Annotated in this window: 36 protein-coding genes and 2 pseudogenes; 29 read left to right on the top strand and 9 right to left on the bottom strand. The window is 60.8% G+C overall.

Features of this window, described 5'->3' with window-relative positions; all coding sequences use genetic code 11:
* Nucleotides 1-388: 388 nt before the first annotated feature.
* From BMY73_RS02145 to BMY73_RS02135, 3 genes are read right to left on the bottom strand one after another with little or no spacing between them, the layout of a single operon-like run.
* Nucleotides 389-2,623, bottom strand: coding sequence for a xanthine dehydrogenase family protein molybdopterin-binding subunit (locus BMY73_RS02145; protein ID WP_092404688.1), 2,235 nt, complete (start codon nt 2,621-2,623; stop codon nt 389-391).
* Nucleotides 2,624-2,639: 16 nt separating this feature from the next.
* Nucleotides 2,640-3,623 carry an FAD binding domain-containing protein gene (locus tag BMY73_RS02140; RefSeq protein ID WP_062382479.1) on the bottom strand — a complete coding sequence of 328 codons (984 nt, stop codon included), beginning with the start codon at nt 3,621-3,623 and terminating at the stop codon, nt 2,640-2,642.
* The gene (locus tag BMY73_RS02135) at nt 3,623-4,285 is read right to left on the bottom strand and encodes a (2Fe-2S)-binding protein (protein ID WP_092404684.1); all 663 of its coding nucleotides are present in this window, start codon (nt 4,283-4,285) and stop codon (nt 3,623-3,625) included. Before BMY73_RS02135 ends, BMY73_RS02140 begins: the two co-directional genes overlap by 1 nt.
* Before the next feature lie 546 nt (nt 4,286-4,831).
* Between BMY73_RS02135 and BMY73_RS02130 the strand changes: the two genes are divergently transcribed.
* The 3 genes from BMY73_RS02130 to BMY73_RS02120 all read left to right on the top strand — a co-directional run bounded on the left by BMY73_RS02130 (nt 4,832) and on the right by BMY73_RS02120 (nt 9,934).
* Nucleotides 4,832-7,717 (top strand): sensor domain-containing phosphodiesterase, encoded by a 2,886-nt coding sequence (locus BMY73_RS02130; RefSeq protein ID WP_092404682.1) that lies wholly within the window; start codon nt 4,832-4,834, stop codon nt 7,715-7,717.
* Nucleotides 7,718-8,095: 378 nt separating this feature from the next.
* On the top strand, nt 8,096-9,127 hold the full coding sequence (locus BMY73_RS02125; protein WP_092404680.1) for an alpha/beta fold hydrolase: 1,032 nt from the start codon (nt 8,096-8,098) through the stop codon (nt 9,125-9,127).
* A 192-nt stretch (nt 9,128-9,319) separates the two neighbouring features.
* The gene (locus tag BMY73_RS02120) at nt 9,320-9,934 is read left to right on the top strand and encodes a hypothetical protein (protein ID WP_092404678.1); all 615 of its coding nucleotides are present in this window, start codon (nt 9,320-9,322) and stop codon (nt 9,932-9,934) included.
* A gap of 114 nt (nt 9,935-10,048) precedes the next feature.
* Here BMY73_RS02120 and BMY73_RS02115 read toward each other — a convergent pair.
* From BMY73_RS02115 to BMY73_RS02095, 5 genes and pseudogenes are all read right to left on the bottom strand, one after another.
* Nucleotides 10,049-10,756, bottom strand: a pseudogene (locus BMY73_RS02115) (SMP-30/gluconolactonase/LRE family protein); the annotation flags it as partial.
* Between the two features lie 244 nt (nt 10,757-11,000).
* Complete coding sequence (locus BMY73_RS02110) at nt 11,001-12,293, bottom strand: PI-PLC domain-containing protein (protein ID WP_092404676.1); 1,293 nt, start codon at nt 12,291-12,293, stop codon at nt 11,001-11,003.
* Between the two features lie 354 nt (nt 12,294-12,647).
* The gene (locus tag BMY73_RS02105) at nt 12,648-13,874 is read right to left on the bottom strand and encodes a c-type cytochrome (protein ID WP_092404674.1); all 1,227 of its coding nucleotides are present in this window, start codon (nt 13,872-13,874) and stop codon (nt 12,648-12,650) included.
* Nucleotides 13,871-15,634 carry a GMC family oxidoreductase gene (locus BMY73_RS02100; protein WP_092404672.1) on the bottom strand — a complete coding sequence of 588 codons (1,764 nt, stop codon included), beginning with the start codon at nt 15,632-15,634 and terminating at the stop codon, nt 13,871-13,873. The genes BMY73_RS02105 and BMY73_RS02100 overlap by 4 nt, the downstream gene beginning before the upstream one ends.
* 6 nt (nt 15,635-15,640) lie before the next feature.
* Nucleotides 15,641-16,387, bottom strand: coding sequence for a gluconate 2-dehydrogenase subunit 3 family protein (locus tag BMY73_RS02095; protein ID WP_092404670.1), 747 nt, complete (start codon nt 16,385-16,387; stop codon nt 15,641-15,643).
* 692 nt (nt 16,388-17,079) lie between these two features.
* Between BMY73_RS02095 and mrdA the strand changes: the two genes are divergently transcribed.
* The 9 genes from mrdA (at nt 17,080) to BMY73_RS02050 (ending at nt 28,645) form a co-directional block, all read left to right on the top strand.
* A complete protein-coding gene (gene mrdA / locus BMY73_RS02090) occupies nt 17,080-19,014 on the top strand; it encodes a penicillin-binding protein 2 (protein WP_062382504.1) in 1,935 nt (644 codons plus the stop codon).
* Nucleotides 19,015-19,293: 279 nt separating this feature from the next.
* Nucleotides 19,294-21,015: a ubiquinone-dependent pyruvate dehydrogenase gene (gene poxB / locus BMY73_RS02085; protein ID WP_092404668.1), complete on the top strand. Its 1,722-nt coding sequence runs from the start codon at nt 19,294-19,296 to the stop codon at nt 21,013-21,015.
* A gap of 359 nt (nt 21,016-21,374) precedes the next feature.
* The gene (locus BMY73_RS02080) at nt 21,375-22,226 is read left to right on the top strand and encodes a MurR/RpiR family transcriptional regulator (protein WP_175500112.1); all 852 of its coding nucleotides are present in this window, start codon (nt 21,375-21,377) and stop codon (nt 22,224-22,226) included.
* Between the two features lie 71 nt (nt 22,227-22,297).
* The gene (gene ddpX, locus BMY73_RS02075; protein WP_256570779.1) at nt 22,298-22,852 is read left to right on the top strand and encodes a D-alanyl-D-alanine dipeptidase; all 555 of its coding nucleotides are present in this window, start codon (nt 22,298-22,300) and stop codon (nt 22,850-22,852) included.
* A gap of 182 nt (nt 22,853-23,034) precedes the next feature.
* Nucleotides 23,035-24,603, top strand: coding sequence for an ABC transporter substrate-binding protein (locus BMY73_RS02070; protein ID WP_092404662.1), 1,569 nt, complete (start codon nt 23,035-23,037; stop codon nt 24,601-24,603).
* Between the two features lie 104 nt (nt 24,604-24,707).
* Nucleotides 24,708-25,724 carry an ABC transporter permease gene (locus BMY73_RS02065; RefSeq protein ID WP_062382516.1) on the top strand — a complete coding sequence of 339 codons (1,017 nt, stop codon included), beginning with the start codon at nt 24,708-24,710 and terminating at the stop codon, nt 25,722-25,724.
* Nucleotide 25,725: 1 nt separating this feature from the next.
* Nucleotides 25,726-26,625 carry a D,D-dipeptide ABC transporter permease gene (gene ddpC, locus BMY73_RS02060; protein ID WP_062382519.1) on the top strand — a complete coding sequence of 300 codons (900 nt, stop codon included), beginning with the start codon at nt 25,726-25,728 and terminating at the stop codon, nt 26,623-26,625.
* The gene (locus BMY73_RS02055) at nt 26,622-27,662 is read left to right on the top strand and encodes an ABC transporter ATP-binding protein (RefSeq protein ID WP_092404660.1); all 1,041 of its coding nucleotides are present in this window, start codon (nt 26,622-26,624) and stop codon (nt 27,660-27,662) included. Before ddpC ends, BMY73_RS02055 begins: the two co-directional genes overlap by 4 nt.
* Nucleotides 27,659-28,645 carry an oligopeptide/dipeptide ABC transporter ATP-binding protein gene (locus BMY73_RS02050; protein WP_092404659.1) on the top strand — a complete coding sequence of 329 codons (987 nt, stop codon included), beginning with the start codon at nt 27,659-27,661 and terminating at the stop codon, nt 28,643-28,645. The genes BMY73_RS02055 and BMY73_RS02050 overlap by 4 nt, the downstream gene beginning before the upstream one ends.
* On the opposite strand, the gene BMY73_RS02045 is transcribed toward BMY73_RS02050, so the two are convergent.
* Complete coding sequence (locus BMY73_RS02045; protein ID WP_092404658.1) at nt 28,627-29,496, bottom strand: LysR family transcriptional regulator; 870 nt, start codon at nt 29,494-29,496, stop codon at nt 28,627-28,629. The genes BMY73_RS02050 and BMY73_RS02045 overlap by 19 nt on opposite strands.
* A 107-nt stretch (nt 29,497-29,603) precedes the next feature.
* Here BMY73_RS02045 and BMY73_RS02040 point away from each other — a divergent pair, with 107 nt between their 5' ends.
* From BMY73_RS02040 to BMY73_RS01965, 17 genes and pseudogenes are all read left to right on the top strand, one after another.
* The gene (locus BMY73_RS02040) at nt 29,604-30,044 is read left to right on the top strand and encodes a VOC family protein (RefSeq protein WP_062382530.1); all 441 of its coding nucleotides are present in this window, start codon (nt 29,604-29,606) and stop codon (nt 30,042-30,044) included.
* A gap of 379 nt (nt 30,045-30,423) precedes the next feature.
* A pseudogene (locus tag BMY73_RS28695) lies at nt 30,424-31,458 on the top strand (cache domain-containing protein); the annotation flags it as partial.
* Between the two features lie 93 nt (nt 31,459-31,551).
* The gene (locus tag BMY73_RS28690) at nt 31,552-32,316 is read left to right on the top strand and encodes a methyl-accepting chemotaxis protein (protein WP_370588222.1); all 765 of its coding nucleotides are present in this window, start codon (nt 31,552-31,554) and stop codon (nt 32,314-32,316) included.
* Between the two features lie 426 nt (nt 32,317-32,742).
* Nucleotides 32,743-33,576: a phosphonate ABC transporter ATP-binding protein gene (phnC, locus tag BMY73_RS02030; protein ID WP_092404656.1), complete on the top strand. Its 834-nt coding sequence runs from the start codon at nt 32,743-32,745 to the stop codon at nt 33,574-33,576.
* Nucleotides 33,577-33,633: 57 nt separating this feature from the next.
* Entirely contained in the window at nt 33,634-34,638 is a 1,005-nt protein-coding gene (phnD, locus tag BMY73_RS02025) for a phosphonate ABC transporter substrate-binding protein (protein WP_062382538.1), read from the top strand.
* A gap of 93 nt (nt 34,639-34,731) precedes the next feature.
* A complete protein-coding gene (gene phnE, locus BMY73_RS02020) occupies nt 34,732-35,520 on the top strand; it encodes a phosphonate ABC transporter, permease protein PhnE (RefSeq protein WP_092404654.1) in 789 nt (262 codons plus the stop codon).
* A 39-nt stretch (nt 35,521-35,559) separates the two neighbouring features.
* Nucleotides 35,560-36,294: a phosphonate metabolism transcriptional regulator PhnF gene (gene phnF / locus BMY73_RS02015; protein WP_062382542.1), complete on the top strand. Its 735-nt coding sequence runs from the start codon at nt 35,560-35,562 to the stop codon at nt 36,292-36,294.
* 14 nt (nt 36,295-36,308) lie between these two features.
* Entirely contained in the window at nt 36,309-36,776 is a 468-nt protein-coding gene (gene phnG / locus BMY73_RS02010) for a phosphonate C-P lyase system protein PhnG (RefSeq protein ID WP_062382544.1), read from the top strand.
* Entirely contained in the window at nt 36,776-37,381 is a 606-nt protein-coding gene (gene phnH / locus BMY73_RS02005; RefSeq protein WP_062382546.1) for a phosphonate C-P lyase system protein PhnH, read from the top strand. The genes phnG and phnH overlap by 1 nt, the downstream gene beginning before the upstream one ends.
* A complete protein-coding gene (locus BMY73_RS02000; RefSeq protein ID WP_092404652.1) occupies nt 37,381-38,454 on the top strand; it encodes a carbon-phosphorus lyase complex subunit in 1,074 nt (357 codons plus the stop codon). The genes phnH and BMY73_RS02000 overlap by 1 nt, the downstream gene beginning before the upstream one ends.
* Nucleotides 38,451-39,326 (top strand): alpha-D-ribose 1-methylphosphonate 5-phosphate C-P-lyase PhnJ, encoded by an 876-nt coding sequence (locus BMY73_RS01995; protein ID WP_092404650.1) that lies wholly within the window; start codon nt 38,451-38,453, stop codon nt 39,324-39,326. Before BMY73_RS02000 ends, BMY73_RS01995 begins: the two co-directional genes overlap by 4 nt.
* Nucleotides 39,323-40,138, top strand: coding sequence for a phosphonate C-P lyase system protein PhnK (phnK, locus tag BMY73_RS01990; RefSeq protein WP_092404648.1), 816 nt, complete (start codon nt 39,323-39,325; stop codon nt 40,136-40,138). Before BMY73_RS01995 ends, phnK begins: the two co-directional genes overlap by 4 nt.
* A gap of 33 nt (nt 40,139-40,171) precedes the next feature.
* A complete protein-coding gene (gene phnL / locus BMY73_RS01985) occupies nt 40,172-40,888 on the top strand; it encodes a phosphonate C-P lyase system protein PhnL (protein ID WP_092404646.1) in 717 nt (238 codons plus the stop codon).
* Nucleotides 40,882-42,045 (top strand): alpha-D-ribose 1-methylphosphonate 5-triphosphate diphosphatase, encoded by a 1,164-nt coding sequence (locus BMY73_RS01980; RefSeq protein WP_092404644.1) that lies wholly within the window; start codon nt 40,882-40,884, stop codon nt 42,043-42,045. Before phnL ends, BMY73_RS01980 begins: the two co-directional genes overlap by 7 nt.
* Complete coding sequence (gene phnN, locus BMY73_RS01975; RefSeq protein ID WP_092404642.1) at nt 42,045-42,611, top strand: phosphonate metabolism protein/1,5-bisphosphokinase (PRPP-forming) PhnN; 567 nt, start codon at nt 42,045-42,047, stop codon at nt 42,609-42,611. Before BMY73_RS01980 ends, phnN begins: the two co-directional genes overlap by 1 nt.
* Nucleotides 42,602-43,351 (top strand): phosphonate metabolism protein PhnP, encoded by a 750-nt coding sequence (phnP, locus tag BMY73_RS01970; protein ID WP_092404640.1) that lies wholly within the window; start codon nt 42,602-42,604, stop codon nt 43,349-43,351. Before phnN ends, phnP begins: the two co-directional genes overlap by 10 nt.
* A gap of 145 nt (nt 43,352-43,496) precedes the next feature.
* Complete coding sequence (locus BMY73_RS01965) at nt 43,497-44,318, top strand: alpha/beta fold hydrolase (RefSeq protein WP_062382564.1); 822 nt, start codon at nt 43,497-43,499, stop codon at nt 44,316-44,318.
* Nucleotides 44,319-44,548: the final 230 nt, after the last annotated feature.

Here is a 44,548-nt window from a genome sequence, read left to right as displayed (position 1 = left end):
CCCACTGCGCGTCGTCTGCGTTTGGCCTGCACCCAAGTCGCGATTTGCGGTGTCTGGACTGTCGCGTATATGAACCGCGTGGGCTGGAGCTAACGCTCCTCGCTTTCTTGATGGGTGCATCAATCGTCCGCGCTGCATTCTTAACTGTAGGAGCGTGGCTTGTCTCTGGGCCGCATCCGGACGATCTGGCGCGAAGCGGCAGCAAAATCAGACGACCCGGTTATGCCTGACACTCCGCATGCACCGGGTTTGCTGCCGGTTCCCGGCAGATCGCGGGGCGGGGTGAAGCGCCACCCCGGTCGCTCTTACACCTTGCAGGCAGAAGCCTCCGAGGAGGCTTCCAGGTGATGGGAGTAAGACAGTAGCTGCGCGCTTCGTGCAGAAGCGCTTACGCACTCATCGTGGGGGGCAGGTCCATCAGTTTGTCGAGGGTGATCGGCAGGTCACGGATGCGTTTGCCGGTGGCGTGAGACACCGCGTTGGCGACGGCCGCGGCCAGGCCCGTGATACCGATCTCGCCAATGCCCCGCGCGCCCCATTCATTGAGCTCGTAATCGGGATAATCCAGCAGGATTACGTCGATTTCCGGCTGGTCTGCATGCACAGGCACCACATATTCGGCGTAGTTGTTGTTGACCGGCAGGCCGTTGCGCTCGTCGAAATCTGTGGCCTCGAACAAGGCCATTCCAACGCCCATGACGATCGCCCCTTCGACCTGGTTCAGTGACGTCTTTTGGTTGATCACTTTGCCAACGTCGATAGCGCTGACCACCCGCGCGACGCGCAATCGCGAGATGCCAGGGTCCCAGCGAACCTCCACGAAATGCACGCCGAAGGAACGGAACGCATGCTTGCTGGTGTCGTTCATCCCGGTTTTCGCTGCACCGAAGGCGCTCGACTGCTTCTGCGCCTTGAGCACATCGGCGATGGCAAAGGATTTCTCTCCGCTTTTCAACTGACCCTCTTCGAAGCTGATCTGATCGGCTTTGGTCCCTGCAAATACGCCTTTGGGCGCAGCGGAGAAGGCTTTCAGCTGCTCGATGGCCTGGCGAGTCGCTTCGGCAATCGCAGGCAACACGCTGGCCGTTGCCCACGACCCGCCCGACACCGGCGCGGGAGGGAACGAGGAGTTGCCGAGTTCGACGTCGATTTTGTCCAGCGGGATGCCGGTGAGGCTGCTGACCACCTGGGCGACGATGGTGTACGTGCCGGTGCCGATGTCCTGTACGCCGCAGATCGCGTACGCCGTGCCGTCCGCCCGCAATGAGACCTGTGCCTCGGCGGGGGTGCGATAGGCCTCCCAGTTACAGGCCGCCATGCCATAACCGATGATTTCCGTGCCTTCTCTCATCGAGCCAGGTTTGGGATTGCGCTTGCTCCAGCCGAAGCGTTCGGCGGCCTGGTCAATGCATTCCTGCAAATGATTACTGGACCAGGGCAGGTTCTGGCTCTCGTCGCGTTCAGAAACGTTGAGCTTGCGAAACTGCAGCGGGTCCATGCCGATTTTATCGGCCATCTCGTCCATCGCCGATTCCAGTGCGAACAGCCCCGGCGCGGCACCTGGTGCCCGCATCGAAGTCGGTGTACCGCGATTGACTTCGATGGTTTTGTGCGTCACCAGCACATTCGCGCAGCTGTAGAGGCTTTTGGTCGAGGTGCCGCAGTTTTCCTTGTACGGGTCGGTGAACGAGGTGGTGTTGATCGACTCATGCCGCAACGACACCAGCTTGCCTTTGTCGTCGGTGGCCAGACGCAAACGTTGCCGGGTTTCAGGCCGGTGCCCGGTGGTGGTGAACATCTGTTGTCGGGGAACAACCAGTTGTACGGGGCGATTGAGCACCTTCGCAGCGCCACAGGCGGCGACCGAGTGCGGCCAGACCCACAGCTTGCTGCCAAAGCCCGAGCCAATGAACGGCGCGCGAACCTCGACCTTTTCAGGTATCAGCCCGAAGATCTTCGCCAGCGAGTTACGGTGCGCGACGACGCCCTGCGACGCTTCATACACGATGAGTCGTCCGTCTTCCCAACTGGCGACCGTCGCGTGCATTTCCATCGGATTATGGGTTTCCACCGGTGTGGAATAGGTGGCGTCGACGCTGTGCGCCGCGCTGTCAAACGCCGATGCCGCGTCGCCGCGCGAGTGGTTCGGGCTGCCGTCTTGCGGCGTGCCGGCTTTCATGCCCTGTTCAAGGTTGGCGACCGCGGTCTGCGGGCTGTAGCTGACCTTGATCTTGTAAGCCGCCGCGCGGGCGTGCTCGAAGGTATCGGCCACCACCAGGGCGACGAACTGTCCGGCGTAGTACACCGTGTCGTCCTCGAACGGCAGTCGGCTTTCGTCGGATTTGGCCGCCGTGAGGATCTGCGCGAAGGACATCGGCAGCGCCGAGTTGTGGTACAGCGCCGGGAAGTTGCCGTGGTGGAAAATCTCCAGCACGCCTCGGGATTTGCGCGCCGCGTCGAGGTCCAGCTCGGTGATCTTGCCGCTGGCGACGGTGCTGAAGACGCCGTAGCCGTAGGCCATGTTCTGCGGGTGGTGGTCAGAGGCGTACAGGGCCGTGCCGGTCACTTTGCGTCGCCCGTCGATCCGGCGTGGCGCCGAGCCGATCATGGTGGAATCCGTCATGTTCGTGTCCTCCCGGTCATGCCGTCAGGGTGCTGAGGTTGCGCACGATCGCCTGTTGTCCGAGGGCAATCTTGTAGGCGTTATGGCGATAGGGTCGGGCGCCTTGCATCGCGATGGCGGCCGCCTTCTCCATGTTTTGCGGCGTGAGGGTCGCGCCTTTGAGCGCCCGTTCCGCGTCCATCGCCCGCCAGGGTTTGGTGCCTACGCCGCCCATGGCAATACGTGCTTCGCGTACGGTGCCGCCGTCCATCACCAGGATCACCGCGCTGGACGCCAGGGCGAACTGATACGACGCCCGGTCACGGAGCTTCAGGTAACCCGATTTGCTCCCGGCAAGCGGTGCCTCCAGTACCACATGGGTGATCAGTTCATCGTCCTGCAGGGCATGCTCTTTCCAGGGCGTCGAACCCGGCAGCAGATGGAAGTCGAGAAAGTCGATGCTGCGCTTTCCCTTCGGCCCCTGGACGTCGACTTTTGCGCCAATCGCCGCCATTGCCACGCACATGTCCGACGGATGTGTCGCGATGCACTGGTCGCTGGTGCCGAGGACCGCATGCACGCTGCGGTTATGGCCGTCGATGGCGGCGCAGCCTGAACCGGGTTGGCGTTTGTTGCAGGGCGAATAGCCGTCGCGGAAATAATTGCAACGCACCCGTTGCATGACATTGCCGGCGGTCGTTGCCTTGTTGCGCAGCTGCGTGGTTGCGCCAGACAGCAGCGCCTGCGACAGCACCGGGTAGTGTTCGACAATGTAGGCGTGATGCGCCAGATCGCTGTTGGTCACCAGCGCACCGATGCGCACGCTGCCATCCTTCTGCACATCGATCTGCTTGAGGGACAGGTGATTGACGTCGATCACCTGATCGGCCGGCATCACGTCGAGTTTCACCAGGTCGAGCAGGGTGGTCCCGCCGGCGAGAAAAAACGCCGAGTCGCTTTTGGCGTGGGTCGCGACAGCCTGCTCGATGCTGCCCGCGCGGACGTAATCAAAGGCTCTCATCAGGTCACCTCCTGCAGCTTGATTCTCGCGCTTTGAATCGCCGCAAGAATGTTCTTGTAGGCTCCGCAGCGGCAGATATTGCCGCTCATGGCCTCGCGCACACTGTGGTCATCACTGCCAATGTTCTTGTCTTCGAGCATCGCTACGGCGCTCATGATCTGGCCGCTGGTGCAGTAGCCGCATTGATAGGCGTCGTGCTCCCAGAAGGCTTCCTGCACCGGGTGCAGTTTTCCGTCTTTCGCGAGGCCTTCTATGGTGGTGATCTCGTCACCTTCGTGCATGGCGGCGAGCGACAGGCACGCGTTGATCGCCACGCCGTTGACGTGGACCGTGCAGGCCCCGCACTGTCCGTGGTCGCAGCCTTTCTTGGTGCCCGTCAATTGCAACCGGTCACGCAGCACGTCCAGCAGCGCGGCGTTGGCGGGCAGGTTCAGGGTATGGGCCTGACCATTGACCTTGAGGGTCATGCGCCGTTCATCCCTGGCCGGTGGGGCGGTGTCGTCCGGCACCGCAGCCTGTGCTTCCAGTGCCTGGGTCCAGATCGGTGCGGTCGCTGCGGCGAGGCTGGATACGCCGATGGATTTAAGAAAATTTCTGCGTGACGGCACGGTGAAGGCCGTGAGGTCGGATTGCGGCTCTTTTTTATCAGGCTGATCGGTCATCGACAGGTTCCTCGTCAACGTTGAGTCGAGCCTGGCCCCGACGGTGGGCGGGCGCCCAGGCATGTACGGCAGTTGATGCGTCAAGAGACCCACCCTAATCAACGAACGGTCTGTGCGTTCATTTGAATAACTACATACGCTTTTGAAGGGTGCTCTCCAGGCCCCGCCAGAGGTATGAACAACATGCTCGCGACTTGGACGGACGTGGGGGGCGGGGTACGGAGCAAGGGACGCAGGATGTGTGACCTGTACCGAAGGGAATGGTTGCGGGAATTTCGCAGAGGGACGCATCCAGATCGTGAGGCGCGGCAACGGTCCGGAAGTCATTGGCTGACTGCGGTACCTTGAGAACGCGTCACCCGCGCAGCGTTTCAGGAAAGTCTTTCATTTCAGCGCCGACCCGCCGATAACCCTCAGTAGGCACGGGAAATGTCGTGAAATACCGATTTTTCATCGTTTATAGGCAGCAAAGACGAATTTGGCGCTTGCAACCATCTGTCAGGCCCCATGAAGATAGCGCAGTCTCACGCTGGCAATGGAGCGCCAATGAATTCCCGTGTCTCGAACCCAACCCAGCGCTCGCCATTGGCCGACGAACAGGCGTCACGACCGCGCGACGGCGGGCGGCAAGATGCGTCTTCGACGATGGACGAAACGTCCCTTGAATCGTTATTGCGAGCAGCCAGACTGGGTGCTCCTCATCTGAGCTGGGCGGCCTACCGCGCCGGACAGGACATGCATTTGATGGGGCAGGGCGATGCGCCGACCGAGTGGCCCCGGTTGATCCCCGGTGAACACTTTGACGCATTCTGTCGCGAACATGGGGTGCAGCGCTGGGTAACGGGGTGTGGCGAATCGGCGCTGGGCTGGCTGCTGGCGCCCGAGCGCGAATCGGGAAACCCTTTCCTCATGACCCTGGCGAGCAAGCTGGGTGTTCGCTTGCAGACCGATGCACTGGCGCGCGCGCAGGCCACGCAGCGGGTGCTGTATGAGATTACCTATCTGGCGAGTTCGACCCGCGATCGTTCGGCGTTTCTCCAGGGCGTTCATCAACAGCTGTCGACGCTGATTGACGCCGAGAACTTCTATCTGGCGCTGTACGAGAGCCACAGCGGCAAGATCACCTACCCGTATTACATCGACATCACCGACGTGGACGCCCTGGAGGCCGAAACCCAGGAGTTCCTTGACCGGGAGCGGCTGTCCATGACCGGGTATGTCCTCACCACCGAGCAACCGCTGTTCGTTGATGCCGCCGGTATCGAGCGCGCGCAGGCCCAGGAGCGTTTTCACTGCGTCGGGCATCGTCCCGAGTTCTGGATGGGCGCTCCGTTGAAAAATGCCTCTGACGATGTGTTCGGCATGCTGGCGATGCAGGTCTACGACGTGTCACGGGTTTACAGCGTCGAGGATCAGGAGCTGTTTCTGGTGGTCGCCCGGCATGTGGCGATGGCGCTGGACCGCATCCTTCACCGCGCTCAACTCGAAGAAACCGTGGCCCGCCGGACCCTTGAACTCTCTCGCCTCAATGACGCGTTGCGCAGCGAAGTCGCTGACCGGGAGCGTGCCGAACACTTGCAGACTGCGCTGTTCCAGATTACCGAGCTGTCCAGTCAGCCGGGCGATATGGCTGACTTGTTCAAAAGCCTGCACGGCATCGTCGGTGAACTGCTGTTCGCCTTGAACTTCTATATCGCCCTGTTCGACGACGCCACGGGCGAGGTGACCTTCCCGTACTACGTGGATGAGCGCCTGACGCGACGTCCTGATCCCCGACGGGGTGAGCGTGGCTTCACCGAATACGTCATCCGCCAGCGCCGTCCGTGCCTGATCGACAGCGCCGAGGCGCGACGCCTGGAGAACTCGGGTGAGATCACCCTTCAGAACGAAATCAACCGTTCGTGCTCCTGGCTTGGCATCCCGCTGTTCGACGGCGATGTCGTGCGGGGCGTGCTGGCCGTCCAGAGTTATTCGCCGCAGGTCAGCTACTCGCTTCGCGATCAGGATTTGCTGACCTTCGTTTCCCGGCACATTGACACTGCGTTGTCACGGCGCAGCGCTGCCGAGGCGATCCATACCGCCAATCTGCGGCTCGAAGCCCGGGTGCAAGACCGCACACGTGAGCTGGATTTCGCCAACGCCAAATTGCAGCATGAGAATGCCCATGACTCCCTGACCGGGCTGCCGAACCGCAGCCATCTGCAACAACGTTTGCAGGTGGCGTGGGATAACTTTTGCGAGCGGGGGGAAGACCTGGCGGTCATGTTCATCGACCTCGACCGTTTCAAGATGGTCAACGACAGCCTGGGTCACCATTCGGGCGACCTGTTATTGATTCAGGCCGCCGACCGCTTGCGCAGCTGCATGCGTGACAGTGACCTGTTGGCCCGGCTGGGTGGCGACGAATTTGCGGTGCTGGCCTACGCCGCGCCGCCCGACATCACCGTTGCGATCGCCGAGCGCATTTTGCTGGCGTTTGACGTGCCGTTTTATATCGACGGGCACGCGGTGTTTTCATCGTGCAGCATCGGTGTGGTGGGGGCCGATTTGCAGTTCCATAAGGAACCGGCCGATCTGTTGCGCGATGCGGATACGGCCATGTACCGGGTCAAGAACGCTGGCCGCGACAGCTATGCGGTGTTCAACCAGGAAGTGCGCCGCGAGGTGTCCGACCAGATGGAGCAGGAAGGTGCGCTGCGTAACGCGCTCAAGCGCACCGACGAGTTGCTGCCGTACTTTCAACCGATCATCGACGTCGCCACCGGCAAGATTCTCGCGCTCGAAGCACTCATTCGCTGGCGTCAGGCGGACGGTCGGGTGATAGCGCCTGGGCAATTCCTGCCTGCGCTGGAAGGGCTTCGGCTGATCGGCAGACTGGATTTCTACATGCTGCAGCAGGTCGTGGCGATACTTGCCAAACCCGAGCATGCGCACTGGCCAACGGTGCACGTGAACTGCTCGAGCTACAGCATCAGCCGGCCCGAGTTCGCCAGTGAAGTATTGGGTTTGCTCAGTCAACAGGGTGTGGCGCCGTCACGCATTTGCCTGGAACTCACCGAAGGCGCGCTCGTGGCCGAGCCCGAACTGGCCCGTCAGGCCATGAAGCACCTGGCCGACAACGGCGTTTCCGTGGTGCTCGACGATTTTGGCGCGGGTTTCTCGTCACTCAGCTACGTGCATCAGTATCATTTCAGCGGGTTGAAGATCGACAAGTCGTTCACGCTGGAGCTCACCACCAGCTCGCGCAGTCGCGCCATCGTCCGCGCCATCGTGCGCATGGCCGAGTCTCTCGGACTGACCGTGGTCGCGGAAGGCGTCGAGGACGCGGCAACCTTGCAGTTGTTGAAGGAGATGGGGGCAGGGCAGGCGCAGGGCTATTACTTCTCGATGCCGGTGCCGCAAGACAAGCTGGACCTCAGTACGCTGCAATAACGCCTTCACTGGGAGTTGCGCGACCAGCGGCCAGCGGTCGTGAACGGCTGAAAACGATGGGGGTGAGGGCGTGGCCTGAAAGGGCTTTACGCTGAGCGGGATCGAGTTCGACGGGGAGCGGTGGTACGCGCAATCGTGGTGATGGCGTTCGGCCCGGTGAGCCCCATGTCGATGGTCCGCCTGGGGCGGATTGGCGTTGGAAACGGGCACTTTTCAGTCCCCCCATGATGTGCCTGTAGGTGCGCAGCAGTTCATCTCTTCTTTCACTTCCTGCGCTGCAACCGTCTACGCTGATTCTGCAGCGCGACGGCATGGTCTGTGACGTACATGGTTTTCCTCGGCCGCATAATTGAAGTCTGATCTTCTTGGGGGAAGACCATGAATCCGTTTCGAATGGCGGGCCAGACGCTCTGTGCGCTACTGGCGGTGACGAGTGCCTGTGTGTCCATCGCGTCTGAACAACAACTGGCGAGTATTGGCTCGCTGACGATGGTCGGTGGCAAGGTTAAACAATGTTCGCTCGGCTATCGCACCTACGGCACACTGGCCGCCGATCAGAGCAACGTGGTGCTGGTGCCGACCTGGCTCACCGGGCGGACGGCGGACCAGGTCGACATGATCGGTCCTGGCAAGCTCATCGACACCGATCGCTGGTACGTCATCGCGCTGGATGCAGTGGGGAATGGCGTGTCGTGTTCACCCTCCAATAGCAAGACCAATCCGCGCCTGAAATTTCCTGAGTTCGGAATCCGTGACATGGCCAAGGCGCAACATCGATTGCTGACCTTGACCCTGGGCATCGATCACGCCCATGCCATCGTCGGCATTTCAATGGGCGGCATGCAGGCGTTGCAATGGGGCGTCATGTATCCCGATTACGCCAGTAACATTGTGACCATTGTCGGTACGCCGCAGCCGACGGCAAGCGATCTGCAGATCTGGAACGCCGAATTGAACGCCATCGAGCGCAGCCCCGGCTGGAACGGCGGCAATTATCTACCGGGCACGCCCTTCAAAAATCTTGTCACCCTGCACACCGAGTCGCTGTGGACGCCGGAGCGTGCCGCGGCGAAAACCGTGGCCGCCAGGCGCCCGACGGAAGACCGTTTGCACGGCACGCAAAGCAGTCAGAGTTTCAGCGCGGTGGACTGGTATCGTCAATTACAGGCCATGACCACATTCGACCTGGTGCGGGACGGCGACATGGCGACCTTGTCCCGTAAGATCAAGGCCCGGCTGCTCATCATTACGTCCGAGCAGGATCGGCTGGTCGACCCGGCGCCCTCCAAAGCGCTGGCGGCGCAGAAACGCACCACGAAACTGCTGGTGCTGGACAACGATTGCGGGCACATGGCGCCGGTCTGCGAAATGAAAAAGGTCGATCAGGCCGTGAAGGCGTTCCTTGAATGAGGGACGCGCGCAGTGAACCTGCGGCGAGCATCTGCCGCCGGCGGCAAATGCGGGCCGGTGGTGCCGCTGCCGTTGCCGGATAGAAGATGGCCGAAGCCCCGCAGAATGGGGCTTGAGCCGGATATCAGGGCAGATGGCACCGGTTTTGCTGTGACCTCTGATACATCGATAACCTGGATAAGGAGGTGAAAGATGATCATTGGTACCAGTGCCATCCAGCACTTTGTGTCGAAAGCCGTGGCGCACACGCACCTCGACCCGACGGAGAAGGATGCGTACGCCGTCAGCGCGATGGCGGGGGCCTCTGCACCTGTCGCAGCGATTGCCGGCAGCCACAACAGTTCGACCGAAAGCAGCGCCGATCAGGGCTACAGCGAGTCCTTCGCCAAAATGATGGTGAACCTCAAGGCAGCCATGGCCAACACCACTGCTTCGGTATCGGATGATGACAAAGCGGCTGCGGCGGCTGCGTTTTCTTCCAGTACTGACAAGCAGGTCGCGGCGACCGACAGCGTGACCAAAACCGTCGACAGCGAGATCGCTTCCGTTGATAGCAGCGATTCGGGTGCGTCGGTGGCTTCGTCGGCCAAGGCGCAGTACCTGGCGTACATGAACCAGAGCGATGCCGAGAAGGTACGCCAGCAATTGACCGGCGTGAGCAAGGAGGAGTACGACAGCATGTCGCCGGAGCAGCAGGCGGCGGTGGACAAGAAAGTGGCTGATTTGCTGAAGCAGAAGCAAGAGCAGCAGATCGCTGAACAAGAGGTCAAGACCAGAATAGCGATGGCCAAGGCTGAAATGGCGTGAGGGATTGGCTGGAACGGTTGGGTGGTTGATTCATGAGGAGGGGCAGCGGTGTGAACCGGCTGCCCTTTTTTACCTAACCGTTAAGTCGAACCGCTGAGGGTTGCGCGCCCATCATCATTCGAACGTCGCGCCCCGCGTGTTGACGAACAGCGAGTAGATCGAGTGGCTGCTGGCCATGAACAACCGGTTGCCTTCGCGGCCGCCAAAGCACAGGTTCGGACAGCGTTCAGGCAGGGAAATGTGCCCGATCGCCTTGCCTTGCGGGTTGAACACGCGCACACCGTCCAGCTTCTCCAGATCGGCTTTCGGGTCGCCGTTGCCGCCCCAGCCGCACCACAGGTTGCCGGCTTCGTCACATTTCATGCCGTCGATGGCGGCGTAATCCAGCCCTTCGATGTGCTTGCGCCGCGCGCCGAGCGAGCCGTCTTCGTTCACGGTAATGGCCCAGATCAGGCGATTGGGCGTAGCGCGGCCCTCGACCACGTACAGGATCTTTTCGTCCGGCGAAAAACACAGGCCGTTCGGGCCTTTCATGTCGTCGATAACCCGGGACACCTTGCCGCTTTCACCATCGATCCGGTACACGGCGTGAGGCTGCGTCGGAGTGATCTTGTGCCCTTCGTAGTTGTTGCCGGTCTGGAAAGGCGGATCGGTGAACCAGATCGATCCGTCGCGTTTGCAGACGATGTCATTGGGTGAATTGAAGGGTTCGCCGTCGAAGCTGTCCGCCAGCAGGGTGATCTTGCCGTTGGGCTCGGTACGGGTGATCCGACGACCTTCGCTGGTCGTGGTCGACCCCTCACACACGAGCAAACGCCCTTGGCAAGCGCGCTCCTACAGGTTTTTACGCAGTGCCGATTACGTATTTCGAGGCTCGTTTTAATGACGCTAAAAAATGCCCGACCTCATCCCTGAGGCCGGGCATTTCATGTTGACAACCGCACGTGAACCGTTGCGGCGCGGTTACTTCGCCCGTAACGCCTCGCGCACATCCTTCACGCTGGCGCTGGACACCGCGGGCGCGGCGTTCAAGCTAATACACGTGTATTTCATTCGGGGTGTGTACCTAATCTTTCTTTTCCTCATTGACCGCGTTACGCCCCGTAATCACAGTCCATTGCTGGGTCTGTGAATCAAAAGCGATAGTCGCTGATCCATTGGTAGTCAGTGTGAAATCAGCCGTGCCGGGTGCGGCCCCGTTCATTTTGATTTTGACGTTATAGGCTGCAGAGGTTTTTATATAAACGTCGAAGCTCTCGGTGCTCGGCCGCGGATCGGGAAGTATCAGTTCTCTTGTCCAATAGCCGTCCTTCAGTTCCACCCTGAGATGGGTGAAAAGATTCGGGAGCTTGAAACTTTCCGATTGATTGACCAGGATATAATGTTCGTCGCGATAGGTATGAGATTTGATAAAACTGGCGTGTATGCAGTAATCGATGTACCACCCGCGTGATGCCCAGTCCGTATTGATGATGAAAAATTTCTGTATGAATGCACCGCTTCCGATGATGTCGTTAGAGTAGAACCATTCGCCAATTCTATCTTGAAAGTCATCAGGGGTCCCAAACAAAGTAATCTTATGGCATTGAATGCTCCGCAACTCTGACCAAGGTTTGACTTCCCGAGAAACCCCATCGATGAAATCTTTCAAATCTCCGGTGGAGATGTAATCTTTTCCACTCCAGCGTTGGTTTACGCCCGGCCAAAATGTTGGATCCCTTCGGGCGCTGTTATAGGCGATGACGACCCGACCTGGCCCTGCCCATAAATCTTTTATGACAGTGTCACGTTTGTCTGGAGGAATAATCAGATCACCCAAATCTCTTTTTATAATGTCTATTAACTCCCGGTGAGCAGCGTCCGTGAAGTCTTTAAATTCGTGGAAATCCAGGATGATTATTTCTTTTTTGGGATCGCCCGCCGCCGGTTTATGGTTTCTGAAGTAGTTGATACCTAGCAAGATATCGCCTTGTACCGAACGACCTGAGTCTGAGGCATGAAATAGCGAAAAACGCCTGTGGTGACCCACAGGAAGCCCATGTTGAAAGTGGACACGTAGATCCAGCACTCTAATGCCGGCCATTAGTTGATCGTAAGGTGACTCGTCCTGGGTTGATTCCCAGTACAATGAGTAGTTGGCGGCCTTGTCCATTCCCGAGTCATGAGTCCCCGGGATTATGCCGTCAACGATGCGTAATTCTCTAATTCCCCCATAGACGGTCATCCAAGTGCTGCGATACTCATTGATAGGTGAAATTTTTAGATTCGAGTTTCCTTCATCCTTCATGCTCTGAACGTCGGTCGTTGAGCACTTGGGGCGCCCGCTCGGAATTAAATGGGTGAGGGTGTGCTTGCCCATGGTCGTGTCCTCGTTTTCACGCGTCATGCGAGTGGGCATTCACTACATCAGCAGCACGGTCAGACGGAAACTGTCAAAAATGACAGTGCGCAACCCGCTGAGCGAAACCAATTAACCAATGCGAGTCATATCAACGATTTATACGGGAGGCACCGTGGGGCAACGTTTTAGAGTTTATCTTCATATGCATATTTCAAAGATGCATAAATCACGAGGTCCAGATGCCGTCTGGCTCGGTATGTCAAATAGTTGTGTGTTGAAATACCGAGCTCTACAGGGAGACTCCCAAGCGTGGCTTGCACGCTGTAGGGGAACGACTAGACGTTGGATCCGTCCCCTTACAGAGTGATTGTTTTACTTCGCCCGCAACGCCTCACGCACATCCTTCACGTCAGCGCTGGACACCGCAGGTGCGGCGTTACCCCAGGTATTGCGCACGTAGGTCAACACATCCGCGACGTTCTCGTCCGACAGGTTCCAGCCGAACGCTGGCATGGCCGGCGCCGTCGGGGCTGCATCGGTCGCACCTGCGCGACTGCCCGCCAGGACCACACGAATCAGCGACGACGGATCGTTGCTGTTGATCAGAGGAGCCATCGCCAGTTTCGGGAACAGGTTAGGTATGCCTTCCCCAGTCGGTGTGTGGCAGGCCGAGCAGCGGTCGGCGTAGATGGCCTTGCCCGTCACCATCGAGGCATCGGTCGCTGCCACCGGTTGTGCGGCGTCAACCGGCTTTGCGCCGTCCTTCAGGTACACCGCCACCGCCATCAGGTCCTGATCGGTCCAATGCTGCGACGAGTGCTCGACTTCCTCAGCCATGGGCCCGGAAGCAATATCGAAGCGGTTGGCGCCGGTTTTCAGGTACTTGACGATGTCATCCGCACTCCACGCCCCAAGACCGTCATGGCCGGTGGAGGTGATGTTCGGGGCCACCCAGTTCTGCAGGTTGGCGCCGGTCAGGAACTGGTCGTTCTTGTCACCGCCGATCAGGTTCTTCGGCGTGTGGCAGGTACCGCAGTGGCCCAGGCCTTCGACCAGGTATGCGCCACGGTTCCACTGCTCTGACTTCTGTGGATTGGCCTTGAACTCGCCTTCCTTGAAGTTGATCAGGTTCCAGCCGATCAGGCTGGTGCGCACGTTGAACGGGAAGGGCAACTGATTGGTCTCGACCTTGTTGTCCACCGGATCGACGGTTTTCAGGTACGCAAAAATCGCCAGATTGTCCTCGCGAAGGACCTTGGTATAGGCGGTGAACGGCATGGCACCGTACAGGCGTTTGCCGTCCAGGCCGTGGCCCTTGGACATGGCATTCTGGAAATCTTCAAAACTCCAGCGACCGATACCGTTGACCGGGTCGGGCGTGATATTGGCGCCCGCCAGTTTGCCGAAGGGCGTGTCGAGGATCACGCCGCCGGAAAACAGCGGTTTGCCCGGCACGGTGTGACACGCCGTGCAGTCGCCGACCGTGGCCAGGTAGCGGCCTTTTTCCACCAGGTTGTAGGAATCGGCGCCGGTCGCCGCATGAGCGATTGAGATGGACAGCCCGATGACGCCCGCACAAACAGTCAGAAGCGTTTTCATAGCGTGATCATCTCCCCTGGACGCTTGAGGTAGCGGGTGCGGATGGCGTCCGCTGCTTTGAAAGCCAGCGCCGCAACGGTGCCGGTCGGGTTATAGCCAGGGTTCTGCGGGAAGGCCGAGGAGCCGACCACGAACAGGTTCGGTACGCCCCAGACTTGCAGGTACTTGTTGACCGAGCTGTTCTTCGGGTCGGCACCCATGATGAAGCCGCCGACAATGTGCGACGACTGATAGGGCGAACTGTTCCAGTGGCCGGTTTGTGCGCTCGGCACCATCTGGCGCGGGTTCATGCTCTTGGCGATCTCGGCGACTTTACCCGTGACGTAAGCCGCCATCTTGCGGTCGTTTTCCGGGAAGTCGAAGGTGATACGCAGCAGCGGCCGGCCCAGCGGATCCTTATAGGTCGGGTCCAGCGACAGGTAGTTGGAGCGCGTTGCATAACTGCTGGCTTCGCAGCCGATGGACATGGTGCTGGCGTAGTTCTTGACGGTGGCCTTCTTCCATTCCGAACCCCAGGCCGGTGTGCCGGGCGGCAATGGACGTGAGTCGATAGGCGCGGCACCGATCGGTGTCACCCGGGTGCTGCCGCCACCGACGAAGCCCAGACCCGAATGGTCGAAGTTGTCGTTGTTGAACTCGTCGATCCCCATGCCGATGGCGCCGCCACCGATAAACGGGTTGAAGTTCTTGTCATCGAAGAACATGCGTACGTTGTTGGCGGTCTGGTACGCGTAGTTGCGGCCGGTCGTGCCGGTGTTGGTGACCGGGTCGTACGGCTGACCGATGCCGGACAGCAGCATCAGGCGCACGTTTTCAAAGATGAACGCGCTGATCACCACCAACTCTGCGGGCTGTTCCCATTCTTCGCCGTTGGCATCCATATAGACGATACCGGTGGCGCGTTTGCCGCTGCTGTCCATGGTCACCCGCAGGACTTCGCAGTTGGTCATCGCCGTGAAGTTCGGCTTGCGGATCAGTACCGGCAGGACGGTGGTGATGGCGCTGGCCTTGGAATAGTTGGCGCAACCGTAGTTGGTGCAGAAACCGCAGTAGGTGCAGGGACCCATGGCTACGCCGAGGGAGTTGACGTAAGGCTGGGAAACCAGCGCCGACGGCACGGGGAACGGTTTATAGCCCAGATTTTTCGCGGCTTCGGCGAACAGCGTCGGGGCGTAGGTCTGTTTCGTCGGCGGATTGGGGTATTCCTCCGAACGCGCGCCTTCGAACGGGTTGCCACCTTCCTGAATCACACCCTTGATGTTGCCGGCCTTGCCCGAAACGCCTGCCAGGCGGTCGAACTTGGCGTAGAACGGCTCCATTTCTTCCCAGTCAGTGCCCCAGTCCTGCAAGGTCAGTTCCGGCGACAATTCCTTGCCATAGCGCTCTTTGAGGTGCGTGGCCAGATGAAATTCGTGAGGCTGGAAACGGAAGGTGATGCCTGCCCAGTGGTTGCCGGCGCCACCGGTGCCGTTACCGGGGTGAAACGAGCCCCAACTGCGCATGGGCAGCGCTGTCTCGTTGATGTTGTTGCGGATCGTCGTGGTGTTTTGCCGCGTCCTCAGCATCAGCTCCTGGCGGCGGCTGTAACGCAATTCATCGGCGGCGGAAGCGATATTGAAATCCGCCGCGGTGTCGCGCCACGGTCCGCGTTCGAAGCCGATGATCTTCAGGTTTTCGTCAGCCAGTTCATTGGCGATGATGGATCCGGCCCAGCCGAGGCCGACAACCACGACGTCCGTGGAAGGTAGTTTTTTGGCCATGTCGAATTAACCCTTCTTGGTCCAGGCGGAACTGCCGATGATGGAGAGCGGCACGAGGTCGAGCTTCTGGTTGTGCAGGCCGATGTATTCGCGGTAGTCATAGCGGGCACCGGGGAAGCCGATCATTTTCCACGACACCATGTCGCGGTTGCCGCCGTAGATCGGGTCGGCGAAGAAGCCTTCCATGGTGTTGCCCAGCACTTGCTGGAAGAACAGCTTGGCGTCGATGCCGTCCAGCGCGATCTCGCCTTTTTCCAGGCCGACGAGCACCTTGTCCTGGTCTTCCGGGGAGAGGGCAGCGAAGCCTTTCTGGTACTGCTTCTGGCAGTAAGCCTCAAGCCCGGCCAAGCCCAGACGGTAGCGATCACGGGGCACGAGCGGCGACTGGTCGCCCTGCATTGGCGTGCCTTTCTCGAACGGACCCTGCATGTACAGACGGCTGAAGGTGCCGTATTCACCGGCCAACTGACGGTCGATGAACACAGCGCAACCGGCGTCTTTACCGCTCACGCTCAGTTCATCGGCCGGAATCAGGCGCGCGACGATGGCTTCGACAGCCGTGGCCTCGGCAGCACTGAAGAACTGCCAGCCTGGCGTGTCGTAGTGCATTGGACCGTTGTGGTCAAAAGGCACCCATTGCGGAACACCGACGACGGTGGCGGCCTTGGCCGTAGCCGCTGCACCCACGGCCAGCGATGCGGCTGAGGACTTCAGCAACTGCCGGCGGGTGAAGCCTTTGGATTTCTCTGTCATTCAGGGCTCCTTGCGAACGCACCCGTCCAGGGACCGTGAAGGAGCAAGGATCCAGAGGCGGGCGGCGTTAGACATGTATTCACGGTTTTCACGACAGCGCGAGGCATCGGACAGTCGTCTATAGGGCGAGGGTGTGACATTAGGTCTCTGGCAAGCCCGCGAGCGAAAGGCGCACGCTAGGCGGGGAACTGCCATGACCGATAGCCATCTTTTCCACGCAATCTGCAATCATAGATGTGTTACAGCCTGTTGCATCCTCCGAAATCGGTAAATCACTGTTACCGATCGGGTAACAGTGTGTCTGGTTATTTGCGTGCTCGCTGAGCCGGATGACTTCACAGCGCAGATATCCATGATTGCCAGGAGGGCTGATCCTGTGCGGATTGTCTGTACTGAAGCAAAAGGCTAAAAAATCATGATCCATCTGCTACGTCTGAGGGATGACGATCTGCACCGGTCGCCGAGCGGGGATTGCATTGAATTGCGGTAATAGTTTTTCAATGCAGAGGGCTTCATGGGGTGACCTTAGCGTTGCCAGCCCTTGGTCGCTTTTCCTCCAACATGACAGGATTTTCATGAAGTTCGGCCCATGAAAGAAGGCGCTTCTTGGTATCGTGCACGCCATTTGCGTTCAGACAATCTTCACCGGACGCTGTCTGTGCCGTTCATCTGTTCACCGAGTAGCTGCAGAAATGCCTGATCCCATACCCCTCAAGGACCATGAGAAAGAGACGCGTCTGGTCAACAAGCGGTTGATCGCCTGTGCTGTGTTCGTGGCCATCCTCAGCATCGCGCTGGTCTGCCGGATGTATTTCCTGCAGGTCACCGAATACGCCTATCACTCGACGATTTCCGAAAATAACCGCGTCCATGTGCTGCCCATTCCCCCGGAACGTGGACTGATCTACGACCGAAACGGCGTGATCCTTGCCGATAACCGGCCCAGCTTCAACCTGACCATGACCCGCGAACGGGCCGGGGACTGGCACGCGGTCATCGACACCCTGATGCAGATCCTCAGCCTGCCGGACGAAGACCGCATCATCTTCGACAAGGCGATGAAGAACTCGCCGCACCGTTTCGTGCCGGTCACGCTGTTATACGAACTCACCGAAGAGCAGATCGCTTTGCTGGCGGTGAACCAGTTCCGCTTGCCGGGGCTGGACGTCGAGGCGCAGTTCGTCCGGCATTACCCGCTGGCCGAGCATTTTGCTCATTCCATCGGCTATGTCGGGCGTATCAACGAAAAAGAAGCGACCCAGCTGGATCAAGTGGAGTACCGGGGCACCCAGTCGATCGGCAAGACCGGTATCGAGCGGTTCTATGAGAGCGAACTGCATGGCCATGTGGGCTATGAAGAAGTGGAAACCAACGCCCAGGGCCGTGTGCTGCGCGTGCTCAAGCACACCGATCCAGTGGCGGGTAAAAACATCACCCTGACCCTGGACGTGAAGTTGCAGGAGGCGGCCGAAGCTGCGCTCGGTGACCGTCGCGGTTCAGTGGTGGCGATCGACCCGGCCACCGGCGAAGTGCTGGCGATGGTCAGCAAACCCAGTTTCGACCCGAACCTGTTCGTGACCGGCATCAGTTTCAAGGAGTATTCGGCGCTGCGTGATTCGGTCGACCGTCCGCTGTTCAACCGCGTGCTGCGCGGGTTGTATGCGCCGGGCTCGACGATCAAGCCGGAAGTGGCGATCGCCGGGCTGGACAGCGGGATCATCACGCCCTCGACCCGGGTGTTCGACCCGGGGTATTTCCAGTTGCCGGATTTCGATCACAAATACCGCAACTGGAACCACAGCGGTGATGGCTGGGTGGACCTGAATGCCGCGATCATGCGTTCCAACGACACGTATTTCTATGACCTCGCTCATAAGCTTGGCATCGACCGTTTGCACGATTACCTGACCATGTTCGGGCTCGGGCAGAAGGTTTCGCTGGACATGTTCGAAGAGTCCCCCGGACTGATGCCGTCCAAGGAATGGAAGCGCATCACCCGGCGTCAGGCGTGGTTTCCGGGAGAAACGGTGATTCTCGGGATCGGTCAGGGCTACATGCAGGTCACGCCGTTGCAGCTGGCGCAGGCCACGACGTTGATTGCCAACAAAGGCGTGTGGAACCGGCCGCACCTGGCGAAGGAGATCGGCGGGGTCGCCCCGGTGGACGAGCACCCGATGCCGAACATCGTCCTGCGGGATCCTCATGAATGGGATCAGGTGAACAACGGCATGCAATCGGTGATGCACGACCCGCGCGGCATTGCACGTGCCGCCGCGCAGGGCGCGCAATACCGTATCGCTGGCAAGAGTGGTACCGCTCAGGTGGTCGCCATCAAGCAGGGCGAACGTTACAACCGCGAAAAGACGCTGGAGCGCCATCGCGACAACGCCTTGTTCGTCGGCTTTGCGCCCGCCGCCAACCCGAAGATCGCCGTCGCGGTCATGATTGAAAACGGCGAGGCGGGCGGTCGCGTGGCAGGTCCGGTCGTGCGGCAGATCCTCGACGCCTGGTTGCTGGATCAGGACGGTCACCTCAAGCAGCAGTATGCGACGCCCGCTGCCGCGCCGGTCAATCCGAAAGTGCAGATCGCCGCGCCGAGCAAGGCCGTGGTGCAGCCGCCGGTGTGAGAGGGGCGAGGCGTTCGGCTGACTGCTTTTCATGGTTTCTGTGAGCGTGCTCACGAAGAGCCCGGTTTGCCCGATGTATTCACGTTGCCAGGAATTCAGCCTTCGTGAGCACGCTCACTCCCACAGGTTTCGGTGTCGTCGACCCATCGCGTACTGCTCGCAGAGCGCACATTCTGACAAGCACTGAACTGTGACCGGTGCTACAGGTCGATTTGAAACGGCGCGCGATGTCGGCTTTCGCATCGTGCGTATCTTTTGACTCGACAAGGAACCTGCCCCATGTCCAGCAGAACCATCGCCGACTACCTCGCGCAAACCCTCGCCGCAGCCGGCGTCTCGAAAATCTGGGGCGTCAGCGGCGACAGCCTGAACGGTCTGACCGACAGTCTGGAGCGGTTGGGCAAGATCAAGTGGATGCACACTCGCCATGAAGAGGTTGCAGCGTTTGCGGCCGGCGCCGAGGCGGCGTCCACCGGCCAGTTGGCGGTGTGCGCCGGGAGCTGTGGGCCGGGTAATCTGCACTTGATCAACGGCCTTTATGACTGCCATCGCAGTCGCGTACCGGTGCTGGCCATCGCCGCGCAGATTCCGTCGTCGGAAATCGGCCTGAACTACTTTCAGGAAACCCATCCCACGGACCTGTTCAAGGAGTGCAGCCACTTCGTCGAAGCCGTCAGCAGCGCCGAGCAGTTTCCCCGTGTCCTGGAACGGGCCATGCGCGCCGCGATCAGCCAGCGGGGCGTCGCGGTGATCGTGATTCCGGGCGATGTCGCCTTGAGCGAGGCACCGGACGCCAAACCTGCATGGGTCGATCACACACCACCGCATGTCATTCCCACCGAGCACGATCTACAACGCTTGGTCGACATCCTCGATAAGTCAAAAGCCGTGACCATTCTCGCCGGCGCCGGGTGTGCCAACGCTCATGATCAGGTCGTGGCGCTGGCGGAAAAACTGTCGGCCCCCGTCGTCCATGCACTGCGCGGCAAGCAATACATCGAGTACGCCAACCCCTTCGATGTCGGCATGACCGGTTTGATCGGCTTCAGCTCTGGCTACCACGCGATGATGGCCTGCGACACGCTGGTGATCCTCGGCAGCAGCTTCCCGTACCGGAATTTCTACCCGGAAAAAGCCAACATCGTTCAGATTGATATCGACCCTGCGGCGCTCGGCCGACGCGTGCCGCTGACCTTGGGGCTGGCGGGCGGCATCGCCGAAACCCTCGTCGCGCTGCTGCCACGGCTCAAGACGCACACCGATCGCAAGTTTCTGGACAAGGCGCTGGATCACTACGCCAAGGCGCGTGAAGAGCTGGACGAACTGGCCACGCCGTCTGCCCACGGCGAGCCGATTCATCCGCAATACCTGACGCGCATGGTCGATGCCTATGCCGATCCGGACGCGATCTTTACCGTCGATGTTGGCACACCGACGCTGTGGGCCGCGCGCTACCTGACCATGAACGGCCAGCGTTCGTTGTTGGGTTCGTTCAACCACGGTTCCATGGCCAATGCCATGCCCCAGGCGTTGGGTGCAAAAGCCGCGTACCCGCAACGCCAGGTGGTGGCACTGTGCGGTGACGGTGGCCTGTCGATGCTGATGGGCGACCTGCTGAGCATTCGCCAGCTCAACCTGCCGATCAAGATCGTGGTCTTTAACAACAGCTCGCTCGGGTTCGTCGCGATGGAGATGCAGGCCAGCGGTTATGTGCCGCACGACACCGATCTGCACAGCACCAGTTTCGCCAACATCGCCATCGGCGCGGGCATTCTGGGCATTCGCGTGGAAGACTCGGCGGATCTGCCGAACGCCCTGAAAAAAGCGTTCGAACATCCGGGGCCTGTGCTGGTGGATGTGGTCACCGCCAAACAGGAATTGGGCCTGCCACCGAAGATCAAACTGGCCCAGGCCAAGGGCTTCAGTTTGTTCATGCTCAAGGCTGTGATGAGCGGCAAGGCTGACCAGGTGCTGGAACTGGCGAAGACCAATTTCCGGTAAGCGTCATCCTCCTGTAGGAGCGTGGCTTGTCCCGCGATCGGCCGGGAACCGGCCGTAGGTTCGGTAAACGCGGCGTTAGAGATACGATATGTGTGAGCGTTTGCAACGACTCCGTCGCCGATCGCGGGACAAGCCACGTTCCTACAGATGAGCGTTCCAGAGGTGTTTTTGCCCAAAAAAAGCGCATTTTGCGTCCCGCTCGCACCAGCCTGAAACGCAAAAAATCCCTTCCGAAATCTCCTGAAAAAAATCATTGTGCCACCTCGAAACGCGATGTTATGTTGGTAACATCCTGTCTAAAAATGACTTCCTAATAACATTTTTCGACTGTCTTCAATACTGTTTCAAGCGGGATATTCATGGCCAAGAGTTCTTTCCTCGATGCGCTGGAGCAGCGGTTCAGCGACTTGACGCCGACCGGCAAACGTATCGCCGGGTATCTGTTGGCCAATCCCCAGAAGCTGCCGTTCGAGACTGCCGACAGCATCGCCCAGCAAACGGGCACCACCGGAATTTCGGTGGGCCGGTTCCTGCGCTCACTGGGTTATCGCAACATTGACGACGTCAAACAGAGTCTGCGCGGCGACAGCGTCAGCCCGTGGGTGATCACCGACCGTCTCGGGGCCTTTCGCGAAGAAAGCACCCATGGCGATGCCCTGGAGCGCTCGATGAACCGGGAGCTCGAAGCCATCCAGCGCGTCTACGCCTTGGCCCGCAGCGAGACCTTCGCGCGCATCGTCGAGCGTCTGTGCAGCGCCGATGCCGTGTTCATCGTCGGTATCCAGACCACGCGGGGGATTCTCAATGCCTTCTTTTCGCACCTCGAATACATCCGGCCCAAGGTTTACTACGTCGACGGCCTGTCCGGCACCTATGCCGAATCGCTCAACTCGCAGTTCGACAATCCTTATGCGGTGATCGCTGACTTTCGCACCTACTCGGCCGTCACCCGAACGTTCTGCGAAGTGGCGCACCAGCAGGGTCTGGCGCTGGCATTCATCACCGATTTCCATTGTCCATGGGCGCGGGATTACCCGACCGACCTGCTGCAGCTGAATTCTGATGTCGGCCAGTTCTGGGATTCGCTGGCGCCGTTGACCTGCCTCTTCAACCTGATGGTGTCTGCGGTGGCCGAGAAGTATGGCGACCGGCTCGATCAGCGCCTGGCAAAGAACCGCGAACTGCAACAACTGTTCGGGCAGTTCGAATAGCCCGATGGCTTGATTGAAAAAAGCGCCGTAGGCGTGATGAACCGTATGAACTGATCTGGAGAAGTGTTCACGTGAATAGCCCCCTCGTCGAAGTCGATGCCCAGGCGCTGCAGGTCGAAGTCGACCTGATCTACGCTGGCGTCGACAACCTGGCCGGCAAGCAGATTTATCAGGATCCGCGCTGCCTGTTGCACCGCGACGCCGAAGCCTGCCTGCGCAAGGCCAGCCGACTGGCGCGTCAGGCCGGGCTGACCCTGCGCATTTTCGATGCCTACCGTCCGCCGTACGCGCAATACCTGCTCTGGGAAGCGCTGCCCAACCCTGAATACGTGCGTGATCCGAGCCTCGGTTCTCATCACTCCCGGGGTGTGGCGGTCGATCTGACGCTGATCGATGTCTCGGGTCAGGCGCTGGACATGGGCACAGGCTTCGATGACATGCGCGACCATTCTCACCAGTTCTTTGCCGACCTGCCCGCCGACGTGCAGCGTAATCGCCTGTTGCTGGTGGGGATCATGCTGGCCGCCGGGTTCACCTACATCGACAGCGAGTGGTGGCACTACGAGCTGCCGGGCGCCGACGGTTATCCGCTGATCGACGACGGATCGATTCGCCCGGCTCACTGACCGAGACAATGCTGACACCTGACCGGGACGCGCATGAATCCCGGCTGAATCTGGTGACGACCTGGCTCGCAAGAGCAGGGCGCCCCCTGTCGAAGCCCGCAAGCTTCGAGCTTTAACTGCCCGGTATAGCACCCACAACAAACCTGACGAACTTCCACACATCGAATGATCAAGGAACCGGCATGAAATCAATCGTTACCTCACTGGCCATCCCACGCACGCTGGCGATGGCCGTCCTCTGCACCGCCATGGGCCTGGGTGCCTGGCAGTCGGCAAGCGCAGCCGTGCCTCAGGACACCCTGATGATCGGCAAACCGTCCGATCCGCAGACCCTCGACCCGGCCGTGACCATCGACAACAACGACTGGACCGTGACTTATCCCGCCTACCAGCGGCTAGTGACCTACAAAGTCGAGAACGGTAAAGGCAGCACGGAAGTCATGGGCGAATTGGCCAGCAGCTGGTCGACCTCGGCGGACAACCTGACGTGGGAATTCAAGCTCAAGCCCGGCAACAAGTTCGATGACGGCGCCGACGTGAACGCCGAGGCGGTGAAGTTCTCGTTTGATCGGGTGATGAAGCTCAAGCAAGGGCCGTCCGGTGCATTTCCAGATGACATGACGGTGTCGGTGGTCGATCCGCTCACGGTGAAATTCACGCTCAAAGCGCCGTATGCACCGTTCCTCTCGACCTTGGCACACAACGGCGCGGCGATCATCAACCCGGATGTTGCCAGGAAAAGCGAAGGTGCCGAAGCCTATCTGTCTAACCACACCGCCGGTTCGGGTGCGTTCAAGCTGGTCAACTGGCAGAAGGGCCAGACCCTGACCATGGAGCAGAACAGCTACTACGCCGGTCCCAAGCCGACCCTGAAAAAGGTCGTGGTGAAGATCATCGGTGAGGCCTCCGTGCGTCGACTGCAACTGGAACACGGCGATCTGGACATCATCGAGGACATGCCCGAAGACCAGCTCGAAGCACTGGCGAAGAAATCCGGCATCGTGGTGGGCGACTATCCCTCACTGCGTGTCACGTTGCTCTACTTGAACACCCAGAAAGCGCCGATGAACAACCCTGATGCACGTCGCGCCATCGTCGAGTCGCTCGATTATGACGGCATCATCAACGGCATTCTCAAAGGCAAGGCCAAGCCACTGAACGGACCGATCCCTCAGGGTATGTGGGCGTACGACGAGAAGCAGCCTGCGTTCAAACAGGACATGACCAAGGCGAAGGAAGACCTGGCCAAAGTCTCGCCGAAGATCAGCAACCTGACCTTCATGTACTCCGACAAGGACCCGAACTGGGAGCCGATCGGTCTGACGCTGCAAGCCGGTCTGCAGTCTCTGGGCGTGAATCTGAAAATGGAGAAGCTGGCCAACGCAAGCATGCGTGAACGTCTGGGCACCGGCGACTTCGACATTGCCATCGGATCCTGGAGCCCGGATTTCGCCGATCCCTACATGTTTATGAACTTCTTCTTCGATTCGAAGCTGAAAGGGCTGGCGGGCAACCGTTCGTTCTACGACAACCCGGCGGTGGACAAGCTGATCCGCGAGTCGGCGACCACCAACGACATGGCCAAACGCACCGAGCTGTACCAACAGGCACAAAAGATCGTGCTCAACGACAACGTGTACGCCTATCTCTACCAGAAGGCCTACACCTTGCCGATGAGCGAGAAGGTCAAGGGCTACGTGTTCAACCCGATGCTGGAACAAGTGTTCAACATCGGCACGATCACCAAGTAAGCCGTCGTTGTTTTACACGGCCCCGCAGGCAGTGCGGAGCCGTGTCAAGGCTGTGTCCGCGAGCTAATTCGCGTTGTCGATTGAATGCGTGACCGAGGTGCCTGATGGCCTTCCTGAATATTTTGCGAAAACGCCTGGGCGGCCTGCTGCTGGTGGTGTTCGGCGTTTCCCTGATTACCTTTTCCATCTCCCACTTGATTCCGGGCGACCCGGCGCGTCTCATCGCCGGCGACCGTGCCACCGATGCGATTGTCGAGAACATTCGCCATCAGCTGGGATTGGACTTGCCGCTGTACCACCAATACGGCCGCTACATGCTCGACCTGTTGCATGGCGACCTGGGCACGTCCATCCGCACCCATCGTCCGGTGCTGGAAGACCTGCAAGCGTTCTTCCCGGCGACGCTCGAGCTGGCGCTGGCGGCGTTGACCCTGTCGATTCTGGTCGGGGTGCCGCTGGGCGTGTTGTCGGCGGTTTACCACAACCGCTTCATCGATCAGGTGGCGCGAACCCTGGCGGTCACCGGGATTTCTACCCCGGCGTTCTGGCTCGGGCTGGGACTGATCGTGCTGTTCTACGGACATTTAAACTGGCTACCCGGCAGTGGACGGATTGACGAAGGTCTCGATCCGCCGCCGACGGTGACCGGTTTTTACCTGATCGACACCTTGCTGGCGGGGAATACCGGTCTGTTCTTCAACGCCGTCCAGCACTTGATCCTGCCTGCGATCACATTGGGCTTCGTCAACCTTGGCGTAGTGGCCCGGCAGATTCGCTCGGCGATGCTCGATCAACTGGGAGAGGACTACATCCGGACGGCGCGGGCCTATGGGTTGTCGAAGTGGGCGGTGATCCTGCGCCATGCGCTGCCCAATGCCTTGATTCCTTCGGTGACCGTACTGGGCCTGACCCTGGGTGATCTGCTGTACGGCGCGGTCCTTACCGAAACCGTGTTCGCGTGGCCCGGCATGGGCGCGTACGTGGTCAAGTCGATCCAGTCGCTGGATTTCCCGGCGGTCATGGGCTTCGCGATTCTGGTGTCTTTCATTTATGTACTGCTGAACATGGCGATCGATCTGGTGTACCGGCTGATCGACCCACGCATCGGCGAGGTCAATTGACATGTCCACTCCACTCACTGCGCCGGTCGTGGCGCCGCTGCCCAAGGCTTCGCGCTGGCAGGACAAATTCGCGTATCTGGCCCATCAGGTGCGGCGCAGCCCGCTGACCATGGCCGGGTTGTTGATCACCCTGATGGTGCTGCTGTGCATGGTCTTCGCGCCCTGGCTGGCGTCCCATGATCCCAACGCGCTCAACCTGACCCAGCGTCTGGCGGCGCCTTCTGCCGCGCACTGGTTCGGCACTGACGAAGTGGGTCGCGACTTGTTCAGCCGGGTCTTGTACGGCAGCCGTCAATCCGTGGGGGTCGGACTGTTCGTGGCGTTCGCTTCCTGTTTCGCGGGCGGTTTGCTGGGCTGCATGTCCGGGATCATCGGCGGGCGCTTCGACAGCCTGATCATGCGCCTGATGGACATCATGCTGTCGGTGCCGTCGCTGGTGCTGATCATGGCGCTGGCGGCGGCGCTGGGCCCGAGCCTGTTCAACGCGATGCTGGCAATTACCTTGGTGAGAATTCCATTTTACGTGCGACTGGCGCGGGGTCAGGCCCTGAGCATCCGTCAGATGGGCTACGTCAAAGCCGCCGAAACCTTTGGCGCGGGGCGCTGGCACATGGTGCTCTGGCATGTGGCGCGCAACGCCATGCCGCCGTTATTGGTGCAGCTCAGTCTGGACATCGGCAGCGCCATTCTCATGGCCTCGGCCTTGGGGTTCATTGGTCTGGGTGCGCAACAGCCCACTGCCGAGTGGGGGGCGATGGTCGCCACTGGTCGCAATTACATCCTGGATCAGTGGTGGTATTCGACCTTTCCCGGTGTGGCGATTCTGATTACCGCCACCGGCTTCAACCTTCTGGGCGACGGCGTACGCGACCTGCTCGACCCACGCCAGCAGGGGAAATGACCATGCACGCACAAGCCTCTAATCCCGTTGTCGACACCGCGCCGGTATTGACTATCGACAACCTGAGCATCGAGTTCCCGGCGTACAAGAGCACGGTCAAGGCGCTCAATGGCGTGTCATTGCACGTCAATCCCGGTGAGATTGTCGGGGTGATCGGTGAGTCCGGTTCCGGTAAGTCAGTCACCGCAATGCTTAGCCTGCGGCTGTTGCCTGAACGCGCTTATCAAGTGAAGAGCGGCAGCCTGAGCATCCTCGGCCGCGACATGCTCACCGCCAGGGAAAAAGACCTGCTGAAGGTCCGTGGCCGCGACGCCGCGATGATCTTTCAGGAACCGATGACCGCGCTCAATCCAACGCGGCGTATCGGCCGGCAGATGCTGGATGTGATCATTCATCACCAGCAACTGAGCAAGACCGACGCCCGCGCGAAAGCCATTGCGTTGCTACGCGACATGCACATCGCCGATCCCGAGCAGGTGATGAACAGCTACCCGTTCGAGCTATCCGGCGGCATGCGTCAGCGGGTGATGATCGCCTTGGCGTTCTCCTGCGATCCACAGTTGTTGATTGCCGATGAACCGACCACGGCGCTGGACGTGACCGTGCAGCGGCAGGTGTTGCTGTTGCTGCGCGAGAAGGCGCGCGAACGGGGCACGGCGATTATGCTGATCACCCACGATATGGCACTGGTGTCGCAGTTCTGCGACCGGGTGTACGTGATGTACACCGGTGCGGTGGTGGAGCAGGGCGTGACCTCACAGGTCATGGCCGACCCTCGTCATCCCTACACTCAAGGGCTGCTTAGCGGGTTGCCGGAACAGGTCGAACCGGGTCAGGACCTGACGACCATTCCCGGTCAGGTGCCGAATCTGTCGGCCTTGCCTGAGGGCTGTACCTTCCGAGACCGCTGCGCCTATGCCATGCCAAAGTGCCTGCAACGTCCGCCCATGCAGGTCATCGATGCCGTTGCTGATCGCAAGAGCGCTTGCTGGTTGACCGAGCCGTCCCATTCATCAGCGCAGGAGATGCCATCATGATCCGTGCAGCGCTCAAATCACTGCCTGACGAACACCCGATCATTCTGGGGCTTGAAGACGTGCGCGTGCATTACCCCATGGGCAAGGATTGGCTTGGCCGCCCCAAAGCCCTGGCCCACGCCTTGAATGGCATCGACCTGCAGGTGCGGGCCGGAGAAACCCTGGGCGTGGTGGGAGAGTCGGGGTGTGGCAAGAGCACATTGGCGCAGTTGCTGATGGGCCTGATCAAGCCGACGTCGGGCAAGCTTGAGTGGATTTACAACAACGCCAAGGAACGCAGCAGCAACGTGCAGATCGTGTTTCAGGACCCGCAATCGTCCCTCGATCCGCGCCTGCCGGTGTGGAAGGTGATCACCGAGCCGTTGTTCGTCCAGCGTTCGGCACCGCGTCGGGACATGCGCGACATCGCTGCCAATGTGGCTTCTCAGGTCGGGATCCGTACGGAGTACATGGACCGTTTTCCCCATCAGTTTTCCGGTGGTCAACGGCAGCGCATCGCGATCGCCAGGGCGCTGTCGTCGAACCCGGACATCATCGTCCTCGACGAGCCGACCTCGGCGCTGGATATCTCGGTGCAGGCGCAGATCCTCAATCTGCTCGCCGAGCTGCAACGCAGTCGTGACCTGACCTACATCCTGATCTCTCACAACGTCTCGGTGGTGCGGCATATGGCCGACCGGGTCGCGGTGATGTACCTGGGGCAGATCGTCGAACTGGGCAGCGCCGCCGAGGTGCTGGAACGCCCGCGTCATCCCTACACCCAGCTGCTGCTGGACGCCGTGCCGCGACTGGGTGTGCCGGTGGACGACGCGCAAGTTTCCGCACCCACCGAATTGCCGGGCAACCGCAACCTGCCGACCGGGTGTTTCTTTCGCGACCGCTGCCCTAAAGCGACGGCAGGATGCGACACCCCACAACAGTTGCTGCCTGCCAAAGCGGCGGCGGGCGGGGAGTGGGTGAGGTGTCATTTGCAGTCGGTTTGAGCCAGGCACCCACGAAACAATCGCTGCAGCGGCAGTTGCCGATTCGCATGGCGCATCACTAACGCCAGCTCGCGGTAGAACGTCAGCGCGCCCAGTTCGATGATCCGGATGTGGGGCGCGCGTTCCAGCCACAAACCTGCTCGGGGCACGAGCGACACGCCGAGTCCGGCCTCGACCATGCGCACAATGGCGTCGACTTCGTCCAGCTCAAGGCCCGGCCGTGTTTCTATCTTCTGCTCGCGCAGGAAGCGCGTCACCTGACGGCCGCCGAACGAGTGGCGGTCGTACCGCACGAAGCGGTTCTCGCGAAGCAGTTGAAGCGGATCGTCACCTTTTATATGCACAGGTGCGATCAGCACGAACGGCTCACGTTCGATGACTTCCAGTGACAGCTCCTTGGGCAGTGAGAAGGGCGGCCGGATCAGGATCGCCAAGTCGATCTCCCCGGCATCCACGCTGTTTAGCAAGGTCTGCGAAACGCCCGGCACCACTTTGGCCTCGACCGTGGGCGCCTGGGTATTGAGTTGCACCAATGCGGCGGGCAACAAGCCGGTTTGCACCGTGGCGATGGCCCCGATCACCAACTCGCCAAAATAGCCGCTGTCGGCTGTCGGCGTGGCCATGCGTTCATACAGCTCGACGATTTCCCGCGCCATCGGCAATGCGCGTTGACCGGCCGCGTTAAGGGTGGCACTACGGCCGCTGCGATCGAACAGCGGGGTACCGAGCGATTTTTCCAGCGTGCGGATCTGCGCGCTGACGGCCGATTGGGTCAGGCCTATCTGGTTGCCCGCCGCCACAAAAGTGCCCAGGCGCTCGACGGTGAGGAAGGTCTTCAACTCGCGAATCATGGTTGCCCACTGATCAAAATAATTGTGGCTCGGTGCGAAAATTATGATCTTTCAATCAACGATTCAATGGGTAAAGATGACCGCATCCCAAAAAGAGGAAGTTGACCGTGACCGCTACCCCTCAGAAACTCTCGCCATTCCACCTCGCCATTCCGGTTTATGACCTCGCCGCCGCCCGGCATTTCTACGCCAACGTGTTCAATCTGCCGGAGGGTCGCTCCAGCGATCACTGGGTGGATTTCGATTTCTTCGGCCATCAACTGGTGATCCACGAACATCCGAAAACGGATTCTCAAGCCCATGCGGGCACCAACGCGGTGGATGGCCATGATGTGCCGGTGCCGCATTTCGGCGTGGTGTTGGGCTGGGAAGAATGGGAAGCGCTGGCGGACCGGTTGCAGGGTCAGGGCGTGAAGTTCGTGATCGAGCCTTACGTGCGCTTCAAGGGGCAGGTCGGGGAGCAGGCAACGATGTTCCTGTTCGACCCTTGCGGCAACGCGCTGGAGTTCAAAGCGTTCAAGGACATCGGGCAGTTGTTTGCGAAATAACGGCGTGCGTGTTGGCCCCCGACACGCCGCACATTAATTGCAGTAGCGCACTTGCCCGTGATTGCAGAGTGTCGGTGATTAAATTCGTCTCAAACACACCGCAATCGCGGGCAAGTGCGCGCCTACAGATTATCAGCGTAACGCAATCATCAGATCCCGCTTTAAACACCGTTAGACGGATGTTTAAACATCTATTATCCCTATAAGTACTGCGTGATTAGTGCCCTCGACGACCGGCATTAAACTCTGCCCTCCAGCGGCCGAAGTATATTTCAGGCCGCGTCTTCCCTTTCTTCGCATAACCCCGTACAAAGCGCGGCGCGCGCCTGATCGGCTACGCATTCACGTCGCTGTCATTCTTGGTTATGGACACAATCGTATGATCAATCGTCTGGGTTTCAGCAGAAAGATCCTGCTGGCCGCTGCACTAATAGTTGTTGTTGCTTTCTCGTGCTTCATACTGGTGAACGATTTTCGTCAGCGGGAAACGTTAAAGAACAACGTAGACGCAGAGTTGCAACAACTGGGTAGTCTGACCACGCAGAACATTCAAACCTGGCTGGACAGTCGCACTCAGCTTTTGTATTCCATGGCTCAGCAGATTGCCGCCGACGGCCCGGCACCCAGCAGTTTGCAACGTATCGTCGGCCTGCCGGTGTACCCGGACAATTTTCAGCTCAGTTACTTCGGCGGCAAAGATGGCCTGATGTTCTCGGTGCCGGCCGGTAACCGCGCGGCCGACTACGACCCCCGTGCTCGCGGCTGGTACAAGGCGGCCGACGCCGCGCAGGGCACCATTGTCACCGAGCCTTACATTGCGGCCTCATCCGGCAAGCTGGTGGTGACGCTGGCCACGCCGGTCCGTCAGCAAGGGCAGATGATCGGCGTCGCGGGCGCGGACATCTCGCTGGACGTCATCAGCAAGACCATTAACTCGCTGAATTTCGGCGGCCACGGTTATGCCTATATCGTCAGCGCCGATGGCAAGATCCTGATCCACCCGGACAGCAAGTTGATCCTCAAGAACGTCAGTGAGGCCTACCCGAGCGGGGCGCCGAAGATCGCGCCAGGCGTGGCTGAAATCGAATCCGGCGGCAAGGCGCAGTTCATTTCGTTCACCAAGGTTGAGGGCCTGTCTTCGGCCAACTGGTACGTCGCGCTGGTGCTGGACCGTGACGCGGCATACTCGATGCTCAGTGAGTTCCGTTCTTCGGCGATCACGGCGATGGTCATCGCGGTGGCAATCATCATTCTGCTGCTGGGCCTGTTGATCCGCGTGCTGATGCAGCCACTGCACCAGATGGGCCGCGCCATGCAGGACATCGCAGACGGCGAAGGCGATCTGACCAAGCGTCTGTCGATCGTCTCGCAGGACGAATTCGGTGCGCTGGCGCAGTCGTTCAACCGCTTCGTCGAGCGTATTCATGGTTCGATCCGTGAGGTGGCGTCCACCGCCGGGCAATTGGGTGAAGTGGCAGCCCGCGTCGTGGGCGCTTCCAACTCATCGATGAGCAACTCCGACCAACAAGCCAGCCGCACCAGCAGTGTGGCCGCGGCGATCAATCAGCTCGGTGCCGCCGCCCAGGAAATCGCTCAGAACGCCGCGATGGCGTCGCAGCATTCCAGCGAAGCCACACAGCTGGCCAGCGAAGGTCAGGGTGTCGTGACACAGACGATCCAGGCGATGGATCAGTTGTCGGAAAAGATCAGCGAGTCGTGCGCGAATATCGAAACGCTGAATAACAAGACCGCCAACATCGGTCAGATTCTCGAAGTGATCACCGGCATCTCACAACAGACCAACCTGCTGGCGCTCAACGCGGCCATCGAAGCGGCGCGGGCGGGCGAGGCGGGTCGTGGTTTCGCGGTGGTGGCGGACGAAGTGCGTAATCTGGCGCACAGGACGCAGGATTCCGCCCAGCAAGTGCAGGGCATGATCGAAGAGCTGCAGGTCGGGGCGCGCGATGCCGTGGCGAATATGACCGAAAGCCAGCGCCAGAGCGAAAGCAGCGTGACCATCGCCAACCAGGCCGGAGAGCGTCTGAACAGCGTCACCCGGCGCATCGGTGAAATCGACGGCATGAACCAGTCGGTGGCGACCGCGACCGAAGAACAGACCGCCGTGGTCGAGTCGATCAACGTCGACATCACCGAGATCAACACCCTGAACCAAGAAGGCGTGGACAACCTGAAGTCAACGCTGGACGCCTGTGCCCACCTTGAGCATCAGGCCGCACGGTTGCAGCATCTGGTGGGGACGTTCCGGATCTGAGATACACCGCGTTCGTTCGATTGCGGTCCAGATCCTCGTCACCTCGGACGGCTCCTACAGGGATCGTGGCGCCGCGATGCTTCGCGGCGTACACCCAACCTGTGGGAGCGAGCTTGCTCGCGAAAGCACTCTGTCTGTGAATTTATAAATTGGCTCACGGCCATCGCGGGCAAGCGCGCTCCTGCAGTCGTTCGACTTGTCTAGCCAGCACCCCGCACAGACCGCTGTCTTCGGCAAACATGTCGACAAAATCCGCAAATTCCCCCGCATCAAATAGTCAACGAACTGTTATCTCGCGGTCACAGACGGGTCATTGAACTGCCATACGCGCTCTCTAATGTCATTCGCACCGAACGCGGCCAGGGATGGGCTGAACGGTCGAACATTCACCTCGGCAGGACGCCGCCATCACAGACAGAGAAGCCCATGACAGCCGCCATCCATGTCGACCGCTTGAACAAGACATTTGCTCGCAAGACCGCTCTGGTTGACCTCGCATTGTCTATACAACCCGGGGAAATGGTCGCGCTGATCGGCGCTTCCGGTTCGGGAAAGTCCACGCTGTTGCGCCATCTCGCAGGCCTGGCGTGCTGCGATCGCAGTAACGGCGGCAGCGTCCGGGTTCTGGGCCGTGAAGTGCAGGCCTCGGGCCGACTCAATGGCAAGGTCCGCCGACTGCGTGCCGACATCGGTTACATCTTCCAGCAGTTCAATCTGGTTAACCGCCTCAGTGTGCTGGACAACGTCCTGCTCGGTTGCCTGGGCCGCATGCCGCGCTGGCGTGGCAGCCTGGCACTCTTCAACGCCGAGGAAAAGGCCCGCGCGATGGCCAATCTGGCCCGCGTCGGTCTGGCCGATCTGGCTCACCAGCGTGCCTCGACCTTGTCGGGTGGTCAGCAGCAGCGCGTGGCGATTGCCCGGGCGCTGACGCAGCAAGCCGACGTCATTCTGGCGGACGAACCCATCGCTTCGCTGGATCCTGAGTCCGCCCGCAAGGTTATGGAGATTCTCGCCGACATCAATCGCCAGGACGGCAAGACCGTCGTCGTCACGCTGCATCAGGTGGACTACGCCGTGCGTTATTGCCCCCGCGCCGTGGCGCTTAAAGGTGGCCGCATCCACTTCGACGGTAACGGCGCCGACCTCAGCGGCCCGTTCCTCAACGACCTGTATGGCGCCGATGCCGACGCCAGTCTGATGTTCGCCGACAAGGGGCGTAACACGGGCCGACCGCCGCAACTGGCGCTGGCCCAAGCCTGACGGCTGCGCCGCTTCAACCACTCATCACACACCTCAATCACGTTCCAGGAGCTCTCCATGTTGAACCGTTTCGGTCGCGTGCTCGCGTCTGCCGCTGTGCTCGCCGGTTGCCTGATGGGCACCGCGCAGGCTGACGACAGCGCCATCAATTTCGGCATCATGTCCACCGAATCCTCGCAGAACCTGAAAAGCGTCTGGCAGCCGTTCCTCGACGACATGTCGAAAAAAACCGGTCTGAAAGTCAACGCCACTTTCGCTTCCGACTACGCCGGTCTGATCCAGGGCATGCGCTTCAACAAGGTCGACGTGGCCTGGCTGGGCAACAAGGCGGCCATGGAAGCCGTGGACCGTTCCGGCGGCGAAATCTTCGCCCAGACCGCAGCGGCCAACGGCGCGCCGGGCTACTGGAGCTTGATCATCGCGCGCAAGGACAGCCCGATCAATTCGGTCGAGGACATGCTCAAGCATGCCAAGGAACTGACCTTCGGCAACGGTGACCCGAACTCCACCTCGGGCTACCTCGTACCGGGCTACTACGTGTTCGCCAAGAACCACGTCGATGCGGCCACCGCCTTCAAACGCACGCTGAACTCGAGCCACGAGGTCAACGCCCTGAGCGTTGCCAAGGGCCAACTGGATGTCGCGACGTTCAACACCGAAAGCTGGGACCGTCTGGAAGTCACGCAGCCGGACAAGGCGGCCATGCTCAAGGTGATCTGGAAGTCGCCGATCATCCCGGCCGACCCGATGGTCTGGCGCAAGGGCATGGCCGATGAAACCAAGAACAAGATCCGCGAGTTCTTCGCCAACTATGGCGACACCGACGAAGAAAAGGCGGTGTTGAAAAACATGCAGATGGGCAAGTTCCTCAAGTCTTCGGATGACCAGTTGCTGACCATTCGCCAACTCGAACTGTTCAAGCAGAAGACCGAAACCATCGCCAGCACCACGCTCAGCGCCGACGAAAAGGCCAGCCGCCTGAAAGAGATCGACGCGGGCCTGACAAAGCTGCAGGACCGCATTTCGGAACTGGAAAAACAGAACACCGCCAAAGCGAGTTGATGTCACGGACGCGGCGCCTGTCTTGGGGCCTCAGGGTCAAGCAGTGCGCCGCGTCAGCCACGGCCGTTCATGCATTCGCAATCGGGAATTTTTATGACCGCTCACGCTGCTTACGTTGAAATCGCCGGCAAGCGCAGTTGGCCGCAATACCTGGGCTGGGGCCTGTTTCTCGCCGTCATGGCCTGGGCCTGGCACGGCGCCGAAATGAACCCCCTGGCGCTGTACCGCGACTCCGGGAACATGGCGACCTTCGCCGCTGACTTCTTCCCGCCTGACTTCCACGAATGGCGCGCCTACCTCAAGGAAATGGTCGTCACGGTCCACATCGCCCTGTGGGGTACGTTGCTGGCGATCGTCTGTTCGGTGCCGTTGGGCGTGCTGTGCGCCGACAACATCACCCCGTGGTGGATCCACCAACCGTTACGTCGGGTCATGGACGCGTTCCGCTCCATCAATGAAATGGTCTTCGCGATGTTGTTCGTCGTCGCCGTGGGCCTGGGCCCGTTCGCCGGTGTCCTGGCGTTGTGGATCAGCACCACCGGCGTGCTCGCCAAACTGTTCGCCGAGGCGGTGGAAGCCATCGATCCGGGCCCCGTCGAGGGGGTTCGCGCCACCGGTGCCAGTGCCCTGCAGGAAGTGATCTTCGGGGTGATCCCGCAGGTCATGCCGCTGTGGATCTCCTATGCCCTGTACCGATTCGAATCCAACGTGCGCTCGGCAACGGTCGTCGGCATGGTCGGCGCGGGCGGGATCGGCGTGATCCTCTGGGAAAACATCCGCGCCTTCCAGTTCACCCAGACCTGTTCGGTGCTGCTGGTGATCATCGTGGTGGTCAGCGTGATCGACATTTTCTCCCAACGCCTGCGCAAGCAGTTCATCTAATGCCAACGACAGGAGAGGGTGCGAACCCTTTTTTCAGCCATGCAGTTGTCTAGACAAGCCGAAGCTCTGCACCGTGAATCCCCGCAGCGGGAGCCTGTGTACCGCGAACTGGCGGACACTTTGCGCAGTGAATTGAACCGTTACATCGCAGGCGAGTTCCTGCCCGCCGAGACGCAACTGGCGGCACGCTTCGACGTCAACCGCCACACGGTGCGTCGGGCGATCGACGAACTGGTTCGCGAAGGCAGCCTGCTGCGCCGTCAGGGCAAGGGCACCCAGGTGTTGGGCCGTCCGCTGGTGTACCCGGTGGCGGCGGAAAGCGCGTACAGCCAGTCGCTGTCGGCGCAGGGCCATGGCGTCGAGGCCATCCTGCTGCAACGCCGCCAGTGTGTCGCGACCCGCGAGGAAGCCGAGCACCTGGGCCTCGAAGAACACGCGCCGTTGATCGAGCTGCAAACCCTGCGTCGTCTCGACGGCCAACCGGTGAGCCTGATTCGCCACCGTTACTGCGCCAGCCGCAGCGACCTGGTCGCCAATTACAAAAGCGGGTCGGTGCGCCAGTTTCTCGCGGCGCACGGCCTGCCGCTGAGCCGCACGTTCAGCCTCATCGGCGCACGCCTGCCCAGCCGTGAAGAGGCCAGCGTGTTGCTGATGCCGCGCCACCTGCCGGCGCTGACCGTGCTGACCCTTTCCCGCGATGCGGACGGCCACCCGGTGGAGATTGCCCATTCCACCAGCCGTTCCGACCGCTTTCAGTATCAGATCGTCACCTGATGGAGATGCCCTCGATGACTGCCACATCTGTTCCCGCTACCGCTCCCGAGCATGCTGCCCGTCAGCACTGGATCGGCGTGCTCTCGCGCACGCACCGCGCCGAGTTGCTGCCCCATGAAAACGCGTTGCGTGACGCCGAATACCAGCTGATTCGCGCCCCGGAAATCGGCATGACCCTGGTCCGTGGCCGCATGGGCGGCAGCGGGGCGCCGTTCAACGTCGGTGAGATGAGTGTGACGCGATGCGTCGTGCGCCTGGCCGATGGCCGCACCGGTTACAGCTATCTGGCGGGGCGCGACAAGGCCCATGCCGAACTGGCCGCACTGGCCGACGCGCATTTGCAAGGTGCCCAACAAGCTCACTGGATGCGTGAGCTGATTGAACCGCTGGCGCAGGCGCAAGCCGCGCGTCGGTCCCGACAACAAGCCGAAACCGCTGCGACCAAAGTGGAGTTCTTCACGCTGGTCAGAGGAGAAAACTGATGAGTGCGACCCTTTTACAGCCTGCCTTCGCCGACCCGGTGCTGGATGCCCAGCGCAGCTTCCGTGCAGCCCTCAAAGCCCTGGCCGGTCCTGGCGTGACGCAAAGCCTGCTGTCGGCGCAGACTCCGCCGCACCTTGAAGGCCTGGCATCGGCGAGCCATGCGCTGTGCCTCGCGCTGCTGGATATCGACACACCATTGTGGCTGGCACCTAAGTTCGACACCCAGGCGATTCGCGCCAACCTGACGTTTCATTGTGGCTGCCCGATCGTCAGCGACCGGCAGAACGCGCGCTTTGCCCTGCTGGACGATAGCCAGTTGCACGACCTCAGTGGCTTCGATCTGGGCAATGACCGTTATCCCGACCAGTCCTGCACGCTGCTGATTCAACTGCCGAGTCTGCAGGGCGGGCGTCAGGTCGCCCTGCGCGGTCCCGGCATCGAAAACCAGAACCACGTGAGCCTGCCGTTGCAGGAAGCGTTCTGGGAAGCGCGCGAAGCGCACAACGATTTCCCCCGTGGCCTCGACGTGTTTTTCCTCGCGGGCAGCGAACTCATGGGCTTGCCGCGCAGCACCCAGGTCGCGTTCAAGAACGGAGGTGCATGATGTACGTGGCCGTCAAGGGTGGCGAACAAGCCATCGACAATGCGCACAAACTGCTGGCTAAGAAACGCCGGGGCGACACGTCGGTCGCCGAACTGGCCGTCGAGCAAATCCGTCAGCAACTGCCGCTGGCCGTGGCCCGGGTCATGACCGAAGGGTCGCTGTACGACGAAGAACTCGCCGCGCTGGCGATCAAGCAGGCGGCCGGCGATCTGGTCGAAGCGATCTTTCTGCTGCGGGCTTATCGCACGACGCTGCCGCGTTTCAGCGCGAGCCTGCCGATCGACACCTCGTCGATGCAACTCAATCGTCGTCTGTCCGCGACCTTCAAGGACGTCCCGGGCGGGCAGTTGTTGGGGCCGACCTTCGACTACACCCACCGTCTGCTGGATTTCACCCTGTTGGCCGAGGGTGAATACCCAGGACCGCAAGGCAAGCAGGACGCTGCCGTCGAGGCCTGCCCCCGGGTGCTGGGTTTGTTGGCCAAGGAAGGGCTGATCAAGGAGGAGGCCGACACTGGCGCGTCGGTCGCGGACATCACTCGCGAACCGCTTGAATACCCAGCCAGTCGCGCCGAGCGCTTGCAGGCCCTGGCCCGTGGCGACGAGGGTTTTCTCCTGGCGTTGGGTTACTCGACACAGCGTGGCTACGGCCGTAATCACCCGTTTGCCGGCGAGATTCGGGTCGGTGAGGTGGAAGTCTGGATCGAGCCCGAAGAGCTGGGCTTCCCGATCTCCATCGGCGCCATCGAAGTCACCGAGTGCGAGATGGTCAACCAGTTCGTCGGTTCCGCCACAGAGCTGCCGCAATTCACCCGCGGTTATGGCCTGGCGTTCGGTCACGCCGAGCGCAAGGCGATGGGCATGGCGCTGGTGGACCGTTCGCTGCGTGCCGGTGAGTACGCCGAAGAAATCATCTCGCCCGCGCAGCAGGAAGAGTTTGTGCTCGCCCACTGCGACAACGTCGAAGCCTCGGGTTTCGTCTCACACCTGAAACTGCCGCACTACGTCGACTTCCAGGCCGAACTGGAACTGATCCGCAAACTGCGCAAGCCTTCCAGGGAGCAGGCCTTATGAATGCCGCAACGCAACCTCGGCCGCCGCGCGACGAGGCCTACAATTTCGCTTATCTGGATGAGCAAACCAAACGCATGATCCGCCGCGGCCTGCTCAAAGCCGTGGCGATCCCGGGTTACCAGGTGCCGTTCGGCGGTCGTGAAATGCCGCTGCCTTACGGATGGGGGACCGGTGGCATGCAACTGACCGCCGCGATCCTGGGCGCCGAAGACGTGCTCAAGGTCATTGATCAGGGCGCCGACGACACCACCAACGCGGTGTCGATCCGCCGCTTCTTCGCCCGCACCGCCGGTGTCGAGACCACTGAGCGCACGCCGGAGGCGACGATCATCCAGACCCGTCACCGTATCCCGGAAACGCCGCTGCACGCCGATCAGATCATGGTCTTTCAGGTGCCGATCCCTGAGCCGCTGCGGTTCATCGAACCTTCGGAAACCGAGACACGCACCATGCACGCGTTGAACGACTACGGCGTGATGCATGTAAAGCTGTACGAAGACATCGCCACGTTTGGCCACATCGCCACGGCCTACGCCTACCCGGTGACCGTGGACGAACGTTACGTGATGGACCCGTCGCCGATCCCGAAATTCGACAACCCGAAACTCGACATGAGCCCGGCGTTGATGCTGTTCGGTGCCGGTCGCGAAAAGCGTCTGTATGCCGTGCCGCCGTACACCCGTGTCACCAGCCTGGATTTCGAGGATCACCCGTTCGAGGTGCAGAAATGGGCGCACAACTGTGCCATCTGTGGCAGCCATGACGCGTTCCTCGATGAGCTGATTCTCGATGATCAGGGCACCCAGAGCTTCGTCTGTTCGGACACCGACTACTGCGCGCAGCGGGTCAATGAGGGGAGGGATGGCCAATGAGCGCCGCTCAGAAGGTTTCTCACGTGACGGTCGCCGATCACACGCAACCGCTGCTCAAGGTCAACGGCCTGACCAGACTGTATGGTCTGGAGAAGGGCTGTCAGGACGTCAGCTTCGAGCTGTACCCAGGTGAAGTGCTTGGTATTGTCGGCGAGTCCGGCTCGGGCAAGTCGACGCTGCTATCGCTGCTCAGCGGTCGCTGCCCGCCGGACCGTGGCGTCATCGATTACCGCACCACACAAGGCTCCTGGCTGGACCTGTACAGCGCCAGTGAAGCCGAGCGCCGCACGTTGTTGCGCACCGAGTGGGGCTTTGTCGAACAGAACCCGCGTGACGGGTTGCGCATGGCGGTGTCGGCGGGCGCCAACATCGGTGAGCGCCTGATGGCTCAAGGTGTGCGCAATTACCAGCAGCTGCGCGCGGCGGGCCTTGACTGGCTCAATCAGGTGGAAATCGATCCTGCCCGTATCGACGACCTGCCTCGGACCTTTTCCGGTGGCATGCAACAGCGCCTGCAGATTGCCCGCAACCTGGTGTCCGGTCCGCGGCTGGTGTTCATGGACGAGCCGACCGGCGGCCTCGATGTGTCGGTGCAGGCGCGGCTGCTCGATCTGATGCGCGGCCTGGTGCGTGAACTGGACCTGGCCGTCGTGATCGTGACGCACGACCTGGCCGTGGCCCGTCTGCTGGCTGACCGCTTGATGGTGATGCGCCGTTCCCGCGTGGTGGAAAGCGGGCTTACGGACCAGATTCTCGACGATCCGCAACACCCGTATTCGCAATTGCTGGTGTCCTCGGTGCTGCAGCCCTGACTTGAATTCAGCCTTTGATTGTAAGGTGTCCCAATGAACACGCTGATCGAGGTCCATGACCTCTCGAAAACCTTCACCCTGCATCAGCAGAACGGGGTGGTGCTGAACGTGTTGCGCGGTTTGAGTTTCGCGGTACGCAGTGGTGAGTGCCTGGTGTTGCACGGCCATTCCGGCGCAGGGAAAAGCACGCTGTTGCGTACGTTGTACGGCAACTACCTGCCGGCAGGCGGCAGCATTCGGGTGCAGCATCAGGGAGAATGGCTGGAACTGGTGGGCGCCGAGCCGCGTGATGTGCTGGCCGTACGGCAACACACGCTGGGCTACGTCAGCCAGTTTCTGCGGGTGATTCCCCGCGTCGCCACGCTGGAGGTGGTGATGGAGCCCGCCCTGGCTCGCGGCTGGAGCCGTGAACAGGCCAAAAACCGCGCCGAACATCTGCTGAGCCGTCTGAACATCCCGCAGCGCCTGTGGCAACTGGCGCCGGGGACGTTCTCCGGGGGCGAGCAGCAACGGGTCAACATCGCGCGGGGTTTCATGGTCCCGCGGCCTGTCATGCTGCTGGACGAACCCACGGCGTCGCTGGACGACAGCAACCGCCAGGTGGTGCTGGAGCTGATCAACGAAGCGAAGATCGACGGTGCCGCCGTGATCGGCATTTTCCATGACCGTCTGGCGCGCGAGGCGGTGTCCGACCGCCATCTGGACATGACACCGCTCGACCTGACCGCGAAGGAGTTATTGCAATGCTGAACGAACAGATCCTGACCCATGCCAACATTGTCACTGCCGATCAGGTGTTCATCGGCACCGTGGTCCTTCGCGACGGCCTGATCAGCGACGTTCAGACCGGTGTCAGTCATCTGCCACAGGCACAGAACCTGGACGGCGATTACCTGTTGCCGGGGCTGGTCGAGCTGCACACCGACAACCTGGAAAAACACCTCAGTCCGCGCCCGGGTGTGGACTGGCCGTCGGCCTCGGCGGTGATGAGTCATGACGCGCAGATCATTGCGGCGGGCATCACCACGGTGTTCGACGCGCTGTCCATCGGCGACGTCAACCCCAAAGGCAAGCGGATGCAGCAACTGCCCGGCATGGTCGAGGCCATCGCCCACGCCAATGCGGCCGGCTTGACCCGTGCCGAACACCGTTTGCACCTGCGCTGCGAGGTCTGCCACCCGGACACGTTGAGCGTGTTCCGCGATCTGGTGGAGCAGCCGCTGGTGCAGTTGGTCTCGACCATGGACCATTCGCCGGGTCAGCGTCAGTTTGCCCTTGAATCCAAGTACCGCGAGTACTACATGGGTAAGTACCACCTGAGCAGCGAGCAGATGGATGAGTTCATCGTCGAGCAGGTCGCCAACTCGAAGGTTTACAGTGACCGCTACCGCCGTGCGATCGTCGACATTTGCCTGGATCGCGGCCTGTCGGTCGCCAGCCACGATGACGCGACGGTCGAACATGTCGAGGAGTCGGCGGGCTACGGGATGACCATCGCCGAGTTCCCGACCACGCTGGAAGCGGCACAAGCCTGCCGGCGTCTGGGCATGAGCGTGCTGATGGGCGCACCGAACATCGTTCGTGGCGGTTCGCACTCGGGCAATATTGCGGCCGCCACGCTTGCCAAAGACGGGCTACTGGATATTCTTTCCAGCGATTACTATCCGGCCAGCCTGCTGCAGGCGGCGTTTGCACTGGGTGCGCAACTGGACGAAGGCCAGCAGGCGTCTGAGGCAGGGCTGGCCCGAGCCGTGACCACGGTAAGCCTGACCCCGGCACGCTCGGCCGGTTTGCAGGATCGTGGGGAAATCCGTGTCGGGCTGCGCGCCGACCTGATCCATGCCCGCGCCGTGGGCACGCTACCGGTGATCCAGCAGGTCTGGCGACAAGCGAAGAGGGTTTTTTGATGGCAGGCAGGTTGATCTATCTCATCGGACCGTCCGGTTCGGGCAAGGACAGCCTGCTGGATGCCGCGCGCGAACCGATGGCCGCACGCGGCTGCCGGATCGTGCGCCGGGTCATCACCCGTTCGGCGGAAGCCAGGGGCGAAGCGGCGCAGGCGGTCAGCGTCGAGCAGTTTAACCAGTTGCAGACTCAGGGCGCCTTTGCCCTGACCTGGTTTGCCAACGGTCTGCACTACGGGATTCCGCAAGAGATCGATCAATGGCTGGCTGACGGCCATGACGTGCTGATCAACGGTTCGCGCGGGCATCTGCCGCAGGCCCGTGAGCGCTATCCGGATCTGCTGGTGGTGCTGCTGTCGGTCGATCAGGCGGTTCTTCGCCAACGCTTGCTGGCGCGCGGTCGGGAGTCGGCGGACGAGATCGAAGAGCGTTTGACGCGTAACGCGCAGTTCGCCGATGACCTGCTCGCGAATGTTCCGTCGGCGATCCAACTGGACAACTCCGGCACGCTGGAGCACACCGTCGCCCGTTTGCTGGAGCGAATCGACCGGGAGCATGCATGCGTCTGACCTTGCTGGGCACCGGCGATGCGCGGCAGGTGCCGGTGTACGGGTGTCAGTGTCCGGCGTGTCTGGCGGCTCATGCCGATTTGCGTTGGCGTCGACGACCGTGCTCGGCGCTGGTCGAGCTCGGCGAGCAACGCTGGTTGATCGACAGCGGCCTGCCAGACCTCACCGAGCGTTTCCCGCCTCGTAGCTTCAGCGGCATCCTTCAGACCCATTACCACGCCGACCACGCCCAGGGCTTGCTGCATTTGCGCTGGGGGCAAGGTCTGGTGATTCCCGTGCATGGCCCGGCTGATCCAGAAGGGCTTTCGGACCTCTACAAACACCCGGGGATTCTGGATTTCAGCCAGCCGTTTTCGGCGTTCGAAACGCGCCTGTTCGGCGAGCTCAGCGTCACGGCCTTGCCGTTGCTGCACTCGAAACCCACCTTGGGCTACCTGCTGCAAGGCGATGGCCGGCGGGTGGCGTACCTGACCGACACGGTGGGGTTGCCCGCCGAGACGACGGCCTATTTGCAGCGCCAGTGGTTGGACGTCCTGGTCCTGGACTGCTCGATGCCACCGCAACCTCAGGCCCCGCGCAACCACAATGATGTGAACCTGGCGTTGCAGATCATCGACGAGTTGAAGCCGGAAAAGGCGGTGCTGACTCATGTCGGCCATGTGCTGGATGCGTGGCTGATCGAGCATGCGCGGGAGCTGCCGGGTCATTTGATCGTCGGCCGGGACGGGATGGTGCTTTGACTGTCGACAGGCGCCTATGCCCTCCGGGCAGAAGCGAGATTTTCTGCGTTGCAAGATGCTCGAAACAAGCACATACCTTCAAGTCACATTCACAAACCCGAACTACGCTCAATCTTCCCTACACAGTTCTCGAGGATTGCGTCCCATGTCTACCTTGACCCTGAAAGACGGTACCGAGTTTTTTTACAAGGATTGGGGCACCGGCCAGCCCATCGTGTTCTCCCACGGCTGGCCACTGGACGGCGACGCCTGGGACGCACAAATGCTGTTTCTCGGCCAGAACGGTTACCGCGTCATTGCCCACGACCGTCGCGGCCATGGGCGTTCAGGGCAGACCTGGGACGGCAACGACATGGACACCTACGCCGATGACCTCGCGCAACTGTTCGAGGCACTGGACCTGAAAGACGCGATCATGATCGGCCACTCGACCGGTGGCGGTGAAGTGGCGCGGTACATCGGCCGTCACGGCACTTCGCGTGTGGCCAAGGCCGTGCTGATCGGTGCGGTTCCACCGATCATGCTGAAAACCGCGGCCAACCCCGAAGGCCTGCCGATGGACGTATTCGACGGCATCCGCGCCGGCTTCACCGCCGACCGCTCACAGTTCTTCAAAGACCTAGCCGTGCCGTTCTTCGGTTTCAACCGCGACGGCGCGAAAACCTCACAAGGCGCGATCGATTCGTTCTGGTCGATCGGCATGCTCGGCAGCGTCAAGGGCGAGTTCGACTGCATCAAGGCGTTCTCCGAGACCGACTTCACCGAAGACCTGAAAAAGATCGACGTCCCGACCCTGATCCTGCACGGCGACGACGACCAGATCGTCCCGATCGTCGCATCAGGCTACAAAAGCCACGAACTGGTGAAAGGCTCGACCCTGCACGTGGTGAAAGGCGGTTCTCACGGCATGTGCAACGTGCAGCCGGAAGAGATCAACAAGATCCTGTTGGGGTTCATCAAGGGCTGATGCGCTGGGCTTATCGAAACACCGCTTCTGCCCGTCGGGCGTAGGAGCGACCGGGGTGGCTTTCCACCTTGCCCGCGAACTGCCGGGAACTGGCAGCAAGACCGGTGCATGCGGAGTGCCTGATACAACCGGGTCGTCTGATTTTGCTGCCGCTGCGCGCCAGATCGCGGGACAAGCCACGCTCCTACAAGAGAGAGTGGTGTACGGTTTTTTTCGGTCCGAGTTGTTCT

It is taken from the genome of Pseudomonas sp. NFACC02 (assembly GCF_900110765.1).
GTDB lineage: Bacteria > Pseudomonadota > Gammaproteobacteria > Pseudomonadales > Pseudomonadaceae > Aquipseudomonas.
Note: the sequence above shows the minus strand (reverse complement) of the source record. Positions and strands in the feature narration are given on the sequence as shown.

Excerpts from the sequence above, each read along its gene's own strand:
- BMY73_RS02145 (WP_092404688.1), bottom strand. The coding sequence starts at position 2,623 with ATGACGGATTCCACCATGATCGGCTCGGCGCCACGCCGGATCGACGGG.
- BMY73_RS02050 (WP_092404659.1), top strand. The coding sequence starts at position 27,659 with ATGATCCGTGCAGCGCTCAAATCACTGCCTGACGAACACCCGATCATT.
- BMY73_RS02080 (WP_175500112.1), top strand. The coding sequence starts at position 21,375 with ATGGCCAAGAGTTCTTTCCTCGATGCGCTGGAGCAGCGGTTCAGCGAC.
- BMY73_RS01980 (WP_092404644.1), top strand. The coding sequence starts at position 40,882 with ATGCTGAACGAACAGATCCTGACCCATGCCAACATTGTCACTGCCGAT.
- mrdA (WP_062382504.1), top strand. The coding sequence starts at position 17,080 with ATGCCTGATCCCATACCCCTCAAGGACCATGAGAAAGAGACGCGTCTG.
- BMY73_RS02055 (WP_092404660.1), top strand. The coding sequence starts at position 26,622 with ATGACCATGCACGCACAAGCCTCTAATCCCGTTGTCGACACCGCGCCG.
- BMY73_RS02110 (WP_092404676.1), bottom strand. The coding sequence starts at position 12,293 with ATGGGCAAGCACACCCTCACCCATTTAATTCCGAGCGGGCGCCCCAAG.
- BMY73_RS02140 (WP_062382479.1), bottom strand. The coding sequence starts at position 3,623 with ATGAGAGCCTTTGATTACGTCCGCGCGGGCAGCATCGAGCAGGCTGTC.
- ddpC (WP_062382519.1), top strand. The coding sequence starts at position 25,726 with ATGTCCACTCCACTCACTGCGCCGGTCGTGGCGCCGCTGCCCAAGGCT.
- BMY73_RS02105 (WP_092404674.1), bottom strand. The coding sequence starts at position 13,874 with ATGAAAACGCTTCTGACTGTTTGTGCGGGCGTCATCGGGCTGTCCATC.
- BMY73_RS02100 (WP_092404672.1), bottom strand. The coding sequence starts at position 15,634 with ATGGCCAAAAAACTACCTTCCACGGACGTCGTGGTTGTCGGCCTCGGC.
- phnN (WP_092404642.1), top strand. The coding sequence starts at position 42,045 with ATGGCAGGCAGGTTGATCTATCTCATCGGACCGTCCGGTTCGGGCAAG.
- phnP (WP_092404640.1), top strand. The coding sequence starts at position 42,602 with ATGCGTCTGACCTTGCTGGGCACCGGCGATGCGCGGCAGGTGCCGGTG.
- BMY73_RS01965 (WP_062382564.1), top strand. The coding sequence starts at position 43,497 with ATGTCTACCTTGACCCTGAAAGACGGTACCGAGTTTTTTTACAAGGAT.
- poxB (WP_092404668.1), top strand. The coding sequence starts at position 19,294 with ATGTCCAGCAGAACCATCGCCGACTACCTCGCGCAAACCCTCGCCGCA.
- BMY73_RS28690 (WP_370588222.1), top strand. The coding sequence starts at position 31,552 with ATGAGCAACTCCGACCAACAAGCCAGCCGCACCAGCAGTGTGGCCGCG.
- BMY73_RS02120 (WP_092404678.1), top strand. The coding sequence starts at position 9,320 with ATGATCATTGGTACCAGTGCCATCCAGCACTTTGTGTCGAAAGCCGTG.
- phnC (WP_092404656.1), top strand. The coding sequence starts at position 32,743 with ATGACAGCCGCCATCCATGTCGACCGCTTGAACAAGACATTTGCTCGC.
- phnD (WP_062382538.1), top strand. The coding sequence starts at position 33,634 with ATGTTGAACCGTTTCGGTCGCGTGCTCGCGTCTGCCGCTGTGCTCGCC.
- BMY73_RS02095 (WP_092404670.1), bottom strand. The coding sequence starts at position 16,387 with ATGACAGAGAAATCCAAAGGCTTCACCCGCCGGCAGTTGCTGAAGTCC.
- BMY73_RS02000 (WP_092404652.1), top strand. The coding sequence starts at position 37,381 with ATGTACGTGGCCGTCAAGGGTGGCGAACAAGCCATCGACAATGCGCAC.
- BMY73_RS02070 (WP_092404662.1), top strand. The coding sequence starts at position 23,035 with ATGAAATCAATCGTTACCTCACTGGCCATCCCACGCACGCTGGCGATG.
- BMY73_RS02065 (WP_062382516.1), top strand. The coding sequence starts at position 24,708 with ATGGCCTTCCTGAATATTTTGCGAAAACGCCTGGGCGGCCTGCTGCTG.
- phnH (WP_062382546.1), top strand. The coding sequence starts at position 36,776 with ATGAGTGCGACCCTTTTACAGCCTGCCTTCGCCGACCCGGTGCTGGAT.
- BMY73_RS01995 (WP_092404650.1), top strand. The coding sequence starts at position 38,451 with ATGAATGCCGCAACGCAACCTCGGCCGCCGCGCGACGAGGCCTACAAT.
- BMY73_RS02135 (WP_092404684.1), bottom strand. The coding sequence starts at position 4,285 with ATGACCGATCAGCCTGATAAAAAAGAGCCGCAATCCGACCTCACGGCC.
- phnL (WP_092404646.1), top strand. The coding sequence starts at position 40,172 with ATGAACACGCTGATCGAGGTCCATGACCTCTCGAAAACCTTCACCCTG.
- BMY73_RS02125 (WP_092404680.1), top strand. The coding sequence starts at position 8,096 with ATGAATCCGTTTCGAATGGCGGGCCAGACGCTCTGTGCGCTACTGGCG.
- BMY73_RS02130 (WP_092404682.1), top strand. The coding sequence starts at position 4,832 with ATGAATTCCCGTGTCTCGAACCCAACCCAGCGCTCGCCATTGGCCGAC.
- phnE (WP_092404654.1), top strand. The coding sequence starts at position 34,732 with ATGACCGCTCACGCTGCTTACGTTGAAATCGCCGGCAAGCGCAGTTGG.
- phnK (WP_092404648.1), top strand. The coding sequence starts at position 39,323 with ATGAGCGCCGCTCAGAAGGTTTCTCACGTGACGGTCGCCGATCACACG.
- BMY73_RS02045 (WP_092404658.1), bottom strand. The coding sequence starts at position 29,496 with ATGATTCGCGAGTTGAAGACCTTCCTCACCGTCGAGCGCCTGGGCACT.
- phnG (WP_062382544.1), top strand. The coding sequence starts at position 36,309 with ATGACTGCCACATCTGTTCCCGCTACCGCTCCCGAGCATGCTGCCCGT.
- phnF (WP_062382542.1), top strand. The coding sequence starts at position 35,560 with ATGCAGTTGTCTAGACAAGCCGAAGCTCTGCACCGTGAATCCCCGCAG.